This is a genomic window from Lapillicoccus jejuensis, assembly GCF_006715055.1.
Classification (GTDB): domain Bacteria; phylum Actinomycetota; class Actinomycetes; order Actinomycetales; family Dermatophilaceae; genus Lapillicoccus; species Lapillicoccus jejuensis.
Map to the genome: position 1 here is coordinate 4,332,691 of NZ_VFMN01000001.1, position 57,671 is coordinate 4,390,361.

Consider the following 57,671-nt stretch of genomic DNA (forward strand, 5'->3'; position numbering starts at 1 on the left):
ACGCGCGCGCGGCCTCGGGCGACGGGCCGCTGTGGGTGGCGATCGGGGACTCGATGACCCAGGGCATCGGCGCGAGCGCCCCCGATCGCGGCTGGGCCGGGCAGCTGAGCGCCGAGCTGTCCCGCGACGGGTGGCCCCACCGGCTGGTCAACCTCGCCGTGACGGGGGCGCGTGTGCAGGACGTCCTCGACCGGCAGCTGCCCGCCCTCGACGGCCTGAGGGCCGAGCAGGACGTCGCCCTCGTCACCGTGATGGTCGGCTCGAACGACCTCGTCCGGCGCGAGTACCGCGAGGGGCTCGTCGCCCGGTTCGAGGCGCTGCTCCCGCGGCTGCCCCGGGGCGCGGTCGTCGCGACCCTGCCCAACCCGCGGCGCGAGGTCGCGGTCGTCGACGCGATGCTGCGCGAGCGCGCCGCCACCGGCGACGTCGTCCTCGCCGACCTGCGCAGCGAGGGCCCGCACTCCTGGCGCGGCCGGCTGGCGCCGGACTTCTTCCACCCCAACGACCTCGGGTACGGCGAGATGGCGCAGGTCGTCCGTCGCGCCGTGGACGCCACCGGGGTGACGAGGACCGTGTCGTGAGCAGCCGTGTCGTGAGAAGCCGCTTCCACGGACGGATCGCGGGGGTGGGGACGACCAGCGGCACCCGCCTCGTCGTCGGCCACTGGCGGCGCACGCCGCTCGGGCCGTTCAGCGACGTCATGCTCGAGTCGGCCGCCGGTCACCGGGTGCTGCTGGCCCCCTCGGACGCCGTGGTCGGGGTGGTCGAGGCGACGTACGTCTTCGACGAGGTGCGCCGCGAGCCGGTCGAGGTCGACACCGGCCCGGGACCGGACGGGGAGCGGTGGCGGGTGACGAGCCCGTCGCTCGAGCTGACGTTCGACGTCGGCGGTCGGGCCGCCCTGGGCGTGCTGCTGCGCCTCGTCCCGGAGGCGCTCGCGACGAGCCCGCGGTGGGCCGAGGTCGTCGACCCGGTCGCGCGGGTGGTCCTGCGCGGGGTGCGCACCCGCGGCGTCGCCCGCCCCGGCCGCCGCGAGTGGTACGGCGCCACCGACCTGCACCGGGTGCGCTCGGCCTACGGGCGCTTCGACGGGCAGGACCTCGGCGCGCTCGCTCCCGTGGACCCGCCGTGCCGGTTCGGCTTCTCCTCGACCCCGCGCACCCCGTCGGTGACGAGCGTCGTCACGACGATCGAGGAGGGCTAGGCCGCGCGCACCGGCCCCGCCCGGACCGTGTCGAGCATCTGCGAGGGGGTCGCGGGCGGCAGGAACTCGAGCCACCACGTGGCCCCGCCGTCCCGCGCCGCCTCGACCGCCGCCCGCTCGGCGGTGAGGGAGGTCAGCCGACGGCGGCCGCCGACCGCGACGTCGAGGCCGTCCGACGACCCGCGGTGCTCGGCGACGGCCGCGACGAGCTGTGCCGTCTCCGTGCTCGTGAAGTCGCTCCACGCGCGGGTGTCGGTGACCTTGTACGGCACCACCCCGTCCGCGCGCGCGCCCCGTCGGGCGACCGCCTTCGCCTCGGCGCTGCCGCCGACCCACACCCGGACGCGGTGCGCCGTGGGACGGAACACCACCGGGCCGTCGGTCGGCCCGTCCACGGGCTGTCCGTGCAGGAGGGCCAGCAGCAGGTCGAGGCGTCGGTCCATCTCCCTACCTCTGGCGCGCCTGGTGTCCTGGACACCGACCTGGGTCCCCCGGTCGGCCGGGTCGCCCACCCCGACCCCGAGGACGACCCGACCGGGGGCCAGCGCGTCGAGGGTGACGGCCTCGCGCGCCAGCTTGACCGGGTCCCGCGCGAGCAGGCCGGAGACGGTCGTCCCCAGCACCACCCGGGTGGTTCGGCCGGCTGCCGCGGCGAGGACCACCCACGGGTCGAAGGTGGGCGGGTCGTCACCCCGGTAGTAGACGAGGTAGTCCTCGAGGAAGACCCCGTCCCACCCCGACCGCTCCGCCGCGACCGCGAGGTCGAGGAGCAGGTCGACCGTGAGGTGGTCCCCGCCGCAGGGCAGCTCCAGTCCGTACCGCACGGAGCGACGCTACGCGCGGGCCTCGCCGAGCGCCTGGACGAGGGCGGCGAGCCGGCCGGCCTCGTCGCGCGACGAGGGCCCGTCGGCGCGCTGGACCGCCATGACGGCGACCTGCTCGGTGTCGTCGAGCTCGAGGGTCACCCACGGGGCACCGTCGTCGAACTGCACCCGCAGCACCTGCGCCCACTCCAGGCGCCGGGTGGTGACGAGGTTGCGCACGACGAGCCCACCGCGGTCGGGGACGGCCGAGATGGTGGCGTAGCGGTAGCAGGCGAAGGCGATGGCCACCCCGAGGACGACGATGAGCGTCGAGTCGGTCGGGGTGCTCCCGGGCAGGAAGACCGCGAGGCCGCCGAAGATCACGAGCGAGACGACGGCGAGCGTCGTCGCGACGACCCGCCCGCGCCGGGACCGGAAGGGCCGGAAGGGGTCCTGGTCCGGTCTCGGCGTCGCGCTGTCGCTCACGGCCGGCTCAGATCCGGCAGGCGGCGATGTCGGTGACGAGGATGGCGCGCGCGCCCAGCTCGTAGAGCTCGTCCATGACCCGGTTGACGCCGCGGCGCGGGACCATCGCGCGGACCGCGCTCCACGACGGGTCGGCGAGTGGCGAGACCGTCGGCGACTCGAGCCCGGGCGTGACCGCACACGCCTTCTCGACGAGCTCGGCCGGGCAGTCGTAGTCGACCATGACGTAGGAGCGCGCGGTGATGACGCCGGTGAGCCGCCGGTGCAGGACGCCGAAGCCGGGTGTCGCGCCCGCCCCGTCCTCCTCGCCCGACCGTCCGGCGCGGCCGATGAGGACGGCCTCGCTGCGCAGGATGGGGTCACCGAAGACCTCGAGCCCCTGGCTGCGCAGGGTCGCGCCGGTCTCGACGACGTCGGCGATGACGTCGGCGACCCCGAGGGTGATGGCGGTCTCGACGGCCCCGTCGAGCCGGACGACGTCGGCGGCGACGCCGGCCTTCTCGAGGTCCGCGCGCACGAGACCGGGGTAGCTCGTCGCGACCCGCTGCCCGGCGATGTCGGCGACCGACGTGGCCGCGCCGGCGCGGGCGGCGTACCGGAAGGTCGAGGCGCCGAAACCGAGCGGCATGACCTCGACGGCCGGGCTCCCGGAGTCCAGCAGCAGGTCGCGGCCGGTGATGCCGGCGTCGACCGTGCCGGTGCCGACGTAGACCGCGATGTCGCGCGGGCGCAGGTAGAAGAACTCGACGTCGTTGTCGCTGTCGGTGACGACGAGCTCCTTGCTGTCGCGGCGGGTGCGGTACCCGGCCTCGCGCAGCATCTCGACGGCCGACTCGGACAGCGAGCCCTTGTTGGGGACGGCGATCCGCAGGGGGGCGCCGGTCAGGCTGGTGCTCATGGGGGCTCCTGCTCGTGGGGCTCGGAGGCGGGGCTCAGAGGTGGGCGTAGACGTCGTCGAGGGTCAGACCGCTCGCGATCATCAGCACCTGCAGGTGGTAGAGCAGCTGGCTGACCTCCTCGGCGGTCCGCTCGGCGCCCTCGTGCTCGGCGGCCATCCACACCTCGGCGGCCTCCTCGACGATCTTCTTGCCGATCGCGTGCACCCCGGCGTCGAGCTCGGCCACGGTGCCCGACCCCTCCGGCCGCGTCACGGCCTTGTCGCTCAGCTCGGCGAACAGCGCGTCGAAGGACTTCACGGTCGACCAGCCTACGGCGCGCGCTCAGGCGCCCCGGGCCGGGTCCAGCAGCTGGGCCAGGTGCAGCGCCGGACGGCGGCGCAGGTCGGCGACCTGGGTGCGGCACGAGAACCCGTCGGCGAGGACGACGGCGTCGGGCGCGTCGTCGAGCGCGGGCAGCAGCTGCTGCTCGGCGACGGCGACCGACACCTCGTAGTGGCCCTGCTCGACGCCGAAGTTGCCGGCGAGACCGCAGCAGCCCGACAGCCGCCGTACGGCGGCGCCGGTGCGGCGCAGCAGCGCCTCGTCCGCCGCCCAGCCGAGGACGGCGTGGTGGTGGCAGTGCGGCTGCGCGACGACGCTCGTGCCGGACAGGTCCGGCGCCTGCCAACCGTCGGTCTGCGCGAGCAGCTCGGCGAGGGTGCGGGTCGCGCCCGCGACGAGACGGGCGTCGTCCTCGAGCTCGGTGCCGGCGAACAGCTCGAGGGCGTCCGAGCGCAGCACGGCCGTGCACGACGGCTCGATCCCGACGACCGGCATCCCCTGGCGGACGGCCTGCGCGAGCGTGCGCACCGTGCGGCCGAGGATCCGGCGACCGGCGTCGAGCTGGCCGGTGGTGATCCAGGTCAGGCCGCAGCACAGCCCCTCGCCGGACGACGCCGCCGGACGCGGCGCCCACCCGGCGGCCTCGAGGACGCGGACGGTGGCTTCGGCGACCTGCGGGTCGAAGGCGTCGGAGAAGCTGTCGGCGAAGAGGACGACCGGCCGGCCGCCGACGCCGCCCGGCTGCCAGGTCGCGTGGAAGGGCCGCTCCGCGAAGGCCGGCACGGAGCGCCGGTGGTCGACACCCGCCGCCGAGATCGCGGCACGACCCAGGCCCGGCGCGCGCAGGGCCCCGTTGGCGACCTTCGCCAGCCCGGGCACGCGCCCGACGAGCCGCGCCCACCGCGGCAGCCACCCCAGCGCGTAGTGCGAGCGCGGCCGCAGCCGGCGCCGGTAGGTCTGGTGCAGCACCTCGGACTTGTACGTCGCCATGTCGATGCCGGTCGGGCAGTCGGACGCGCAGCCCTTGCACGACAGGCACAGGTCGAGCGCGGCGTGCACCCCCGGGTCGGACCACGGCAGGTGCCCGGCGACGACGTCCTGCAGCACGCGGGCGCGCCCGCGCGTGGAGTCCTTCTCCTCGCGGGTCGCGAGGTAGGACGGGCACATCACGCCGTGCGCCGCGGAGTTGTCGGCGCGGCACTTGCCGACGCCGGTGCACCGGTGGAGCGCCTGCGCGAGGTCGCCGCCGTCGTGCGGGTAGGCGAAGCCCAGCGCACGGGATCCGTTGCGGCGCAACGGTGTCACCCCGTCGAGGCGCAGGTCGGCGTCGACCGCCGCCGGGTCGACGAGCACCCCGGGGTTGAGCAGGTGCGTCGGGTCGAAGGCGCGCTTGACCGCGCCGAACATCGCGATCGCCTCGGGCGAGTACATCCGCGGCAGCAGCTCGCTGCGGGCCCGGCCGTCGCCGTGCTCGCCGGACAGCGAGCCGCCGTACCGGCCGACGAGGTCGGCGGCGTCGGTGAGGAACGCGCGCAGCGCCGCCCGCCCGTCGGGCCGCCCCAGCGGGTAGTCGAGCCGCACGTGCAGGCACCCGTCGCCGAAGTGCCCGTACGGCGCCGAGGTGAGACCGTGCTGCGCGGTGAGGGCGTCGAAGTCGGCGAGGTACTCCCCCAGCCGCTCCGGCGGGACGGCCGCGTCCTCCCAGCCCGGCCAGGCCGGCTCGCCCGACGGCGCCCGGCCGGCGAGCCCCGCGCCGTCCTCGCGGATCCGCCACAGCCGCAGCTGGGTCGGCACGTCCTCGACGACGAGGGCCTCGACGCCGAGGTCGTCGGCGGCCAGCCGCCACGCGCGGTCGAGGACGTCGGCGCGGTCCTCCCCCGACAGCTCGACGAACAGCCACGCCTCCCCGCGGGGCAGCGGCGGGACGGCGCCGGGACCGCGCCGCGAGACGAGGACGTCGACGAGCCGGCGGTCCAGCCCCTCGCACGAGCTCGGGCCGTGGGCGACGACGGCGGGGGCGGCCGCGCCGGCGGCGACGATCGACTCGAAGCCCAGCGCGACGACGGCCCGGTGCGGCAGGTCGGTGACGAGGCGGACGGTCACCTCGGTGAGGACGCCGAGCGTGCCCTCCGACCCGACGAGGGCCTTGGTGAGGTCGAAGCGCTCGGGGAGCAGGTGGTGCGCCGCGTAGCCGGAGACCTGACGACCGAACCGCCCGAGCTCGGTGCGGGCGACGGCGAGGTACGGCGTCATCGCCTCCCGTGCCGCGGCGACGGTCGCCTCCGCCCCGCGCGTCCACGCGGTGCCGGCGGCGTCGTACCCGGTCCGCAGGACGTCGCCGGCGGCGGTGAGCAGCCGCAGGCCCACGACGTTGTCGTCGGTGCGGCCGTAGGCGAGCGACCGGGCGCCGCAGGCGTTGTTGCCGACCATGCCGCCGATGGTGCAGCGCGGGTGGGTCGAGGGGTCGGGCCCGAAGCGCAGCCCCGCGGCCATCGCCCGCTGCTGGAGGACGGCGTGGACGGTGCCGGGCTGGACGGTCGCCGTCCTCGCGTCCGCGTCGAGGTCGAGCACCCGGCCGAGGTGGCGCGAGAAGTCGACGACGATCCCCGGTCCGACGGCGTTGCCGGCGACCGAGGTGCCGGCACCGCGGGAGGTGACCGGGACGCCCGTCGCGCGCGCGACCTCGAGCACCGCCGCGACCTCCGCCTCGTCGCGGGGCCGGACGACCGCCCGCGGCGGGACGCGGTAGAGCGAGGCGTCGGTCGCGTACATCGCCCGGGTGGCGCTGTCGTCGTGCACCTCGAGCCCGTGCCCGCGCAGCGTCGCCGTCAGGTCGGTGAGGTCGAGGGCCAGGTCGGTCACGAGTAACATGTTACCCGTGACGGACACCGGCGGCGCCCTCGGACTGGTCCTCCCCGACGACGCCGCCTCGCTCGCCGACGCGGTCGTCGGCGCCGTGCGCGACGGGGTCTCCCGCGGGGTCCTCGACCCCGGGGAGACCTACTCGGTCTACCGGCTCGCCGACGAGCTCGGCGTCTCCCGCAGCCCCGTCCGCGAGGCGCTGCTGCGCCTCGCCGAGGCCGGCCTGGTCACCATCGCGCGCAACCGCGGCTTCACGGTCGTGCGCCCCTCCCCCCACGACGTCGAGGAGATCTTCGAGATCCGCCGGGCCCTGGAGCCCGCGGCGGCGCGCCGGGTCGCCGAGGCCGGGGACGCGACGGCCCGGGCTGCGGTGGCGGCGGCGTACGACGCCCTGGACGCGGCGGCCGGGCGCGGTGACGAGCCCGCCTTCTGGCGCGCGGACCGGGCGCTGCACGACGCCGTCCTGCGCGGGGCCGGCAACGCGCGAGCCGCCGCGGTCGTGGAGCAGCTGCGGGCGACGACGGTCCTGCTCGGGCCGCCGACGACGGCGACCGGGCGCACGCTGCGCGAGGTCGCCGACGAGCACGCGCCGGTCGCGACGGCGGTGGCCGCCGGGGACGGCGCGGCCGCCGAGGCGGCCATGCGCGCGCACCTCGAGCGCACCGCAGCCCTGCTCGTCGCCGCCGCGGGCGGGCCGGTCAGTGCCGGGCGACGTCGCGCAGGGTGACGGCGGTCGCGACGGCGGCGGTGGCCGCCTCGTGGCCCTTGTCCTCGCTCGAACCCGGCAGGCCCGCCCGGTCCAGGGCCTGCTCGTCGGTGTCGCAGGTGAGCACGCCGAAGCCGACCGGCACCCCGGTGCGCACCGACACCTCGGTGAGGCCGAGCGTCGCGCTCTGGCAGACGTAGTCGAAGTGCGGGGTGCCGCCGCGGACGACGACCCCCAGGGCGACGAGGGCGTCGTACGACGGCGCGAGCCGCGCGCAGGCGACCGACAGCTCGAAGGTGCCGGGGACGCGCACGACGTGCACGTCCGCCACCCCGGCGTCGGCGAGGCCCCGGCGGGCGCCGTCGAGCAGCCCGTCCATCACCGTCGTGTGCCACGACGCCGCGACGACGGCGACCCGCAGGCCGCGGCCGTCGACGGCCAGCTGCGGCGCGCCGGCGCCGCTCACGCCCCGCGCTCCTGGATGAGCAGCGTGTGTCCCATGCGGTCCCTCTTCGTCCGGAGGTAGGTCTCGTTGTCGCGGGTCGGCGTCGTCACGTGGTGCTCGGTGACGACGTCGAGCCCGAGGTCGGTGAGGGCGCGGACCTTGTCGGGGTTGTTGGTCAGCAGGCGGACCCGCTCGACCCCGAGATCGGTGAGGATCGCGGCGCCGGGCGCGTAGTCGCGGGCGTCGACCGGCAGACCGAGGACGGTCTGCGCGTCGACCGTGTCGGCGCCGGCGTCCTGCTCGGCGTAGGCGCGCAGCTTGTCGACGAGCCCGACCCCACGACCCTCGTGCCCGCGCAGGTAGACGACGGCGCCGCCGTCGCGGGCGACCCGGGCCAGGGCCCGCTGCAGCTGCGGGCCGCAGTCGCAGCGCAGCGACCCGAAGGCGTCGCCGGTGAGGCACTCCGAGTGCATCCGGACGACGACCCGACCGTCGCCGCTCCCGCCGGGGTCGACGGGTGCGAGCCCGAGCGGGCTGACGAGGGCGACGTGCTCGTCGCCCGTGAGGCGGTCGCGGTAGCCGACGGCGCGGAAGTCGCCGTGCGCCGTCGGGACGTGGGTGTCGGCGAGGCGCTCGACCCGGTCGTGGCGCTGCCGGTGGGCGACGAGCTCGGCGACGGTGAGGACGGGCAGGTCGTGCTCGGCCCCGAGGGCGAGCACGGCGTCGCGGCGCATCATCGAGCCGTCGTCGTGGACGAGCTCGCCGATGACGCCGACGGGCTCGAGCCCGGCGAGGCGGCACAGGTCGACGGTCGCCTCGGTGTGGCCGGGGCGGGTCAGCACCCCGCCGTCGCGGGCGCGCAGCGGGAGGAGGTGGCCGGGACGGACGAGGTCGTCGGGGCCGGTGGTGGGGTCGGCGAGCACCTGCGCCGTACGGGCACGGTCGTGCGCGCTGATGCCGGTGGTCACGCCGGTCGCCGCGTCGACGCTGACGGTGTACGCCGTCCGCAGCGGGTCGGTGCTCTCGGTCACCATGAGCGGCAGGCCGAGTCGGTCGGCGCGCTCGGCGGTCATCGGTGCGCAGAGGTAGCCCGAGGTGTGCCGCACCGTCCACCCGACCCATTCCTGGGACAGGTTCTGCGCGGCGAGGACGACGTCGCCCTCGGCCTCGCGGTCCTCGTCGTCGAGCACGAGGACCGGCCGGCCGGCACGCAGCGCGGCGAGGGCCACCTCGACGGACCCGCTGCTCCCGGTGTCACCGGTGCTCACGCCGTCACCGCCCGCTCGGGCTCGCGGGTCGGCGCCTCGGTGCGCTGGACCCGCAACCAGACCGTGAAGCCCCACAGGACGAAGGCGGCGTAGACGACGTACAGCACGGCCGAGGGGTAGAAGCCGGAGTGGAGCAGCAGCGGGACCCCGACGAGGTCGACCCCGATCCAGGCCAGCCAGAAGTCGGTCCAGCCGCGGGCCATCGCGTAGGTCGCGACGATCGAGCCGACGAAGATCCACGCGTCGCAGACGAAGTACCACCGGGGCGCGGGGAACCCGGCCCCGAGGGCGGCGAAGACCTGCTGGCAGACGGCGACCCCGACGACCCAGAAGACGACGTACCCGACCCGCTCGCGGGCCGTCGCCCACCGCGGGGTGAGGACCGGCGCGTCGTCGCCCTGGTGGTTGAGCCGGCGCACCTGGTTCCACCTCCACCAGCCGTAGACGCTGGTGACGATGAAGAAGACCTGTCGGGCGGCCTGGCCGAAGAGCGTCTCGTGCTGGGGGTTGTTGAACGCGACCCCGAAGAAGACGGTGAAGAGCAGCGCGTTGCCGACGATCCCGATCGGCCACGCCCACACCCGGCGGCGCATGCCGCCGAGCGCGGAGGCGAAGCCGAAGAGGTTGCCGATGATCTCGCGCCAGAGGATCGGCGCGCCGGCGATGACGAGCTGGGCGTCGAAGAGGCGTTCGAGGACGTTCACGGGCGGACCTCCGGGGCGGACGTGCTGGTGGTGGGACGGTCGGCGAGCAGCCGCTCGACGTACTTGGCGAGGACGTCGACCTCGAGGTTGACCAGGTCGCCGACGCCCTTGTGCCCCAGGGTGGTGAGGCCGAGCGTCGTGGGGATGAGGGAGACCTCGAACGACGTCGCGTGCAGGGCGGACACGGTGAGCGAGACGCCGTCGACGGTGATCGAGCCCTTCTCGACGACGTACCGCGCGAGGTCGGCGGGCAGCGACACCTCGACGACCTCCCAGCGGTCTCCCGGCTGCCGCCGCTCGATGCGCCCGACGCCGTCGACGTGGCCCTGCACGACGTGCCCCCCGAAGCGGCCGTCGGCGGCCATCGCCCGCTCGAGGTTGACCCGGTCGCCCGCCGCGAGCACCCCGAGGCTGGAGCGCCGCAGCGTCTCGGCCATCACGTCGACGGCGAACGACTTCGCGTCGTGGTCCGTGACGGTGAGGCAGACGCCGTTGACGCTGATCGAGGCGCCGTGGGCGGCGTCGGAGACCACGAGCGGGCCGCGGACCCGCAGCCGGGCCGAGTCGGGGCCGGGCTCGAGGGCGAGCACCTCCCCCAGCTCCTCGACGATGCCGGTGAACATCAGACGATCTCCTTCTGCGGCGTGGTGGCGCGGGGGCGGGCGGTGACCCGGACGTCGACGCCGACGACGGTGACGTCCGTCGGCTCGAGCCGCAACGCGTCCGTGATGGTGGTGATTCCGAGGTCGCCGACGGCGGACGGGCCGGCGCCGAGCAGGACGGGGGCGACGTAGGCGACGACCTCGTCGACGAGCCCGGCGGCGAGGAACGCGGCGGCCAGCGTCGGACCGCCCTCGAGCAGGACGTGGCGGATCCCCTTGCCGTGCAACGTCTCGAGCACCGCGGCCGGGTCGTGGCCGCGGACCACGAGGGTCGGGGCCGCCGCGTCGAGCACGGCGGCGCGCGACGGCAGGTCCCGGTCGCCGACGACCACCCGCAGCGGCTGACGGTCGCGCAGCGACCCGTCCGGCCACCGGGTGGTCAGGGACGGGTCGTCGGCCAGCGCCGTCCCGGTCCCGACGACGACCGCGTCGCAGCGTGCGCGCAGGTCGTGCACGTCCGCGCGGGCGGCCGCCCCGGTGACCCAGCGGCTGGTCCGGTCGGCGGCCGCGGAGCGCCCGTCGAGGCTGGCCGCGACCTTCCAGGTGACGACGGGGCGCCCGAGCCGCACGGACCGGGTCCACACCGCGTTGAGCGCCTCGGCCTCGTCGGCGAGGACCCCCGAGTCCACCGGCACGCCCGCGGCCCGCAGCAGGTCCGCACCGCCGGCCGCGACGGGGTCGGGGTCGGACTGCGCGTGCACGACGCGGGCCACCCCGGCGTCGAGCAGGGCCTGCGCGCAGGGACCGGTGCGCCCGGTGTGCGCGCACGGCTCGAGGCTCACGTACGCCGTCCCGCCACGGACGTCCGCGCCCCGCGCGGCGGCGTCGGCGAGGGCGACGACCTCCGCGTGCGCCGTCCCGGCACCGGCGTGGAAGCCGCGGCCGACGACGGCCCCGGCCGCGTCGAGCAGCACGCAGCCGACGCGCGGGTTGGGGTCGGGCAAGGGCCCTCGGGCGGCGAGCTCCAGGGCCTCGCGCAGGTACCGCTCGTCCTGCTGCTGGTCGTGCTGGTCCTCGTCCACCACCCTGCTCACCTCCCTCGTGCTCGACCGGTCTGGGTCGGCTCCGGGAGGGCGGACGGTGGGCTCGCGAGGCGCCGTACGGACGGTCTCCTCGTGGGCCGGCACGCTCGCCGGGAGGACCCACACGGGTGGGCCCCCACGCGCCGCCTACCATCCGGACTCTCACCGTCGGTCCCGGAGTTCCACCGGGTCCACCGGCCGCTGGCGGCGGTCGGGTCGCGGACTGTCACCGCCGGTTCGGAATTGCACCGACCCCGGAGCGCGTCACCCGTCAGGATGCCACACCCGCGCCCGCTCGACGTCCCCGTCCCGCCGTGAGGCCGGCCACCCGCGCCCGGCGCGGCGTGACCGCTCAGGCGTGCCGGTGCCGGGTGGCGAGCTCACGCAGCCGCCCGACCGCGGCGCCGGCGTCGTCGGCGCCGTAGACCGCGGACCCGGCGACGAACACGTCGGCCCCCGCCTCGGCGCACCGCTCGATCGTCTCGGCGGAGACGCCGCCGTCGACCTGCACCCAGACCTCGCCGCCGTGGCGGCGGACCGACTGGCGGACCGCGGTGACCTTGGCCAGCTGGTCGGCCATGAACGACTGCCCGCCGAAGCCGGGCTCGACGGTCATGACGAGGACCATGTCGAGGTCGGGCAGCAGGTCCTCGTACGGCGCCCACGCCGTGCCGGGCTTGAGCGCCATCCCGGACCGGGCGCCGGCGGCGCGCAGCGCACGGGCCAGGGCGCGCGGGTCGCGGGCGGCCTCGACGTGGAAGGTGACCGACCCGGCGCCGGCCTCGGCGTAGGCCGGGGCCCAGCGGTCCGGGTCCTCGATCATCAGGTGGCAGTCGAGCGGGACGGGCGTCACCGCGAGCAGCGCCTCGACCACCGGCAGCCCGAGGGTGAGGTTGGGCACGAAGTGGTTGTCCATGACGTCGACGTGGGCCCAGTCGGCGTCCTCGATCCGGCGCAGCTCGGCCTCGAGGTTGGCGAAGTCCGCGGACAGGATGCTCGGCGAGATCTGCACCCGACGAGCCTAGGCCCCGCCCGCGGACCTCGCCCCTGACCTGCCGCCCTACATCCGGGTGGCGCCGACCTTGATGGCGTCGCGGATCCGGTTGTAGGTCCCGCACCGGCAGACGTTGCGGATGCCGTCGAGGTCGGCGTCGGTGATCTCGCGTCCCTCGGCGTGCACCTTGTTGACCAGCGCCACGGCGGCCATGATCTGGCCGGGCTGGCAGTAGCCGCACTGCGCCACGTCCCGCTCGATCCAGGCCTGCTGCATCGGGTGCAGCGGGGCGTCGACGGTGTCGGCGAGGCCCTCGATGGTCGTGATCTCGTCGGTCGGGGCGATGTCCTTGACCTGCACCGAGCAGGGGTTGAACGCCTTGCCGTTGATGTGCGACGTGCACGCCTTGCAGACGTTGATGCCGCAGCCGTACTTCGGGCCGGTGACGCCGAGGACGTCGCGCAGGACCCAGAGCAGGCGCACCGAGTCCTCGACGTCGACGGTGACCTTCTGCCCGTTGAGCATGAAGCTGTGCTGTGCCATGTCGGCTCCTTCAGGCGGTGGTCAGTAGGTGTAGGAGAGGCCGTCGGTCGGCGCCGGCGGCACGGGGGGCACGAACGTCTTCGGGGTGAACGAGAGCGTGCCGTGGTTGACCGGGAAGCGAGTGGGGACGGTGCCGGTGGCGCGCGCGTAGGCGCAGGCCGTGGCCGCGACGGTGGCCGGGACGCCGGCCTCCCCCGCCCCGCCGGGGACGTCGCCGTTGCTCGGCATGACGATGCACTGGAAGTCGAGCGGGGTGTTCCACTGCCGCGTGTAGAAGTAGTTGTCCCAGCTGCCCTCGAGGAAGTGTCCGTCCTGCAGGTGGTTGCTGCTGGTCAGCACGAGCGCGATGCCGTCGTTGACCCCGCCCATCATCTGCGCCTCGAGCCCGGTCGGGTTGACGACGAGGCCCGCGTCGACGGCGATGACCGCCTTGGTCACCCGCGGACCCGTGACGCCGTCGCGGATCGGCCGGCCCACCGTCGCCGGTCGGCAGTCGATCTCGACGAGGACGGCCGTGCAGCCCTTGTACTCCTTGTGGATCGCGATGCCCTGCGCGGTGCCGGCCGGCATCCTTCGGCCCCACCCGCCGACCTGGGCGACCTTCTGCAGGACGGCCCGGGTGCGGGCGTCCTTGAGGAAGGCGAGCCGGAAGGCCAGCGGGTCCTGCCCGGTCAGCTTGGCCAGCTGGTCGACGACGAGCTCGTTCGCCGCGGCGACGTCGGGCGAGTAGATGTTGCGCATGCTGCCGGTGTTGAACGGCAGGTCGACCTCGTTGAGCAGCTGGGTCACGACGCCGAAGTTGTAGGGCAGCTCCTGCGTGAGGGTGAAGATGCTCTGCGAGAGCGACAGCCCACCGAGGTTCGCCGGCAGCTCGGCGGCCATCGCCGTCAGCCGCTCCCCCAGCCCGTGCCCGAAGTCGGTCTTGACGCTCGTGTGCCGTTGCTCGAAGGTCAGCACCTGGCCGGCGAGGACGGTGGCGCGGATCCGCGAGGTGGCCATCGGGTGCGTGCGGCCCTCCCGGGGCTCGTCGCAGCGGTGCCACATGAGCTTGACCGGCTTGCCCATGGCCTTGGAGATCTTCGCCGCCTCGAGGGCGCCGTCGCCGAACAGCTTGTGCCCGAACGACCCTCCGCCCGTGACGACGTTGACCGTGACGGCGGTCTGCGGCAGCCCGAGGGCGTCGGCGATCTTGGCCTGGGCGACGATCGGCGCCTTCAGCCCCGCCCAGACCGTCGCGCGGTCCGAGCGGACGTCGGCGATCGCACAGTTGGGCTCGAGCGCCGCGCTGCTGCGGAACATGAACTCGAAGCGCAGGTCGAGCTGCTTGGCCAGCACCGGCACCGACGGCACCGCCATCGGCAGCTCCGCCTTCTTCAGGGTGGCCAGGACCGTGTCGTCGGACTGCCCCTCGACCGTGCCGGGGTTCCAGTCGCACCGCAGCGCCCGGACCGCCTCGATGCACTGCCCGAACGTCGCGGCGCGGACGGCGACCCCGGTGTCGACCATGACGACGTCGGTGACGCCCGGCATGGCCCTGACCTTGGCCAGGTTGCGGATCCGGCGGGGCGACCCGTTGAGCGTCGGCGGCCGGCACACCATGGTCGGCAGCGCGTCCGGCACCGACAGGTCCGTCGTGAAGTGCTTGCGCCCCGTGACGATGTCCATCGCGTCGACGCGGTTCTGCGGGCGGCCGACGACGGTGAAGGTGGAGCGGTCCTTGAGGACGACGGACACCGACGTGGTGGTCGCGCTCGCGGCCTTGACGGACAGGGCGCCGTACGTCGCCGTGCGGCCGCCCGGCGCGGTGACGACACCGTCCTTGGCCACGAGGGACGAGACCGCCGCGCCGAGCTCGATCGCGGCGGCGCGCAGCAAGGCACCGCGGGCGATGGCGGCCGCGACCCGGATCGGGGTGAACATCGAGTTCATCGTGTTCGAGCCGCCGGTCAGCTGGTTGAAGACCAGCTCGGGGCGGGCCGGCGCGAGGGTGACGTCGACGGCGGAGACGGCGACCCCCAGCTCCTCGGCGATGATCATCGCGGCGGCGGTGGTGATGCCCTGGCCGACCTCCATGCGCGGCATCGCGAAGTGCGCCCGGCCGGCGGTGTCGACGGTGATCGAGATGAGGGCCGACGTCGGGAGCGCCGAGTGGGTCTCGAGGTCCTCGAGGTCGTAGAGCTCGGGCACCTGGGGCGGGCTCGGGACGGCCGCCGCGGCGGGGCTCGCACCCCGGCCGAGGTCGACCCCGACGGCGAGCGTCGTGCCGGCGAGCAGGTAGCCGAGGAAGCGGCGGCGGCTGGGGCCCGCCGGGCGGGGAGGGGTGGCGGGAGCAGCGTCGTGCGCCCGGTCGTCGTGGGTGAGGGTCACGGCAGGTGGACCTTTCGCGTCGTTGCGTCAGGGACGTACGCAGGGGTTCGGCGCCGCCGGCCGGGCGGATGGGTGGTCCGTCGGCCGGGTCGGCCGCCCTGCTCAACGAGGGCCGCCGCCGCGGGTCACGCGCCTTCCGTCACCAACCGTCGCGCAGCACCGTGTCGAGCGCGCCGAGGACCACGTCGGCGCTCCCCCTGGTCAGGGTCATCGGCGGCTTGAGCTTGAGCACGTTGGCCCGCTCCCCCGCCGGCTGGACGACGACGCCGAGCTCGCGCAGCCGCTCGCAGATCGCCGCGCACTCCGCGGTCGCCGGCTCGAGGGTGACCCGGTCGCGCACCAGCTCGACGCCGAGGTAGAGGCCGGCGCCGTGGACGGCGCCGACGATGCGGTGGCGGTCGGCGAGCCCCGCCAGGCCGGCGAGCAGGTGGTCGCCGACCGCGGCCGCGTTCGCCTGCAGCCCCTCGTCCTCGATGACGTCGAGGACGGTCAGACCGGTGACGCACGAGACGGGGCTACCGCCGGCCGAGGAGAAGAACGAGCCGGCGGCGCCGAACGCCTCCGCGACCGCGCGGGTGGTGATGACGGCGCCGAGCGGGTGCCCCGCGCCCATCGGCTTGGCCACGGTGATGACGTCCGGGACGACGCCGGAGCGCTCGAACGCCCACCACCACCGACCGGTGCGGCCGTAGCCGACCTGCACCTCGTCGGCGACCGCCAGGCCGCCCGCCGCCCGCACGGCGTCGTACGCCGCCGCGAGGTAGCCGTCGGGAAGCAGCACCCCACCGGCGTTGCCGAGCAACGGTTCGCAGACGAACGCGGCCGGCGGACGCCCGTCCGCGACGAGCCCCTCGACGAGGTCGCGGACCTCCTGCCCGTACGCCGCCCCGGCCCCCGGGCCGCGGTGCCGGCCCCGGTAGGGGTTGGGCGCCGACGCGAGGTGCACCCAGTCCGGGCGGGTGCCGAGCGCGGCCGGGTTGTCGTAGAGCGACGTCGACACGGCGTCGGAGAGCGCCGTCCAGCCGTGGTAGGCCTCGAGGACGGCGACGACGTCCGGACGGCCGGTGACGGTCTGCGCCATCCGCAGGGCGAGGTCGACGGCCTCGGAGCCGCTGTTGACGAGGAACACCTGGTCGAGCGGGTCGGGGGCGAGCGCGGCCAGCCGCTCGGACAGCTCGACGAGGGCGCGGTAGTGGAAGCGCGAGTTGGTGTTGAGGGTGCGCAGCTGCCGCTCGACGGCGTCGGCGAGGCGCGGGTGCCCGTGGCCGATCGACGCGACGTTGTTGACCGCGTCGACGTAGGCGCGGCCGTCGACGTCGACGAGGTGGTGGCGCCAGCCGCGCTCGATCCGCATCGGCTCGTCGTAGTAGCTCTCCTGCATCGGCGCGAGCGCCGAGCGGCGACGTCCCAGCAGCTCGCCGGGGTCGTCGTCGACGGCGACGACGTCGGTCCCGAGCAGCGCCGACGGGTCCGGGCACAGGGTCCGCCAGGCCGGGGCCTCCCGACCGGTCGCGAAGCCGGGGGGCCGGCGTCCGGGAACGACGCACCACTGCACGCGGACCGGGCCTGCGCCCGCGCGGGCGAGGGGTGCGCCCGCCTCGATCCCACCGGGGCGCACCCCGGTGAGGTCGCCACCCAGGTGCAGCACGAGCCCGCTGGCGTGGGTCAGCCGCACCCCGTCCTCGTCGGCGGTGAGCGACCCGCCGACCGGGGCGGTGAGCGGGGTCCCCTGGGGCAGGAGCAGGTCGACGACGAGGGCGACGGCGGCGGGCGCCAGCGTGGTGTCGAGCACGGTGCGGGTCAGCCGGGCCTCGCCCCACCGGGTGACGGCGGCTCCCGACCCGGCGGCGGCGCGCAGCAGCTCCTCCTCCACGCCCGGCTCGAGGAACCGCCCGCCGTGCAGGTGCTCGCTCGTCACCGACAGGTCGAGCACGACCGGGGTCGTCCCCGGGACGAGCGGCGCGGCCGCGGCGGCGGCCGCCCGGGCGGCGTCGTACGCCGGCGCGGGGGGCCGTCCGAGCGCGGCGCGCAGGGCCGCCTCGGCCGCGTCGGGGTCGAGCGAGAGGGCGGAGGTGAGGACGTGCCACTCCCCCTCCATCGGCTCGGCGAGGTCGGGGTTGTCGGGGTCGAGGGCGAGCTGGTGCTCGCCGGCGGCGACGAGGACGGCGCCGCGCAGGACGACGAGCGGCCACAGCGCCGCGAGCTCCTCGTCGCGCAGCGGGAGCAGGGCGTCGTACGCGCGGACGGCCGGCAGGACGTCGAGGGGGTGGTGCGCGGGCCGGCGCAGCACCGAGGTGCAGGTGACGGCGAGGTCGCCCGCGAGCCAGCCGAGGGCGAGGTCGCCGAAGTCGATGACCCCGGTGGGGCGCACCCGCCCGGCCTCGTCGGGGTCGCCGACGACGTTGTCGTCGGTGAGGTCGCCGTGGACCGGGCCGACGCGCAGCGCGGGGGCGAGCGGGTCGAGCCGGGCGGCGGCCGTCCGCGCCGCCTCCTGCACGACGGCGCGGCGGTGGGGGTCGCGCACCGACCCGGCCAGCCGGGCCACGACGTCGGCGGCCCGGCGCTGGTCCCACTGGATCGGGCGGTCGAGACCGGGGTGGTCGAGCCCGGCGAGCGCCGTGGTGAGCCGGGCGCCGAGCGCGCCGAGGTCGGCGACGACGGCGGGGGCGAGGTACCCCGCCCCGGTGAGCGGGGTGCCCTCGACGAAGGTGAGCAGCCGCACGGTGACGGTGTCCTCGCCGTCGACGACCTCGTGCAGCAGGGCGCCGTCGCCCGCCGGGAGGGGCACGGGCGCGATGAGGTCGGGGGCGCGCTCGGCGAGGTGGAGCAGGGCGGCGTTCTGGGCCTCGAGCGCGGCGCGGCCCCAGCCCCGGTTGGCCACCTTGAGCACGACGCGGCGCTCCCCGGGCGGTTCGAGCAGGACGTTGCGGTCCTGCTGGCTGCCGAGCTCCCTGGCGGGGCCGGCGACGCCGTACAGCTCGCGGGCGAGCTCGACGCCGCGCGCGACGTCGACGGTCGGGCGGGGGGACACGTCCAGTGCGGGTGCGTCGTCGGGCACGACCGCCGATGCTACTGGCGCGCCTCAGGCTCCGGTACGGCGCAGCAGCGCGAGGAACATCCCGTCGGTGCCGTGCCGGTGGGGCCACAGCTGGGCCGTCGGCCCGTCGCCCGTGCCGTCGAGGGCGCGGCCGTCGCGGTCGGTCAGCAGCGGCCTCGCGTCGAGCAGCTCGACGTCGTCGCGGCGCCGGGTCACGTCGTCGACGACGAACCGGGTCTCGCCGAGGTGCGGGCTGCACGTGGCGTAGGCCACGACGCCACCGGGGCGGGTCGCGTCGATCGCGGAGGCGAGCAGCTCCCGCTGCAGGGACGCGAGCGCCGGGACGTCGGACGGCTGCCGCCGCCAGCGCGCCTCGGGCCGGCGGCGCAGGGCACCGAGGCCGGTGCAGGGGGCGTCGACGAGGACGCGGTCGTACGACGCCGGCTCGTCGCGGCCGACGTCGCGGCCGTCGCCGACCCGCACGCTCACCTGGCCGGCCCGGCCGGCCGCACGGGCGCGGTGGGTCGCGGGGGCCAGCGTGGCCCGGACGAGGTCGGCGCGGTGCGGAGCCACCTCGTTGGCGACGAGGTCGGCACCCCGCTCCAGGGCCAGGGCGGCCAGCAGGCCCGCCTTGCCGCCCGGTCCGGCGCACAGGTCGAGCCAGCGCTCGTCGGTCCGGTCGCCGTCGGCCCGGTCGCCGTCGCCCCGGTCGCCGTCGACCGGAGCGGCGGCGAGGGCCAGCGCGAGCAGCTGCGAGCCCTCGTCCTGGACGGCGGCCCGGCCCTCGCGGACGGCGGCCAGCCGGCCCGGGTCCCCCTCGAGGAGGGTGACGGCGGTGCGGGCGAGGTCGCCGGGACGCCCGGCGTCGCCGAGCACCTCGAGCAGCTGCGCCGGGTCGACGAGCCCCGGTCGCGCGACGAGGGAGACGAGGGCGGGGGTGTTGTCGCCGGCGAGCAGCGCGTCGAGCTGCTCGTCGACGTCGTCGGCGGTCGCGGCACCGTGCCCGAGCAGGGCCGCGCGCAGCGCCTTGACGACCCACGCCGGGTGGCTCGTCGCGACGGCCCGCCGCTGCGTCGGGTCGAGCGACTCCGGGGCGACGCGGGCCACCCAGGTCTCGCGGTCGGCCTCGCTGACACGTCGCAGGACGGCGTTGACGAAGCCGGCGGCCCCGGCGCCGTTGACCTGCCGCGCGAGGCCGACGGTCTCGGCGACGGCGGCGTGCTCGGGCACCCGCATCCCCAGCAGCTGGTGGGCGCCGAGCCGCAGCGTGTCGAGGACGGGTGGGTCGATGTCGGCGACGGGCCGCGCGGCGGCGGCCTCGACGACGGCGTCGTACAGGCCGTGCATCCGGGTGGTGCCGTAGGCGAGCTCGGTGGCGAAGGCGGCGTCGCGACCGCCGATCCCCCGCTCCCGCAGCACGGTCGGCAGCTCGAGGTTGGCGTAGGCGCCGTCGGCGACGGCGCGCAGGACGGTGTACGCCGCCAGCCGCGCCGGGTCGGCGCGGCGGGTCCGTTCGGCGGGCCGCTGCAGCGAGCGCTGGGGGGTCCGGCCGGGGCGACGGGGACGCCGGTCGTCAGGCACCGACGCGCTCCCCCGGCTCGATCCGCACGCCGCGGGCCCAGTCCGGCGCCGGCATCGGCTTCTTCCCGACCGGGCGGACGGTGCCGAGGCGGACGGGCCCGGTCGCCGTGCCGACGAGGACCTCGCGCTTGGTGACCCGCAGCTCACCGGGCGCGAGCGGGTCGGCGTCGGTGAGCGGCGTGACCGGGTCGAGCCCGAGGCGGGCGTCGCGGAACGTCGTCCACGCGCCCGGGGCGGGCGTGCAGCCCCGGACCCGTCGGTCGACGACGAACCCCGGGACGCCCCAGTCGATCCGGGCGTCCTCGACGGTGATCTTGGGGGCGAGCGACACGCCCTCGCCCGGCTGCTCGCGCGGGACGATGTCGCCGCTCCCCAGCCCGTCCAGCGACGCGACGAGCAGGCCGGCCCCCGCGGTGGCGAGCCGGTCCAGCAGGTCGCCGCTCGTGTCGCGGGAATGGACCTGCTCGGTCATCATCCCGAGCACCGGACCGGTGTCGAGGCCCTCCTCGAGCAGGAACGTCGTCGCACCCGTCACCTCGTCGCCGGCCATGACGGCGTGCTGCACCGGGGCCGCGCCACGCCACGCGGGCAGCAGCGAGAAGTGGAGGTTGACCCAGCCGAGCCGCGGGATGTCGAGCGCAGAGCGGGGCACGAGGGCGCCGTAGGCGACGACGGGGCAGACGTCCGGGGCGAGCGCGCGCAGCGCCTCCTGGAAGTCCGGCTCGCTCGGGCGACGCGGGGTGAGGACGGGCAGGCCGAGCTCCTCGGCGCGGCGGCGGACCGGTGAGGCGACGAGGGTGCGGCCGCGACCAGCGGGCGCGTCGGGCCGGGTGACCACCCCGACCACCTCGTGGGAGGACGCGACGAGCGCGTCGAGCGAGGGGACGGCGACCTCCGGGGTCCCCGCGAAGACGAGGCGCACGGGTCAGCGCCTCCCGAAGACGCTGCCGGCGAGGCCGCCGGAGTGCGGGCTCGCCTTGACCGCCGGCGCCCCGGCCGCGCCCCAGTCGGTCTCGCGGATCGCCTTCATCGCGGCGCGGCGCTGCTCGGGGTCGAGACGGTCGACGAAGAGCACCCCGTCGAGGTGGTCGTTCTCGTGCTGGAGGGCGCGGGCGAGGACGTCGCTGCCCTCGACGCGCAGCGGCTCGCCGTACTGGTCGAACCCGGTGGCGACGACGCGCAGGGCGCGACGGCAGTCGAAGGTGAGGTCGGGGATCGAGAGGCATCCCTCGGGCCCGAGCTGGGTCTCGTCGGACAGGACCAGGGTCGGGTTGACGAGGTGGCCCACCTCGTCGTCGACCCACCACGTGAAGACGCGCAGCCCGACGCCGATCTGGGGCGCGGCGAGACCGCGACCGGGGGCGGCCAGCATCGTGTCGGTGAGGTCGGCGACGAGCCGCCGCAGCTCGCGGTCGAAGTCGGTGACCGGGGCCGCGGGGGTGCGCAGCACGGGGTCACCGAAGAGGCGGATGTCGGTCACGGACACCCCGGCAGTCTAGGCGGGCGCGCGAGGTCGCTCGTCGGCGTCCTGCGGCGCCCCGTGGGGCAGGTCGCGGACCGACCGGCTGGCGAGCGTGAGGCCGCAGAGCACGACGTACAGGCCGGCGCTGACGAGCAGGACGGGCTCGAGCGCGAACCGGTCGGCGAGGACGCCGTACGCGATCGTCCCGACGGGGAGCGCGACGAGCGAGCCGAGGGCGTCGTAGCTGGCCACGCGGGCGAGCACCGCGTCGGGGACGTGCACCTGCAACGCGGTCGTCCAGGCGACGCCGAAGACCTCGATCCCCGCGCCGGCGAGGAGCATCGCGACGACGAGCGGCACGGTCGTCGGCTGCACGCCGAGCGCCGCGACGGGCAGGGCGACGAGGGCGATCCCGAGCATCCCGGCGCGCAGCGGGCGGCGGAAGACGAGCCGGAGCATGACGAGGGTCATCAGGACGGTGCCGAGCGCCTCGGCGGACAGGGCGAGGGACCAGCCGCCGGGGCCGAGGGCGGGCACACGGGTCGCGACGAGGGGACCGAGCACGCCGAGGACGCCGCCCTGGATGACGTTGAGCAGCCCGAAGGCGAGGACGACGACCCACAACCAGGTGCGGGCGGTGAACTCGTGCCAGCCCTCGCGCAGGTCGTGGACCATGCCGGTGCGGGGCGCGTCGGGGTCGCGGACCCGGCCGGGGATCGAGACCCGGGCCAGGCAGGCGATGGCGAGCAGGTAGGTGACGGCGTCGACGGCGAGCGCCCATCCGGGGCCGACGGCGACGACGAGCAGGCCGGCGACGGACGGCCCGACGACGGTGACGCCGCTGCGCGAGAAGGACAGCAGCGCGTTGGCCTGCTGCAGGCGGGACCGGTCGACGACGAGCGGGACGATGCCCATCATCGCCGGCATCGTGAAGGCGGAGACGGCGCCGTTGACCGCCTCGATCCCGGTGAGCATCCACAGGTGCGCGTGACCCCCGATGACGAGGACCGCGGCCAGTCCCTGGGTCAGCGCGGTGAGGGCGTGCGAGACCTGCAGGACGGTCCGGCGCGACATCCGGTCGGAGACGACGCCGCCGATCAGGAGGAAGACGACCATGGCCGCGGTGCGCGCGGCGAGCACCTGGGCCAGCGCGGACGCGGAGCCGAAGAGGTGCAGGACGGCGAAGGCGAGCCCGACGGGGGCCATCGCCGAGCCGACCGTCGAGACGGTGCGGGCGGTGAAGTACCAGGCGAAGCGGCGGTCGCCGAGGGCGCCCAGCGCCTCGCTGCCCCTCACCGACCCTCCTTGAGCCGGAAGGCCGCCGTCGTCGCGCTGACCCGGATCGTGCCGGGGGTGCGCGGGGGCCGGGCGCTCGCGTGCAGGAGGTGCGAGGCCTGCTGCAGCAGCTCGCTCACCTGCTCCCAGACCTGCGGCTCGACCCAGGTCTCGAGGTCGGACAGCCGGCTCGGGGTCCCCTTGAGCCGCCGCGCGAAGCGGCGCGGCACCGCCTCGGCCAGGGTGCGCACCTCGGCGAGGCGCGCGCTCTCGGAGTCGGGACGGCCCGGGGGCGACGGCGTCTCCGGTGCGTCCCACGGGTGCCGGTAGCGTTTGGCCACACCGCCGTTGACCTTCTCCTCTCCGTCGACGACGAGCAGCCCGGCGTCGTGCAGCCGGCGCAGGTGGTACGACGCGTTGGCGTGCGTGAGGCCCAGCTCGCGGGCCACCTCGGCGGCGCTGAGGCTCGCTCCGGTCAGCAGCGACAGCATGTCGAGGCGCACCGGGTGCGCGACCGAGCGCAGCCGGTCGACCGGTGCGCGACCATCTCCCGAAGACACGTTGGGGAGTGTGGCAGAGCGCGGGGCGATCTGTCCAACACCTGTTGGGGGGTAGGCCATAGACTGGAGGCGTGGACGATCTCGTCGTCCCGGCCGGGCCGGGGCTGAGCCGCGGCCTCATCGTGCCCGCGGGTGAGCTGGTGGAGCGCTTCTCGCGGTCGTCCGGGCCCGGCGGTCAGGGTGTCAACACGACCGACAGCCGGGTCGAGCTCGTCTTCGACCCGGCGGCGTCGGCGGCCTCGGGAGCGTTGGCCGGGCTGCCGGACGCGACCCGACGGCGGGTGCTCAGCCGGCTCGCGCCCCGGCTCGTCGGCGGGGTGGTGCAGATCGCGGCCTCGGAGCACCGCTCGCAGCGCCGCAACCGCGCCGCCGCCCGGGAACGGCTCGCCGCGCTGCTGCGCGAGGCGGCCGCTCCCCCACCACCGACCCGCCGGGCGACCCGGCCGACGCTGGGGTCGCAGCGACGCCGGCTGGCGGGCAAGAAGGCCCGCGGGCAGACCAAGGCCGGGCGGGGGCGGGTGTCGCCGCAGGAATGAGCCGCGTTGCTGACATCCATCAATTGATGGGTTCCAGCAGCCCGCCCCGCTCAGGTGCTGCTGACATCCATCAATTGATGGGTTCCAGCGACGCGCTCCGCTCAGGTGCTGCTGACATCCATCAATTGATGGGTTCCAGCGACGCGCCCCGCTGAGGTGCTGCTGACATCCATCAATTGATGGGTTCCAGCAGCCCGCCCCGCTCAGGTGCTGCTGACATCCATCAATTGATGGGTTCCAGCGACGCGCCCCGTCAGGTCCCGTCGGTCGGCGACATCCGCACGAGCACGCTGTCCGGCTCCTTGCGGGCGCTGCGCCCGGCCCGGACCGCGTGCAGCCCCCGGGCCAGTCCCGGTGCCGCGTCCCGGGGGGTGCGCAGGAGGACCTGGACGACCTCGGGCCCGTCCGCGTCCTCGCGCGGGCCGCTCCCCCGGCTCCCCACCCCCGACGCACGGCCGCGGAAGGGCAGCGGCCCCAGCCGCTCGAGGCCCTCCGGCAGCGCGTCGTCGTCGAGCGCGGCGAGCACGGCCGGCCGGGGACCGACGACCTGGGCCATCGTCACCGTCGGTGGCAGCTGCAGCTGGGCGCGCTCGTCGAGCTCGCGTCCCGCCAGCCAGGCCGGGTCCCAGCGCACGAGCGCCTCGACGGCCGGGATCGTCGTGTGCGTGGGCGCGCCGGCGAGGACGAGGACCCCGCCGTCGGCGACGCCGCGCACGAGCGCCCCCGCGCCGGTCCACCGCCGCAGCGCCTCCGCCGACGCCTCGAGCGACGGCCGGTCGAGCAGCGCCCACGCGTCGAGCAGCAGCCCGGCGGCGTACCGGCCCTCGGCGACCGGCTCGGCCCCCGGGGTGGCGATGACGAGGGCGGACTCGGCGCCCACCCGCGCGAGCACCTCCCCCGACCCGGACGTGCGCACCGGCACGCCGGGGAAGGCGCGGCCCAGCTCCTCCGCGGTCCGCCGCGCGCCGACGACGCTGGTCCGCAGCGCGGTGGCGTCGCAGTGCGGGCAGCGGAAGCCGGACGCGCCGTACGTCGTCCCGCACCAGCGGCAGGTGGGCACGCCGCGGCCGGCGGGCACCCCCATCGGCCCGTGGCAGCGCGGGCAGCGCGCGGGCTCGCGGCACTCGGCGCACGCGAGCGAGGGCAGGTAGCCGCGGCGCGGGACCTGCACGAGGACCGGGCCGCGCTCGAGTGCCTGCTTGGCGGTGCGCCACGCGACCGACGGCAGGTGGGCGCGGGCGGCCGGGCCGTCGCGCTCGAGCTCCACGTCGTCGCCGGCGACGACGACGCGCGGGGCGGAGCGTCGTACGGCGGCGGGTGGGGCGACCACCGGCACGAGGCGCCCGTCGCGGACGAGCTGCTCGGCCGCGACGCTGCGCGCGAAGCCTGCGACGAGCGCGGCCGCCCCCTCGCGCGTCGCCCGCTCGAGTAGGACGTCGCGCACATGCGGGTACGGCGCCCGCGGCTCCTCGTGCAGGTCGTCCCCGTCGTCCCAGACCGCGACGAGACCGAGCTCGTGGACCGGGGCGAAGGCGGCGGCGCGGGTGCCGACGACGCACCGCACGTGGCCGCGCAGCACCTTGAGCCAGGCCGTGTAGCGCGCCTGCGGACCCTGGTCGGCGCTGAGCCGCACGTGCGCGCCCTTGCCGAGCGCCGCGGCGAGGGCGGCGTCGACGCGTTCGAGGTCGCGGTGGTCGGGGACCACGAGCAGGGCCCCGCGCCCGGCGGCGAGGGCGGTGGCGGCGGCGACGGCGAGCGCCGCGGGCCAGTCGCGGTCGTCGGGCTGCCCCGGCAGCGCGGTCCACGCGGCGGTGGGGGCGCCCCCGTCGGCGACGTGGCGCAGGTAGGACGCCCCGGCGGGGTAGGCGGTCCACGGGCCGGGATCGGGGGGCGCGACAGCGGGCGGGGTCGCCTCGTCCGCGAGGGCCTTCTCGGCGGTGGCGTGCCGCTTGGGGACGGCGAGCCGCAGGACGTCGCCGAGCGTGCCCGCCCCGGCGTCGGCGACGGCCCGGGCGCTGGCGAGGACCGCGGGGGTGAGGACGGGCTCGGCGCTGACGACCTTGCGCAGCGGCTGGAGCCGGCCCTCGTGGCCGGAGCGCGGGCGGCGCTCGACGACGTACCCGTCGAGGTCGCGCCCGGCGAAGCGGACCCGCACCCGCACCCCCGGCTGCGCGTCCGCGTCGAGCTCGGGCGGGACGGCGTAGTCGAACACCCGGTCCAGGTGCGGCAGCCCCGTGTCGACGACCACCCCCGCCACCGGCGGCCCGCTCGGCGCCGCGAACAACGGCTCCGAGTCGGTCACGTCACCAGTCTGTCAGGCCCCACCGACCCCCCACGTCGGTCGTCCCCAGCCGGACATTATCGGGCGACCCGATAAACGTGAGCCCCGCCGGAGAACCGTTCTCCGGCGGGGCCTGACGTTATCGGGCGACCCGATAATGTCCGGGCGGGTCGTCAGCCGCGGAGGGCGGCCTGGAGGGCCTCGACCTTGTCGGTGCGCTCCCACGGGAAGGCACCCTCGACGCCCTCGACGGCGGTGCGGCCGAAGTGGCCGTAGGCGGCGGTGGGCTTGTAGATCGGGCGGAGCAGGTCGAGGTGGTCGACGATGGCGCCGGGGCGCAGGTCGAAGACCGAGCCGATGGCGGCCTGGATCCTGTCGACCGGGGCGGACTCGGTGCCGAAGGTCTCGACGTAGAGGCCGACCGGCTTGGCCGCGCCGATGGCGTAGGCGACCTGGATCTCGCAGCGGGTCGCGAGGCCGGCGGCGACGACGTTCTTGGCGACCCAGCGCATCGCGTACGCGGCCGAGCGGTCGACCTTGCTCGGGTCCTTGCCGGAGAAGGCGCCGCCGCCGTGGCGGGCCATGCCGCCGTAGGTGTCGACGATGATCTTGCGGCCGGTGAGGCCGGCGTCGCCCATCGGGCCGCCGATGACGAACTTGCCGGTCGGGTTGATCAGCGTGCGGTAGTCCGAGGTGTCGAGGTCCGACCCGGAGTCCTTGAGCTCCTCGAGGACGGGGCGGATGACGTGCTCGAGGATGTCGGGCTGCAGCAGCCCCTCGAGCGAGACGTCCTCGGCATGCTGCGTCGACAGGACGACGGTGTCGAGCTTGACGGCCTTGTCGCCGTCGTAGGAGATCGTCACCTGGGTCTTGCCGTCGGGGCGCAGGTAGGCGACGTCGCCGCTCTTGCGCACCGCGGTGAGCCGCTCGGAGAGCCGGTGCGCGAGGTGGATCGGCAGCGGCATGAGGTCGGCGGTGTCCTGGCAGGCGTAGCCGAACATCAGGCCCTGGTCGCCCGCGCCCTGCTTGTCGAGCGGGTCGACCCCGCCGGTGCGGTTCTCGTACGCCGTGTCCACGCCCTGCGCGATGTCGGGCGACTGCTGGCCGATGGAGACCTCGACGCCGCAGGAGGCGCCGTCGAAGCCCTTGGTCGAGGAGTCGTAGCCGATCGTCAGGACGGTGTCGCGCACGATCTGCGGGATCTCGACGTAGGCCTGCGTCGTGACCTCGCCGGCGACGTGCACGAGCCCGGTCGTCACCATGGTCTCGACGGCCACGCGGCTGTGCGGGTCCTGCTCGAGCATGGCGTCGAGGATCGCGTCGCTGACCTGGTCGCAGATCTTGTCGGGGTGGCCCTCGGTGACGGACTCGGACGTGAACAAGCGGGACACGGGCATCTCCTGGTGGTGGGCGACGGCGGCGCGCCGGTGGGACCGGCGCAGGCCGCCGGAAAGTCTAGTCAGGCCTCGAGCAGGCCCTGGACGGCGTCCCACACGGCGGCCGCGACCTCCGTCTTGGGGGCGGGACCGACCTGCCGGTCCGCGGGGGTACGGCGCCCCGCCCGCTCGCCGAAGAGCAGGTGGACGGTGTTCGCGTCGGTGCCGAACGCCACGCCGGCGCCGACCTCGTTGGCGACGAGCAGGTCGCAGCCCTTGCGGGCCAGCTTGGCCCGGGCGTGGTCGAGGACCGAGCCGTGCTCGTCGCCGGTCTCGGCGGCGAACCCGACGACGACGGGCGAGATGGCGGCGCCGCGCGCGGCGACGAGCCCGGCGAGGACGTCGGGGTTGCGGACGAGCTCGACGACGGGGGCCGACTCGTCGGGGCCGGCGGCGGTGTCGTCGTGGGTCTTCTTGATCTTGGCGCTCGCGACGTGGGCGGGGCGGAAGTCGGCGACGGCGGCGGCCATGACGACGGCGTCGGCGCCCGCGGCGGCCGAGGTCACGGCGTCCTGCAGCTCGAGCGCGGTCTCGACCGGGACGACGTCGACGCCGGCGGGCACCGGCAGCCCGGTCGCGGTCGTCACGAGCGTGACCCGCGCGCCGCGCGCGGCGGCGACCTGGGCCAGCGCGTGCCCCTGCTTGCCCGAGCTGCGGTTGCCGAGGTAGCGCACGGGGTCCAGCGGCTCGCGCGTCCCCCCGGAGGTCACGACGACGTGCCGCCCAGCCAGCGGCCCGGCGGGCGCGTCCGCCTCCGCCAGCAGCGCGAGCGCCGCGGCGAGGATCTCCTCCGGCTCGGGCAGCCGGCCGGGCCCGGTGTCGGACCCGGTGAGGCGGCCGCTGGCCGGGTCGAGGACCGTCGTCCCGCGCGAGCGCAGGGTGGCGACGTTGGCCCGGGTGGCCGGGTGCTCCCACATCTCGGTGTGCATGGCCGGGGCGAGGAGCACCGGGCAGCGGGCGGTGAGCAGGGTCGTCGTCAGCAGGTCGTCGGCGAGGCCGGCGGCGGCGCGGGCGAGCAGGTCGGCCGTCGCGGGGGCGACGACGACGAGCTCGGCCTCCTTGCCGATCCGCACGTGCGGGACCTGCGGCACGTCGTCCCAGACGTGCGTCATCACCGCCCGCCCCGACAGGGCCTCCCAGGTGGGGGCGCCGACGAAGCGCAGCGCGGCGTCGGTCGGGACGACGGTGACGTCGTGCCCGGACTCGGTGAGCAGGCGTAGCAGCGAGGCGACCTTGTAGGCGGCGATCCCGCCGCCGACGCCGAGGACGACCCGGCGGCCCACTCCTACTCCTCGGTCTCGGTCTTCTCCGCGGAGAGCAGACCCTCGTTGATCTCGCGCAGCGAGATCGACAGCGGCTTCTCGGAGACCTCGGTCTCGACGAGCGGGCCGACGTAGTCGAGCAGGCCCTCCTGCAGCTGGGCGTAGTAGGCGTTGATCTGGCGCGCGCGCTTGGCGGCGTAGATGACCAGGGCGTACTTGCTGTCGGCGATCTCGAGAAGGTCGTCGATCGGCGGCTTGGTGATCCCGATCGGGTTGGCGACGGTTCCAGCCATGTGAGCAGTCTCGATTCGTGTCGTCGTACGGGGTGCTGTCCGCGGGCTACGCGGGGGGCCGCGGCGGGCAGCGTCAGTCGGGCCGCTGGCGCGACCGCATCAATGATACGAGGTGTTCGCTCGCCCGCCGGACGTCGTCGTTGGTGACGACCTCGTCGAACTCCTCCACGGCGGCGAGCTCGCGCCGCGCGGTCTCCAGGCGGACCTCGCGCTCCTCCTGCGTCTCCGTGCCGCGGCCGACGAGGCGGCGGACCAGCTCGTCCCACGACGGGGGCTGGAGGAAGACGAAGAGCGCCTCGGGCATGGTCGTGCGGACCTGGCGGGCGCCCTGGAGGTCGATCTCGAGCAGGGCGAGCCGCCCCTCGGCGAGCGCGCGGTCGACCGGACCGCGCGGCGTGCCGTACTTGGCCCGCCCGTGCACCACGGCGTGCTCGAGGAACTCCCCGTCGGCCGCGAGCCGGTCGAACTCCTCGTCGTCGACGAAGTGGTAGTGCACGCCGTCGACCTCCCCCGGGCGCGGGGGCCGGGTGGTCATCGACACCGAGAGCCACACCGAGGGCACGTGGGCGCGCACGTACGCCGCCACCGTGCCCTTCCCCACGGCCGTCGGCCCGGCGAGGACCGTCAGCCGCCCGGTCACGACGAGGGGGTGTCGAAGCGCGCGATGAGGGCGGCGGACTGGTTGGCCCCGAGCCCGCGCACCCGACGCGACTCGGAGATGCCGATCTCCTCCATGATCTGCCGGGCGCGCACCCGGCCGACGCCGGGCATCGACTCCAGCAGGGCCGAGACCTTCATCTTGCCGATGACCTCGTTCTCGCGCCCGAGCGTGATGACCTCGCCGAGCGACCCCTGGGAGTACTTGAGCCGGTTCTTCACCGCGGCCCGCTCCCGGCGCGCGCCGGCGGCCTTCTCCAACGCGGCCGCGCGTTGCTCCGGGGTCAGCGGGGGAAGGGCCACGTGGTCACTCCTGGTCACAGCGCGTCGGCGAGGGGGCGCCCCACGGCCCGGTCCTGGCAGCCCGGGCGGGACGGATCGGCCGCGTCCTGCCCGCGGCTGGCCTCGAACCTACTCAGTGGTCACCCGGGGTGCAACGAGAGGGTCCCGCTCAGCCCGACGCGACCGCCTCGCGCAACGCCTCGGCGGTGGCCACCGCCCGCTCGCGCAGGGCGGCGACGTCGGGGCCGGCGGAGAGGACGTCGCGGCTGCTGCTGGCCAGGACCTGCGGCAGCGCCGGGCCGAAGACCCGGCGCACGCTGTCGAGGCTGCCGCCCTGGGCCCCGAAGCCGGGGGCGAGGATCGGGGTGCCGGCGGCGGCGAGGTCGAGCCCGAGGTCCTGCACCGCGCTGCCCACGGTGGCGCCGACGACGAGGCCGACGTGCCCCAGCTCCCCCCGCGCGACGGCGTCCGCGTTGTCGGCCGCCGCACCCGCGACGACCGACCCGGCGACGCTGCCGCTCTCGTCGAGGCGTGCGTGCTGGACTGCCGGGCCCTCGGGGTTGGAGGTGAGGGCGAGGACGAACAGACCCCGGCCGGTGGCGGCGGCGAGGTCGAGGGCGGGGCGCAGGGCGCCGTACCCGAGGTAGGGGCTGACGGTGAGCGCGTCCCCGGCCAGGGGCGAGCCGTCGGCGAGGTAGGCGTCGGCGTACGCCTGCATGGTCGAGCCGATGTCGCCGCGCTTGGCGTCGACGACGACGAGCGTGCCCGCGGCGCGCAGGTCGGCGACGACCCGCTCGAGGACCGCGACGCCGGCCGAGCCGAAGACCTCGAAGAACGCCGACTGCGGCTTGACGACGCCGACGTGTCCGGCGAAGGCGTCGACGCAGGTCATCGCGAACCGCTCCAGCCCGGCCACCGAGTAGTCCAGGCCCCACGCCTCGACGAGGCCGCGGTGCGGGTCGAGCCCGGCGCAGAGCGGCCCGAAGGTGTCCGTCGCAGCGCGCAGGCGGGTGCCGAAGGGGGTCATGCGGTCCTCTCGTGGGCCAGGCCGACGGCGCCGGCGAGGTCGAGGCCGCGCTCGTCGAGCAGCGTCTCGAGCTCGCGCAGGACGCGCGCGGGCGAGGTGGGGTCGTGGAAGGTGGCCGTGCCGACCTGGACGGCCGACGCGCCCGCGGCGACGAGCTCGAGGGCGTCGCGGCCGGAGTGGACGCCTCCGACGCCGATGATCGGCGCGGGCCGCAGGCGCCCGGTGAGCATGGCGCCGTGGACCTGCCAGATGGCGCGGACGGCGACCGGGCGGATGGCCGGGCCGGACAGCCCGCCGGTGACGCCGCCGAGGTGGGGCCGCATCCGGTCCAGGTCGATGGCCATGCCGAGCAGCGTGTTGACCATCGTCAGCCCGTCGGCGCCGGCGGCCAGGCAGGCCTCGGCGATGAGGACGAGGTCGGTGACGTCGGGGCTGAGCTTGGCGAAGAGCGGCACCCCGGGCAGCTGCTCGCGCACGAGCGTCAGCACGGCGGCCGACGAGTCGGGCTGGCAGGCGAAGACCAGGCCGCGGTTGGCCACGTTGGGGCAGGAGATGTTGACCTCCACCCCGACGACGGCGGAGAACGCCTCGCTGTCGCGCAGCCGCCGGGCGACCTCGGCGAACTCCTCGGCGTCCGAGCCGGCGATGGAGACCAGCGCGCGGGCGCCGACCGAGGCGAGCCACGGCAGGTCGTCCTCGACGAAGGCGTCGATCCCGGGACCCTGCAGGCCGATCGAGTTGAGCATCCCGGACGGCGTCTCGGCCATCCGCGGGGTCCCCCGGCCGGAGCGCGGCCCGCGCATGACCGACTTGGTGACGAAGGCGCCGAGCCCGGCGACGTCGAGGAAGCGGTGCAGCTCGCGGCCGTTGGCGGCGCAGCCACTCGCCGTCATGAGCGGGTTGGGCAGGACGGCGCCGGCGAGGTCGGTGCTGAGGTCGGCCATCAGTGCCCCCCTCCCCCGGCGGCCACCGGCGCTCCCACCGCGTCGGCAGGCACGGCGCACCGCCCGTCGGCGAAGGCCTCCCAGCGCACGGCGTCGCCGCGGAAGACCGGCCCCTCGAGGCAGGAGCGCACCATCTTGGTCTGCCCGTCGTCCTGGACGACGGGCATGACGCAGGTCATGCAGATCCCGATGCCGCAGGCCATCGCCTCCTCGACGGCGACGTGCGCGACGGCGCGGTGGGCGGCGGCCACGTCGGTCACCGACCGCAGCATGGCCATCGGCCCGCAGGCGTAGAGCGTGGTCGCCGACGAGCGCCCGATGACCTCGGGCAGGACGTCGCTCACCCACCCCTTCGTCCCGGCCGAGCCGTCGTCGGTGGTGACGCTCACCGCGTCCGCCGTACGACGCCCCGCCTCGACCCCGAAGAGCCGGTCGGCCGTGGCGGCGCCGAGGACGAGCTCGACGTGGCTGCCGGCGGCCCGCAGCTGCTCGGCCAGCCAGCCGAGCGGGGCGCTGCCGTAGCCGCCGCCGACGAGCACGCAGCCGGTCGGCTCGTCGGGCAGTGGGAACGGCGTCCCGAGCGGGCCGACGACGTCGACCGCCGCTCCGGGTCGCAGGCCGACGAGCCAGTGCGTGCCGGCGCCGGCGTCGGCGACGACGAGCTCGACGGTGCCCGCGGCCGGGTCCACGCGGTGGATCGAGAAGCAGCGGCGCAGCAGGTGAGCCGTGTCGTCCCCGCCGACGGCGACGGCGACGAACTGCCCCGGGCGGGCCGGGGCGGCGACGGCGGCCGCGTCGAGGACGAGGTGGCGGTAGGCGCCGACCGGCTCGTTCGAGAGCAGCCGGGCGGCCACCTGCGCGACCGGGGTGTCGGGGACCTCGCCGCTCACGCGACGGGCTCCGGCACGGTCGTTGCCCGGGAAGCGGTGTCCGCGGGCGCGGCGCCGTACAGGCCGTAGAGGTCGAGGTCGCGCGCGTGCTCCTGCAGCGGCTTGACCTCGAGCACGCCCTGGCGCAGCGCCTCGATGCCCTGGACCGCGGCCCACAGCTCCTGGACCGTCGTGATGATCGGCTTGCCCGCGCTCGTCGTGGCCGCGCGGATCTCGTAGCCGTCGGCGCGCTCGGCCTGGCCGGTCGGGGTGTTGACGACCATCTGGATCTCGCCGGCGTTGACGAGATCGACGATGGTGCGCTCGTCGGTCGCCGCCGGGTCGCCGTCACCCCGCTCGGAGATCTTGCGGACCACGGTGGCCTCGATCCCGTTGCGCCGCAGCACGTCCGCCGTCCCGCTCGTCGCGTAGACGTGGAAGCCGAGGTCGACCAGGCGCTTGACCGGGAAGATCATCGCGCGCTTGTGCCGGTTGGCGATCGAGACGAAGACCGACCCGCTCGTCGGCAGCCCGCCGGAGCTCATCTGGCTCTTGGCGAAGGCCATGCCGAAGTCCTTGTCGATGCCCATGACCTCGCCGGTCGAGCGCATCTCCGGGCCGAGCAGGCTGTCGACGACCTTGCCCTCCTTCGTGCGGAAGCGCTGGAAGGGCAGGATCGCCTCCTTGACCGCGACAGGTGCGTGCTGCGGCATCCGGCCGCCGTCGCCGTGCGCGGGCAGGACGCCCTCGGCCCGCAGCTCGGCGATGCTCGCGCCGAGCATGACCCGAGCGGCCGCCTTGGAGATCGGCACCCCGGTCGCCTTGGCGACGAAGGGCACCGTCCGCGACGCGCGCGGGTTGGCCTCGAGGACGTAGAGCACGTCCTGGGCGAGCGCGAACTGGACGTTCATCAGACCGCGGACCCCGATGCCCCGGGCCAGCTTGAGGCACGACTCGCGGACCCGGTCGAGCTCGGCGCTGCCGAGGGTCACGGGCGGGAGGGTGCACGAGGAGTCGCCGGAGTGGATCCCGGCCTCCTCGATGTGCTCCATGATCCCGCCGACGTACATCTCCTCGCCGTCGTAGAGCACGTCGACGTCGATCTCGATGGCGTCGTCGAGGAAGCGGTCGACGAGGACCGGGTGCTCGGGCGAGGCGACGGTGGCGCGCTCGACGTAGCCGGCGAGCGTCGCGTCGTCGTACACGATCTGCATGCCGCGCCCGCCGAGGACGTACGACGGCCGGACGAGGACGGGGTAGCCGATCTCGCCGGCGACCTTGACCGCCTCCGCGGCGCTGAAGGCGGTGCCGTAGCGCGGGGCCGGCAGGCCGGCCTCGTCGAGGACGCGACCGAACGCGCCCCGGTCCTCGGCGAGGTCGATGGCCTCGGGCGAGGTGCCGACGATCGGCACCCCCTCGGCCTTGAGCGCCTTGGCCAGGCCGAGCGGCGTCTGGCCGCCGAGCTGGACGATCACACCCGCGACCGGGCCGGCCTGCTGCTCGGCGTGGACGACCTCGAGGACGTCCTCGAGGGTGAGCGGCTCGAAGTAGAGCCGGCTGCTCGTGTCGTAGTCGGTCGACACCGTCTCCGGGTTGCAGTTGACCATGACGGTGTCGAACCCCTTGTCGCGCAACGCGAACGACGCGTGCACGCAGGAGTAGTCGAACTCGACGCCCTGCCCGATCCGGTTCGGGCCGGAGCCGAGGATGATGACGGCGGGCCGCTCGCGCGGCGTCACCTCGGTCTCCTCGTCGTAGGAGGAGTAGTGGTACGGCGTGCGCGCCGCGAACTCCGCGGCGCAGGTGTCGACCGTCTTGTAGACCGGGCGGACGCCGAGCGCGTTCCGCACGCCGCGGACGACGGCCTCGGGCATCCCCCGCAGCTGCGCGATCTGGGCGTCGGAGAAGCCGTGCCGCTTGGCCAGGCGCAGCAGCGCCGGGCTCAGCTCGTCGGCCGCGGCGACCCGGTCCGCGACGGCGTTGACGAGGGCGATCTGGTCGAGGAACCACGGGTCGATGCGGGTGACCTCGTGGACCCGCTCGACGCTCGCGCCGCCGCGCAGCGCCTGCTGCACGGTGACGAGCCGGCCGTCCGTCGGGACGGCGGCGAGCTCGAGCAGCTCGGCGAGGCGCTGCGGGTCGTCCGGGGTCGGGCCCTGCCAGTGGAAGGTCGCGCCGGCGCGCTCGGTGGAGCGCAGCGCCTTCTGCAGCGCCTCGGTGAAGTTGCGGCCGATGGCCATCGCCTCGCCGACCGACTTCATCGTCGTCGTCAGCGAGGAGTCGGCCGCGGGGAACTTCTCGAAGGCGAAGCGCGGCACCTTGACGACGACGTAGTCCAGGGTCGGCTCGAACGACGCCGGCGTCTCCTGGGTGATGTCGTTCGGCACCTCGTCGAGGGTGTAGCCGATGGCCAGCTTGGCGGCGATCTTGGCGATCGGGAAGCCGGTCGCCTTGGACGCGAGGGCCGACGAGCGCGAGACGCGCGGGTTCATCTCGATGACGATGATCCGGCCGTCGACCGGGTTGACGGCGAACTGGATGTTGCAGCCGCCGGTGTCGACGCCGACCTCGCGGATGACCTTGATGGAGATGTCGCGCAGCCGCTGGTACTCGCGGTCGGTGAGGGTGAGCGACGGGGCGACGGTGATCGAGTCGCCGGTGTGCACGCCCATCGGGTCGAGGTTCTCGATCGAGCAGACGACGACGACGTTGTCCACGTTGTCGCGCATGAGCTCGAGCTCGTACTCCTTCCAGCCGAGGATCGACTCCTCGAGGAGCACCTCGGTGAGCGGGCTGGCCTGCAGGCCCTGGCCCGCCATCCGGCGCAGCTCGGCCTCGTCGTGGGCGAAGCCGGAGCCGAGGCCGCCCATCGTGAAGGACGGGCGGACGACGACCGGGTAACCGAGCTCCTGCGCGGCGGCCAGCGCCTTGTCGAGGGCGTGGGCGACCTTGTCGTGCTCGGACGCACCGGCCGGGGCGTCGTCGGCGTTGCAAATGACGGACCGGGCGGACTCGGCGCCGCAGCGCTCGACGACGCCCTTGAACTTCTCGCGGTTCTCGCCGAGCTCGATGGCCTCGACGTTGGCGCCGATGAGCGGGCAGCCGTACTTCTCGAGGACACCGTTCTCGTGCAACGCGATCGCGGTGTTGAGGGCGGTCTGGCCGCCGAGCGTCGCGAGCACCGCGTCGGGCCGCTCGCGGGCGATGATCTTCTCGACCACCTCGGGGGTGATCGGCTCGACGTACGTCGCGTCGGCGAACTCCGGGTCGGTCATGATCGTCGCCGGGTTGCTGTTGACGAGGACGACGCGGATGCCCTCCTCGCGCAGGACGCGGCAGGCCTGGGTGCCGGAGTAGTCGAACTCGCAGGCCTGGCCGATGACGATCGGCCCGGAGCCGATGACGAGGACGCTCGTGATGTCGTCGCGCTTGGGCATGTCAGTTGCTCCCGTCGGTCGTGCTCGTCGTGGACCCGTCGCGGCGGGTCGTCATCAGCTCGACGAAGCGGTCGAAGAGGTAGGCGGCGTCGTGCGGTCCGGCCGCGGCCTCCGGGTGGTACTGCACCGAGTACGCGGGGACGTCGAGGCACTCGAGGCCCTCGACCACGTCGTCGTTGAGGCACACGTGCGAGACCCGCACCCGCCCGTACGGCGTCGTCGACTCACGGTCCGTCGGGGCGTCCACGGCGAACCCGTGGTTGTGCGCCGTGACCTCGACCTTGCCGGTCTTGCGGTCCATCACCGGCTGGTTGATGCCGCGGTGGCCGTACTTCAGCTTGTAGGTGCCGAAGCCGAGGGCGCGGCCGAGCAGCTGGTTGCCGAAGCAGATCCCGAAGAACGGCACCTTCGCGTCGAGCACCTCGCGCAGCAGCGCGACCTCGGTGTCGGCGGTGGCCGGGTCGCCGGGGCCGTTGGAGAAGAAGACGCCGTCCGGCTGCACCGCTCGCACCTGCTCCCAGGTCGAGGTGGCGGGCAGGACGTGGACCTCGATGCCGTGCTCGGCGAGGCGCTGCGGCGTCATCGCCTTGATGCCGAGGTCGACGGCGGCGACGGTGAACCTCTTCTCCCCCACCGCCGGGACGACGTACGGCTCGGCGGTGCTGACCTCGGCGGCGAGCGCCGCACCGGCCATCTCGGGGGCCTCGCGCACCCGCTCGGCGAGCAGGTCGGGGCGGGCGTCGGCGTACTCGTCGCCGGCGAAGATCCCGACACGCATCGCGCCGCGCTCGCGCAGGTGGCGGGTGAGGGCGCGGGTGTCGATGCCGCTGATGCCGACGACGCCCTGCTCGCGCAGCTCGTCCTCGAGGGTCTTGGTCGAACGCCAGCTGCTCGGGCGCAGGGCGGGGTCGCGGACGACGTACCCGGCGACCCAGATCCTGCGCGACTCCGGGTCCTCCTCGTTGACGCCGGTGTTGCCGACGTGCGGGGCGGTCATGACGACGACCTGGCGGTGGTAGCTGGGGTCGGTGAGCGTCTCCTGGTAGCCGGTCATCCCGGTGGAGAAGACGGCCTCGCCGACGGTCTCGCCGAGGGCGCCGTACGACTCGCCGCGGAAGGTGCGGCCGTCCTCGAGGACGAGGACCGCGACCTGGCGCGGACGCAGCAGGTCCTCGAGGTCGGGGGCCGCGCTCGCGGTCGGGCTGGCGGTCGGGCTGGGGGGCGCGGCGGTCACGCGGTCTCCTCTGGTGCGGGGTCGGAGGTGGCGGGGGCGGTGGTGGCGAAGGCGGCGGTGGTCAGGTCGGGACGCAGCACGCGCAGCGCGGCGGCGAGGGCGGCGCGGCCGCCGGGCGTCGTCGGGACGAACCGGGTCTCGTACGTCGTGCCGGGCGCGGCCGGCGGGTGCCAGCGGACGGTGACCGGGGTGTCGGCGGCGGCGCGGCCTGCGTCGAGCCCGTCGACGGCGACGAGCTCGGCGGCCCGGGCGCGCAGCGCGGTCCCCCTCGTCGGGCGCCAGGCGAGGGCGCCGTCCGCGACGGTGAGGGTGGCGTGGCCGGCGCGCGCGAGGTCCGGGGCGACGTCGCCGTCCGGCGAGGTCGTCCCGAGGTAGCGGCCGGGCACGCCTTGGTTCGCGTCGACCGGCTCCCCGGGCGCTGCGTCCGAGGTCGTGGCGGCCGGAGCCACCGACTCCTCGGACGCAACGGGCTGGGTCACGGGCTCGGTGGGGCGACGGCGGAGGCGACCGACCCAGACGATGCCGTACGCGACGCCCAGGAGGATGAGGGCGACGCCGACGGCCTGCGTCGTCGTCACGCCCAGGCCTCCTCGGCGAGCAGCGGCCGCCCCTCCGAGGCCGTACGACGCCCCCGCAGCCAGGTGCCGACGACGGCGCCGGTGAGCGTGCGGCCGTCGTACGGGTTGTTGCGCGAGAGCGACACCGAGGCGGCGGCGTCGATCGTCGTCGCGCGGTCCGGGTCGACGAGGACGAGGTTGGCCGGCGAGCCCACCTGCAGCCCCTGGCCGTGCCCGTCGAGCCCGGCGATCCGCGCGGGCGCGCTCGACATGACCCGCGCGACGCCGGCCCAGTCGAGCAGCCCGGAGCGGACCATGACCTCGCTGACGACCGGTAGCGCCGTCTCGAGGCCGAGCATCCCGAAGGCCGCGTCGACGAACGCGTGCTCCTTGTCGTGCCGGGCGTGCGGCGCGTGGTCGGTGGCGACGGCGTCGATGGTGCCGTCGGCGAGCGCGGCCCGCAGCGCCTCGACGTCCTCGGCCGGCCGCAGCGGCGGGTTGACCTTGTAGACGGGGTCGTAGCCGGCGAGCAGGTCGGAGGTGAGCAGCAGGTGGTGCGGCGTCACCTCGGCGGTCACCGCGATGCCCTGCGCCTTGGCCCAGCGCACGACCTCGACGGTGCCGGCGGTCGAGACGTGGGCGACGTGGACGCGGCTGCCGGTGTGCCGGGCGAGCATGACGTCGCGCGAGACGATGGTCTCCTCGGCGATGCCGGGCCAGCCGGGCAGGCCGAGCCGGCCGGACAGCTCGCTCTCGTCGCAGCACGCCTCGCGCCCGGCGAGGGTCGGGTCCTGGGCGTGCTGGGAGACGACACCGCCGAAGGCCTTGACGTACTCCAGCGCCCGGCGCATGACGCGGGCGTCGGCGACGCAGTGGCCGTCGTCCGAGAAGACGCGCACGCGCGCCCGCGAGCGGGCCATCAGCCCCAGCTCGGCGAGCTCGTGGCCCTCGATCCCCTTGGTGACGGCGCCGACCGGCTGGACGTCGACGAGCCCGCAGGACCGACCGAGCTCGAGCACCCGCAGCGCCGCCTCGGCGGTGTCGGTGACCGGCGAGGTGTTGGCCATGGCGAGGACGGCGGTGAAGCCGCCGACCGCGGCGGCGGCCGAGCCGCTGGCGACGGTCTCGGCGTCCTCGCGGCCGGGCTCGCGCAGGTGGGTGTGCAGGTCGACCAGGCCGGGCAGCAGGACGAGCCCGTCCGCGTCGACGACCTCGGTGTCGCCGTCGCGCTCGGCGGCCGGCACCCGGCCGACGGCCGCGATCATCCCGTCGCGGACGAGGACGTCGGCGGCCTCGCCGCCGAGCGGGCGGGCGCCGGTGACGAGGGTGCTGCTCACGCGGGCACCTCCGTGCTCGTCGTCGCGGTAGTGCTGGTGGGCTGCGTCTCGTCGGCGCCCGCGAGCAGGTGGTAGAGCACCGCCATCCGCACGGCGACGCCGGCCGAGACCTGGTCGAGGACGAGCGAGCTGGCCGAGTCGGCCGCGTCGGCGGCGATCTCGAGGCCGCGGTTCATCGGGCCGGGGTGCAGGATCGCGACGTCCGGTCGCGCGTCGAGCAGCCGCTCGAGCCGCGGCCGGGTCAGGCCGTAGCCGACGGTGTACTCGCGCGGCGTCGGGAAGTACCCGCCGCTCATCCGCTCGCGCTGGACGCGCAGCATCATCACCGCGTCGACGTCGCCGTGCGACCCGCTGAGGACGTCGTCGAGGTCGTAGGACGTCTCGAACCCCTCGGCCTTGCTCCACGGTCCGACCCCGCTCGGCATGAGCGTCGGCGGGGCGACCGCGGTGACCCGGGCCCCGAGCCGGGCGAGGGTGATGACGTTGGACCGGAAGACCCGCGAGTGGGTGAGGTCGCCGACGATCGCCACGTGCTTGCCCTCGAGCGAGCGGTCCTCGCCCCCGATCTGGCGGCGCAGCGTGTAGGCGTCGAGCAGGGCCTGGGTCGGGTGCTCGTGCGTCCCGTCGCCGGCGTTGACGACGCTGCACCGCACCCACCGGGCGACCTGGTGCGCGGCGCCGGAGGCGGCGTGCCGCATGACCAGGGCGTCGACGCCCATCGCGTCGATGGTGCGGACGGTGTCGCGCAGCGACTCGCCCTTGCTCGTCGAGCTGCCCTTGCCGGAGATGTTGATCGTGTCGGCCGACATCCACTTGCCCGCGATCTCGAACGAGCTGCGCGTGCGGGTCGAGTCCTCGAAGAAGAGGTTGATGATCGTCCGGCCCCGCAGCGTCGGGATCTTCTTGACCTCGCGGGTCTGCACGTCATGCATCGACTCGGCGGTCGTGAGGACGGCCTCCGTCTCGGCCCGGCTGAGGTCCGCGGAGCTGAGCAGGTGGCGCCTCATGCCTCCTCCCCCGTCGCGTCGGTGGTCTTGCCGCCGCTGATCTTCACCGAGTCCTCCTCGCCGTCGACCTCGGCGAGGCGCACGTGGACGCGCTCGCTGGAGGAGGTGGGCAGGTTCTTGCCGACGTGGTCGGCGCGGATGGGCAGCTCGCGGTGGCCGCGGTCGACGAGGACGGCGAGCCGCACGATGCGGGGCCGGCCGAGCTCGGCCAGGGCCTCGAGGGCGGCGCGGATGGTGCGCCCGGAGTAGAGGACGTCGTCGACGAGGACGACGACCTTGCCGTCGACGCCGCCCGGCGGCACCTGGGTGCGGGCGACGGGGCGGACCGGCTGGCGGCGCAGGTCGTCGCGCTGCATCGTCACGTCGAGCGAGCCGATCGGCACGCTCGTGCCCTCGACCTCCTCGATGACGGCGCCGAGCCGGCGGGCCAGCTGGACCCCGCGCGAGGGGATGCCCATCACGACGAGGCCGTCGGTGCCCCGGTTGCCCTCGAGGATCTCGTGCGCGATGCGGCGCAGCGCGCGGGAGACGTCCGAGGAGGCCATCACCGCCCGAGCGTCCGCGGGGACCGGTGACGGTCCCGGGTTCTCCGGGCGTGCCGATGAGGGCTGGGCAGCAGCCGACACCAGAGCCTCCTTCCCCGCCTCACGGGACGGTCCTTAAAGGATGTCTGTTGCCCTTCACCTTACCGGAGCGTCGACCCGGTGCCGACGTGACGTCCGGTGCGCGGCCCGGCACCCAGCCCCGGGGCGGTGTGCCGGGTCGGCAACCCGGGTAGGCCACGGCCATGACGGACGTCAGCAACGAGAACATGCCCCCCGAGCCGCACGACGGCATCGACGCCGCCGCGGGCCAGGACGCCAAGGCCTTCGAGCGCAACCAGAGCAACCCGCTCGCCCGGGCCTCCGACGGCGGCCCGCCGCCGACCGAGGCTCCTCAGCCGGGCGAGCTGCCCGAGCGGGGCGGCACGGGCGTCGGCGACCCCACCGCCGGGGTCGAGATCAGCGACGAGGACCTGGACGAGGCCGTGCCCGGCGACACCGGACCCGAGCACCCGGGCGTGCGCCGCCAGTCCTGACCCCGCCCGCGCCACGACGGCGCCCTCCCACCGACCGCGGTGGGAGGGCGCCGTACGGCGTGCTGTGGCGACCGACGTCAGCCGTCGCTGTCGGCGACGGTGGGAGCCACCGTGGCCGGGGTGGCGCCCTTCGCCGTCGACCCCGGCGCGGCGGCCGGCTGGTCGTCGGGGTCACCGGTCGGCTTGACGTCGCCGCCCGGGACCTCGTTCGGGTAGAGCACCCGGCTGTCGCCCGGGTAGGGCTTGCTGAAGCCGTTGCCGGCGTAGAAGATGTCGCGGTTCTCCTGCGCCATGTTGACCATGTCCTCGGTGCGGAAGTCCTGCTGGGCCGACCACGTGGCCCACGCCCGCTGCACGTCGCTCGTCGCGGCCGACGCCCCCGGGTTGGTGTTCGTCAGCGGCACCTGGTTGGGCCGCACGGTGTACGGCGTGAGGTCGGGCGTCGACTGGAACGCGTCGTACATCGGCTCGGCCGTGAGGTCCTGCTGGTTCATCGGCGGCAGCCCCAGGATCTGCTCGATGGTCCGGATGAGGTTGAGCTGGCTGTAGTACGAGTGGTCGACGACCCCGTGCGCGGCGTAGGGGCTCGCGACGAGCGCGATGTTGCGGTGCCCGTCGACGTGGTCGACGCCGTTCTGCGAGTCGTCCTCGATGACGAAGACGGCCGAGTCCTTCCAGTACGGGCTGTGCGAGATCTGGTCGATGATCCGCCCGGTCGCGAGGTCGTTGTCGGCGACGTACGACGACGGCGTGGTCGCGCCGGGCGTCGTGCCCTCGGTGTGGTCGTTCATGATCCACAGCAGGTTCAGCGCCGGCAGGTCGGCGTTCTTGACGTACCGCGTGAAGTCCTTGCTGAAGAGGTCGGCGCGGTACTGGTCGGGGATGTTGAGGTCGAAGTTCGGGAAGTCCGGCCGGGTCACCTGGGCCAGCGAGGGAATGTCGGTCTTGGCGGTGTAGGTGCCGAGCGGGTAGGTCAGCGGCCCCGGCGCCTTGCCCTCGAGGACCTGGCTGTCGTGGAACCACTGCGGCCGGCTGCCGTCCGTGGTGCCCTGCCCGGACGTGTCGACGTACGAGTCGATCTGCTCGCCCCAGTTGACGACCGACTTGCCGTGGGCGAGCGCGTCGTCCCAGATCCAGCCGCTCTTCGCGTCGCTCATCGGGTCACCGGTCTGGTAGGACCGGGTGTAGTTGCCGTACATCTGCTGCATGTAGTTGTTGACGAAGGCCTGGTCGAGCCAGTGGTGCCCCTCGGCCGAGTTGGTCCCGTCGCTGTAGAGGTTGTCGACCAGCGGGAACTGTCGCGCCAGCGCGTGGAAGTTCGGCGTCGTCGCTCCCCCGAACTGCGCCAGCGACGGGTCGCCGTTGCCGCGCGGGTCGTCGCCGAGCACCTGGTCGTAGGTGCGGTTCTCCTTGACGATGAGGAAGACGTGCTTGATCGTCGACGGGTCACCGACGTGCAGCGGCACGGGCACCGGCTTGGCGTTCCCGCTGCCGGCGCGGTTGCGCTCGACGAGACCGTTCCACTGGTTGTCGGCGAAGACCTGCTTGGTCCACTGCGCCATCTGCGCGTTCGTCGGGACGGGCAGCGTCTGGACCGTTCCCACGAAGTTGTATCCCAGATGAGCAGTGGCGGGGGTCGTGCCGACGCCCTCGTCGATCGTGCCGGGCGCACCGACCGACCCGAGCCCCTGCTCGCTCGCCACGACGAGCCGCTTGAGGCTCGCGCTGAAGCCGATCCCGCTCGGGTACGACCCGGTCGGGATGAGCCCCTCGAAGCTCGGCTGCGTGTAGGCGCCGTCGTACGCGTAGACCGCGACCGCGTTGTCGCGCCCGAGGCTCACGCCCAGGTGCGTGGCGTCGAGCATCGCGAGCCCGTCCGGCGAGGCGCCGTACGGCGACCCGGGGGCCGGGTTCGCGACGAAGGTGCGCCCGACGCGGTGCTTCACCGTGTCGATGCTCGTCACCGTGTCGTCGTCGCTGTTGGCGACGACGACGCTGGTGCCCACGGCGAGCAGCGCGCTCGGCTGCAGCCCGACCTTAAAGGTCGCGATCTGCGTGCCGGTCGCGAGGTCGACCTCGGAGACGGTGCCGGTCGACGGCGCCGCCGAGCGGTTGTTCGTCACGACGGCCGTGCCGTACGAGTCGTCGGTGCGGTCGCCGGGCGTCGCCGGTCGGCCGCCCTGGTTGCTCACGTAGGCCTTGCCGTCGACGACGACGACCGAGTTCGGCACGTTGCCGACGGTCACCTGCCGGGTGACGGCCGGCGGGGTGGCCGTCGTGTCGACGCTGGCGAGGGTGTTGTTCGCGCTGAGGGTGACGAGCAGGGTCGTGCCGTCCGGCGCCCACGCGAGGCCGGCGGGGACGGGCAGCCGCCCACCCGCGCCGGGCAGGGTCACCGTCGTCTGGTGCGAGAGCGTCCCGTCGGCGGCGACGTCGAAGCGGGCGAGCCCGCCGGGCTGCGCCGCCCACAGCGTCCTGCCGTCCCGGCTGTAGAGGATCCCGCCGTCGGAGATCTTGCCGGTGCCGGTCTGCTGGCGCACGCGGTGCGTCACCAGGTCGACGACGGTGACGATCCCGGTCGTCGCGCCACCGGTGTTGAGCGCGGCCGCGCTGCGCCCGTCCGGGCTGATGGCCAGCCCGAAGGGGCGGCCGGTGACCTTCGTGACGTCGCCGACGGGGCGCACGAACTGCCCCGTCTGCGTGAGGTAGCCGCCGTCGGCCTGCTGCCCCACGAGCTTCGTGCCGAGCGGCGTGTTGCCGCGCACGGCGGCGTATGCCGTCCCGCCGCCCACCACGGCGAGCGCGAGTCCTGCCGCGACCACCGTACGGCGCCGCGTACGACGCCCTCCGTCCGACCGCCCGCGGCGGTCGGGTCCCACTGGTTCCTGCGTCATGCCCGTCCTCGCTCCGTCTCGAGGGGCGGGGTCCGGTCCCCTGCCACCGCCCACCCCGTGACGTCTCCCGACGGTAGGAACCGGCCCTGGGAGGGACCTCCGAGGACGGCCACACCGGCGTGAAGCGTTGGCGACGGCTGGGTGACGGGCCGGTCAGCGGCCCGTCACCACCAGGTCAGAGCCCGGTCAAGACCGCAGGTGGGACAGCAGGTGGGACCGCGCCCGTCAGACGAGGGTGGGCTTGACCTCGACGAGCCGGCCGAGCAGACCGTTGACGAACGACGGGGAGTCGTCGGTCGACAGCTCGGTGGCCAGCAGCACGGCCTCGGAGACGGCGACGGCGTCGGGGACCTCGTCGTTCCAGACGATCTCCCACGCACCGAGGCGCAGGATCGTCCGGTCGACGGCGGGCATCCGCTCGAGCGTCCAGCCCTGGCTGTAGGTCGTCAGCAGCTCGTCGATGTCGGCGCGGTGCGCGAGGACGCCCTGGACGAGCTCGACGGCGTACTCGGGCACCCGCGGCCCACCGGCCGGGTCGGTGACCCGGTCGGCGAGCAGGGTGGCCGGGTCGAGCCCGCGCTGCTCGGCCTCGAAGAGGACGTCCAGCGCGCGCTTGCGGGCCTTGGAGCGGGCAGCCACGGGAGGGGCGTCAGTTCACGCGGCCGAGGTACGACCCGTCGCGGGTGTCGACCTTGACCTTGGTGCCGGTCTCGAGGAACAGCGGGACGTTGATGGTCGCGCCGGTCTCGAGGGTGGCGGGCTTGGTGCCGCCGGTGGAGCGGTCGCCCTGCAGGCCCGGCTCGGTGTAGGTGATCTCGAGGACCACGGAGGCCGGGAGCTCGACGTACAGCGGGACGCCGTCGTGGGTGGCGACGATCGCGTTCTGGTTCTCCAGCATGTAGCCCGCGGCGGTGCCGACGACGGCCTCGGAGACCTGGAGCTGGTCGTAGGTGTCGGTGTCCATGAAGACGAAGTCCGACCCGTCCTTGTACAGGTACTGCATCGTGCGCTTGTCGACGTTGGCCGTCTCGACCTTGGTGCCGGCGTTGAAGGTCTTGTCGACGACCTTGCCCGACAGCACGGCCTTGAGCTTGGTGCGGACGAAGGCCGGGCCCTTGCCGGGCTTGACGTGCTGGAACTCCACGACGGACCAGAGCTGGTTGTCGATGTTGAGGACCATGCCGTTCTTGAGGTCGTTGGTGCTCGCCACGAAGTGACCGCGCTTTCCACTTGGGGCCGGCGTCGACCGGCCTGCGCCCCGCCTGGCGAGGAGGCCCGGACACCGACAGGTACGGGGGAACCCGCTGAGTCTACCGGGGCAGGTGCGTCCCGAAGAACTCGCCGATCCGCCGCCACGCGTCGGCGGCCGCCACCGGCTCGGGCCCCGCGCCCTGCACCCGCAGCAGCGGGCGCAGCCACCAGGGCGCGTTCTCGGCGTCGTTGAGGAACGAGTGGCCGGCCGAGCCGTAGCGCTTGACGTCGTACGGCGTCCCGTGGGCCTCGAGCGCGGCGGCCAGCTTGGGCGGCACGTCGGCGAGCGCCGTGTCCTTGGCGCCGTACGACGCGACCACGGGGCAGCCGCCGGCGAGCGCGTCGAGCTGCGCGTCGCCCTGGGCGAGCATCCCGTAGTTGACCGAGGCGGCGTCGTACCCCCGCCCGGGCTGGGCGAGCAGCAGCGCGAACCCGCCGCCCATGCAGAAGCCGATGACGCCCACCCCACCGGTCGCGTCGTCGCGGGCGAGCAGCATCCGCCGGGTCGCCTCGAGGTCGTCGAAGGCCGCGCCGCTCCCCGACCGCAGCGACCGGAAGGTCGCGACGAGGCACGGCAGCCGGCGGCCGGCGCCGAAGAGGTCGGGCGCCGCGACGACGTACCCCATCGACGCGAGGTGGTCGGCGCTGCGGCGCATGACGTCGTCGAGGCCGAAGGCCTCGTGGACCATGACCACCCCGGGGTGCGGCCCGTCGCCCGGCGGCCGGGCCACGTAGGCCCGCAGGCCGCGTGAGGCGCCGGGCAGGTCGGCCGGGACGGGGACGTCGACGAGGTCTCCCAGGGGGTCCATCGCCCCAGTCTGCCCGCCCGGGACACCGACCGCCGTCGTGCACACCTGTTGCACGCGGCGACCGACCGTGCACGACCCACCGGTTCGCCGACCGGGCGCGTGGTGCCGGTGGTGGACTTCTGCTCGCCGTCGAGGGGTCCTCGGGGGCCGCGAGCAGGCGGCCGACCCCCGGGCGGGGAGGACGACCATGTGCGACGACGGCCACGAGCTCGGACCCGACGGGGTCGAGGAGGACGACGGCCCCGTCGTGGAGGAGGGGGCCGAGTGGTCCCCCCGCCCCAGCCGGCGGCTGGTCCTCGGGGGGCTCGCGGCCGCGGTGGGCGCTCCCGTGGCCCTCTCGGGCGGGGCCGCCCGCGCCGCCGGACGCAGTGCGGTGACCGGCCGGACCTCGCAGGTCGCCGCGATGCACCTGCACGCCAGCTTCAGCGAGCAGCAGGGCAGCTGGGAGGGGCAGGCCTGGCGCATGCAGCAGGAGGGCGTGGACCTCATGTTCATGACCGACCACTCGCACGGTCAGCTGGCCACGCACATGGCGAGCGACCTCACCGGCCTCGACCTCGTGCCCGTCTCGACCGGCGGCTCGTCGTCGCCCGGCCCCGTCGCGCGGCCGGGTGGCGGGCTGTCGCTCTCCGTCGCCAGCACGACGTCGCAGCCCGCGACCGCCGGGATCCTCACCGACCGGACGTCGAAGCGGAACCTGCTGGGGATGCGCACCTCGGTGATGGGTCAGGTCCTGCGGCACACCTTCGGTGCCGTCTCGGTCGACCCGGGCGGCCTGTACGAGGTCCGCGTCGGACTGTCGCACCACCCCGCCGCCGCGGGCAGGCCGGCCGGCGTCCACGGCCTGTGCTTCCGCTTCGGCCCGGGACTATCGCCCGGCACCCGGCTGGAGGACCGCGGCCTCACCGGCGTGGTGACGGCACCGCTGCCCGCCGCCGGCACCACCGTGGCGCTCGACCTGGAGGCGGCGGCGGCCTCCGCGTGGCCCGACCTGGTCCCCCAGGACCAGGGCACCCAGTACCTCTCCTTCACGGCGACCAGCCCGGGACGCGGGGTCTCGGTCTCGGTCGACGTCACCGGCGTCGTCCTCGCCCGGGCCGCCCGCACCCCCCGCGGGCGTCGCGGCGGTCCAGCAGGCGATGGCCACCCGGTACGGCGCCCGGTACGGCGTGAGCATCGTGCCCGCGGCCGAGCTCGGGAAGACCAGCCACGTCAACGCCTTCACGACCCGGCAGTTCTTCGCCGCGGACGAGGAGCTGTCCTACCGCGACCCCGCGACCTACGTGCAGCGCAACGTCGCCGCGATCCACGCCCAGGGCGGCCTGGTCTCGTGGAACCACCCGTTCGGCGCGACGACGGGCCGGGTGACGACCGGCCCGGCCGCCGTGACGAGGCGCCGCAACGTCTACGCCGCCCTCGCCAAGCAGGACGTCTGGGGCGTCGACATCCTCGAGGTCGGCTACGCCGTGCGCGGGTCGATGGGGATCGAGGACCACCTCGCCCTGTGGGACACCTTCTCCCGGCACGCCCGGTTCCTCACCGGCAACGGGGTGAGCGACAGCCACGACAGCGCCCACGACCGGCTCGGCTTCGCGAACGAGTTCGTCACGGGTCTCTGGTCGCCCACCACCGGCCTGGGCGACGTGCTGCCCGCGCTGTCCGCGGGACGGGCCTGGACCCGGCACGCAAGGGCCTGGGCCGGCGGCCGACTCGACCTCGTCGTCGACGACACCTACCTCATGGGCCAGGTCGCGGTCGTCGGCGGCGGCGTGCACCGCCTCGCCGTCGCCGCCGACGCTCTGCCTCCCGGCTCGGTCGTCGAGGTGGTCGCCGGTCCGGTCGACCTGCAGGGCGTGGACCCCGGGACCGTCGTCCTGCAGCGCCTCCCGGCCTCGGCCTTCGGCGTGGCCGGGGTCGCGGGCTGCACGGTCGACGTGTCCGCCTCGACCTTCGTGCGCGTCACCGTCCGCTCGTCGGCCGGGACCGTCATCGGCGTGAGCAACCCCGTGTGGCTCCTGCTGTCAGCGCCCCCGACCGGGGTACCCGCCCCCCGACGACCCTGACGCCCCGCTGATCGGCCGGTCAGCGCGGCCGACCGGCGGGCGACTCGGCCCGCACGGCGGCGTACGACGCCTCGAGGTCGGCCTCGGCGGGCCCCTCCAGGCGGGTCGGCCGGCCGAGCCCGTCGAGGACGACGAACCGCAGCCGGTCGCCGCGGGTCTTCTTGTCGCGGCCCATCGCGGTGCGCAGCGCCTCCCACGAGCCGCGGCCGGCGTACGCCGTCGGCAGCCCCAGCGAGGTGAGCACCGCCCGGTGCCGCGCGACGTCCGCCTCGGACAGGTGGCCGGTGCGCCGGGCCAGCTCGGCGACGAAGACCATGCCGACGGCGACGGCCTCGCCGTGCCGCCAGGTGTAGCCCTCGACCTGCTCGACGGCGTGGCCGAAGGTGTGGCCGTAGTTGAGGACCTCGCGCAGCGAGGACTCCAAGAGGTCGGCGGTGACGACCTCGGCCTTGACCCGCACGGCCCGCTCGACGAGCTCGCGCAGCCGCTCCCCCGCCGGGTCGGCGGCGTCCGCCGGGTCCTGCTCGACGAGGCGCAGGATCTCGGCGTCGGCGACGAAGCCGCACTTGACGACCTCGGCCAGCCCGGCGGCCAGGTCGGCCGGCGGCAGGGTGGTGAGGACGTCGAGGTCGCAGACGACCCCGACGGGCTCGTGGAAGGCGCCGACGAGGTTCTTGCCCTCGGCCGTGTTGATGCCCGTCTTGCCCCCGACGGCCGCGTCGACCATGGCCAGCAGCGTCGTCGGCACCTGCACGACGGCGACCCCGCGCAGCCAGGTGGCGGCGACGAACCCGGCGAGGTCGGTCACCGTGCCGCCGCCGACCCCGACGACCGCGTCGGTGCGGGTGAAGCCCTCCTGCCCGAGCCGGGCCCACAGCCCGGCGGCGACCTCGGCGGTCTTGGCCGACTCGGCGTCGGGCACGGCGGCGAGCACCGCCCGCACGCCCGCCTGCTCGGCGGCGTCGCCGAGGCGGCGGGCCAGCGCGGCCATCGGCTCCGGGTGGACGACGAGGACGCGGCTGACGCCCGCGGGCAGCAGGCGGGTGACGACCGACGGGTCGCCGAGCAGGCCGCGGCCGACGAGGACGTCGTACGCCGCCGCGCCGGTGCCGACCCCGATCGTCGTGACGCTCACGCGTCGGTCCCCTCGGTCCCCTCGGTCCCCTCGGTCCCGTCAGAGCCGGCGCCGGGGGCGGGCGTGAGCCCGAGCGCCTGCGCCGCCTCGGCGGCGACGTCCTGCGGGGTGCGGCCGGCGGTGTCGACGCGGACCGTCGCGAGCGCCTCGTAGACGGGGCGGCGCACCTTCATCATGGCGATCCACGACCCGCGCGGGTTGACCGCCAGCAACGGCCGGGCCCCGTCGAAGCCGACCCGGCGGGCGGCGTCGGCGATACCGACGTCGAGGAAGACGACCCGGCGGCCGGCGAGCAGCTCGCGCACCGGCTCCTGGATCGGCGCGCCACCGCCGAGCGAGACCACACCGCGCGACTCGGTGAGCGCGGCCGCGACGGCGTCCCTCTCGAGGGTGCGGAAGGCGGCCTCGCCGTCGTCGACGAAGATCTCCGAGATGCTGCGGCCGGCCGTCCGGACCACCCGCTCGTCAGTGTCCTCGAAGGGGAGGCCGAGCAGCTCGGCGAGGGCCTGCCCCGTCACGGTCTTGCCCGAACCGGGCGGCCCGATGAGGACGACGACGGGCCCGTCGGCGACGGGCTGGCTCACGACGTCCACGTCCGCAGGCGCTCGGGCACGGAGGCGAGGTAGGACTCGTGGTTGCGCCGGGTCTCGGAGACGCTGTCGCCGCCGAACTTCTCCAGGCACGCGTCGGCGAGCACGAGCGCGACCATCGCCTCGGCGACGACCCCCGCCGCGGGCACCGCGCAGACGTCGGAGCGCTGGTGGATGGCCTTGGCCGGCTCGTCCGAGGCGGTGTCGACGGTGTCGAGCGAGCGCGGCACCGTCGAGATCGGCTTCATCGCGGCGCGGACCCGCAGCACCTGGCCGGTCGACATGCCACCCTCGGTGCCGCCCGCGCGACCGGTCCGGCGGCGGATCGCCCCGGCCTCGTCGCGCTCCATCTCGTCGTGCGCCCGGGAGCCGCGGCGGCGCGCCGTCCGGAAGCCGTCGCCGACCTCGACGCCCTTGATGGCCTGGATCCCCATGAGCGCGGCCGCGAGCCGCGAGTCGAGGCGGCGGTCCCAGTGGACGTGCGAGCCGAGGCCCGGGGGGACGCCGTACGCGAGGACCTCGACGACCCCGCCGAGGGTGTCGCCGTCCTTGCGGGCGGCCTCGACCTCGGCGACCATCGCGGCCGAACCGTCGGCGTCGAGGGTGCGCACCGGGTCGGCGTCGAGCCGCTCGACGTCGTCGGGCAGCGGCAGCGGCGCGTCGTCGGCGACGCCGGCCTCGCCGATGGCGACGGTGTGCGACACCAGCCGGATCCCGTAGGCCTGGGCGAGGAGGCGCGCGGCGACCTCGCCGAGGGCCACGCGGGCGGCGGTCTCGCGGGCCGAGGCCCGCTCGAGCACCGGGCGGGCGTCGTCGAAGGCGTACTTCTGCATGCCGACGAGGTCGGCGTGACCGGGCCGCGGGCGGGTCAGCGGCCGGTTGCGCGCGACCTCCTTCTCCGCGTTGACGTCGTCGGACGCGGCGAACGCCTCGTCCGTGACGGGGTCGGGGCTCATCACCGTCTCCCACTTCGGCCACTCGGAGTTGCCGATCCGGACCGCGAACGGCGACCCGAGGCTGACCCCGTGCCGCAGCCCGCCGAGCACGTCGACCCGGTCCTGCTCGAACTTCATCCGCGCGCCGCGCCCGAAGCCCAGCCGGCGTCGCGCGAGGGCCGCGGCGACGTCGCCGCTGGTCACCTCGACGCCCGCCGGCAGCCCTTCGAGGACGGCGACGAGGGCGGGTCCGTGGGACTCTCCGGCCGTCAGCCACCGCAGGTGTGCCATGCCGACGATCCTGCCACCCGGGGTCCGGGTGCCCGTCAGCCGCCCAGCGGTCGGACGGACAGCATGGCCGCCAGCAGCGCGCCGGCGACGAGGTAGGGCCCGAAGGCGACCGACGTGTGCCGGCGCACCCGCCGGGCCAGCAGCAGCACGAGCAGGACGACCCCGGCCACGACGAACGCGAGGTAGGCACCGGCCACCGCCGTCGCCACCCCCAGCCAGCCCAGGGCCGCCGAGAGGATCGCGCCCAGGGTGACGTCGCCGAGGCCGAAGGGCAGGCCCGGCACGAGCAGGCTGAGGAGCGACAGGAGCAGGTACGCCGCCCCGCCGCCCACCCCCACGAGCACGGCCCGCAGCAGGGCGCCCCAGTCCCCCGTCACCGCCGAGGCGACGACGAGCAGCAGCAGCAGACCCGGCACGAGCGGCAGGGTCAGCCCCTGCGGCAGCCGGTGCACGTCGGCGTCGATCCAGGCCAGGGCCACCCCCACCGCCCCCAGCAGGAGGAAGGCGGGCAGCAGCGCCCCCTGAGCGACCCCGCCGAGGCGCCAGGCCAGCAGCCCCCAGACGACCGGGACGGCGACGACGACGACCCCCGGCGGCGCGGGACGCGGACGGGGCGCGAGGGGCAGCGGACCGAGCATCTCGCGGTCCCCCGCGCCGCGCGGCAGCCGCGGCAGCTCGCGGGTCGGGCGCAGCGCCTCGTCGTCGAGGCGGTAGCCGAGGGTGGCCAGCGGTCGGGCGAGGACGAGGCCGACGACGACCCCGGCGAGGGTCACGGCGACGACGAGCCAGAGCGGGGCGCTCGGCGCGGGCGTGCTCACGTGCTGCTCACCAGGTCACCGGGTCACCGGGTCACCGGGCGGTCGGGGCGAGGGCGTGGCCCGTCGCCGCGGCCAGCGCCGCGCGCATCGCCTCGAGCGGGGCGGGGCGGCCGGTCATCAGCTCGACCTGTCGCGCCCCCTGGTGCAGCAGCATGAGGGTGCCCGGCAGGGCGGCCCAGCCGCGGGCGCGGGCGGCCGCGAGCAGCGGGGTGTCGCCGTCCCCGTAGACGGCGTCGAGGGCGGCCGTCCCGCCCGCCGGGAGCCCGGCCACCCAGTCGGCGGTCGCCGCGGGCGGGACGGTGCTGACGACGGCCTCGACGGTGGCGGGCCACCGTCCCGGGCCGGTGGTGGCGACCTCGAGACCGGCGGCCCGCGCCTGGGCCACGGTCTCGGGGCGGGCCTCTGCGCGGACCATGAACCGCACGCGGCGCGCGCCGAGCGCGGCGGCCGCGGCGACGGCGGCGCGCGCGGTGGCCCCCGACCCGAGGACGAGCAGCTCCTCGAGCCGCGTCACCCCGGCCTCGCCGAGGGCGGCGACCAGGCCGTGGACGTCGGTGTTGTCGGCCGACCAGGACCCGTCGGCGCGACGCACGAGGGTGTTGGCCGCGCCGGTCGCCCGGGCGAGGTCGCTCGTCTCGTCGGCGAGCGCGAGCGCGGCCTCCTTGAGCGGCATGGTCAGGGACAGCCCCACCCACTGCGGGCCGAGGCCCGCGAGGTGGGCCTCCAGCCCGTCCGCCTCGACCCGCGCGGCGTCGTACGTCCAGCCGGTGAGGTGCAGGGCGTCGTACGCCGCGCGGTGCAGCACCGGCGAGAGCGAGTGCGCGACCGGCGACCCGAGGACGCCGGCCCGGCGCCCCCCGGTCGGTCCGGTGGTGGGACCTGCAGGGGGCTCGCTCAGCACTTGCCCGGGTTCTGCGAGCACCACTTCTGGAACTCGGCGACGTTGGCCTCGTGCTCGGCCGCGGTCGTCGCGAACTTCGTCTCACCCGTCGAGGGGTTGACGGCGACGAAGTACAGCCACGGCCCGGCGGCCGGGTTCTGCGCGGCGGTGATGGCCTGGGCGCCCGGGTTGCCGATCGGCCCGACGGGTAGGCCGTCGCGCACGTAGGTGTTGTAGCCGTTGTTCGCGGCCCGCTCGGCGTCGGTCGTCGTGATGGCCCGCTTCTGGACGCCGTAGCTGACCGTGGAGTCGAGCTGCAGCTTCATCGGCTTGGCCAGGCGGTTGTCGATGACCCGTGCGATCTTCGGCAGGTCGGCGGCGCGCCGGCCCTCGGCCTGGACGATGCTCGCGAGGATCAGCGTCCGCTCCTGCTGGCCCGGCGGGACGCCCAGCGAGGTCAGCTCGGCCTGCGTCTTGGCCACCATCTCGGTCAGCTGCTCGACGGCGCTGGTGCTGGAGGAGAACTCGTACGTCGACGGGAACAGCCAGCCCTCGAGGTTGCCCTTGGCCTCGGCCGGCAGGCCGATCGAGGCGGGGTCCTTGGCGGCGGCCTGGTAGTCGGCGAGCGGGACGCCGGTCTGCTTCGAGAGCAGGGCGAGGGTCTCGCTCAGCCAGAGGCCCTCGCGCACGGTCACCTGGGGCACGGACCGGTTGGCCGGGTCGACGAGGACGGCGAGCGCCCCGGCGGCCGACATCTGCTTCTTCAGCGCGTAGGCGCCGGGCTGGATCGAGGCACCGCGGGGGTCGTCGGCAGCGGCGGAGGCGAACGCCTTGGCGGTCTTGACGACGTCGGCGTCCTGCAGCTTGGTGCCGATCGCGCTCGCGGTGTCGCCATCGGCGACGGTGACGACGACCGAGCCGGTGCCCGGCCCCGGGTAGTCCTGGCTCTCGGTGGCGACGTCGAGCAGCGGCCGCAGCTTGCCCACGGCGACCCAGCCGGCGCCGGCGACGACGGCCAGCGCGACGACGAGGACGATGAGCCCGCGCACCCGGCGCCGGCGGCCCTGCCGTCGCAGGCGGGCGTGCTCGCGGCGCGCGGTGCGCGAGGACGGCTCGGCCGCCATCCCGGCCAGCGGGTGGTCGTGGTCCTCGGGCAGCTCGTCCCCGTGGAGGTCCTCCTCGTGGAGGTCGTGCTCGAGGTCGTCGTACGACGTCTCGTCCCACTCGTGCTCGGCCCAGGCGTCGTCGTCGGTCCCGGGGTGGGGGGCCTCGTCGAGTCGCCCGCGGGTGTCGCGGGGGTCGGTCATCAGGTGCGGTCCTTCGTGTCGGGGTCCGGTCCGGACCCGGGACGTCGACCGGTGGGCTCGTCGTGGGGTCGAGCGTGGTCGGTGCCCGTGGTGCGGGCCTTGCGGCGCCGGCGGACGGTGACGAGCTCCCCCGGGGCCCGTCCCGACGCCCGCTCGGCGTCGAGAGCGCCCTGGAGGATGAGGACCGCGGCGGCCTGGTCGACCACGGCACGGTGCGCTCGACCTGCGAGGCCGCTCTCGTGCAGTGTCCTTGTCGCACTCACCGTGGTCAAGCGCTCGTCGACGAGCCGCACCGGGACCGGACGGACCAGTGCCGCCAGTTCGACCGCATATGCCCGGGCCGTCCGGGCCGCCGGTCCCTCCTCCCCGGACAGCGACCGGGGCAGCCCCACGACGACCTCGACGACCCCGCGCGCGACGGTCTCGTCGGCGATCCGCCGCTGGTCGGAGCCACCGGCGGCGTCCCGGGCGAGGGTCTCGACCGGCGTGGCGAGCAGGCCGGACGGGTCGCTGGCGGCGAGGCCGACGCGGACCGAGCCGACGTCGACGCCGAGCCGCACCCCGGCGCGGGGGCCCCCTCCCGGGGGGCCGCCCGCACCGGGGCCGGGCGTCTCAGCCCCGCTCACGCAGCGCGTTCTCGACGGCCCCGAGCGCCGCGGGGACCTGGGCCGGGTCCGAGCCGCCGCCCTGGGCGAGGTCGTCCTTGCCGCCGCCGCCCCCGCCGAGGGCCGCCGCGGCGAGCCGCACCAGCGCCCCGGCCTTGATCCCGGCCGCACGGGCCGGGTCGTTGGTCGCGACGACGACCACGGGACGACCCCCCGCGGCGGACGCCATGGCCACGACGGCCGGGCGCTCGGCGCCGAGCCGCTGCCGGACGTCGAGGACCAGGCCGCGCAGGTCGTCGGCGGCGACGGTCTCGGCGTCGTGACCGACGAAGGTCACCCCGCCGACGTCGCGCGCGCCCTCGACGAGCCGGGCCGCCCCGGCCAGGGCCTTCTCCTGGCGCGCCGCGGCGAGCTCGCGCTCGGTCTCCTTCAGCCGCGCCAGCAGGGCCGAGACGCGGTCGGTCAGCTCGGCCGGGCGGGCCCCGACCAGGTGCCCGAGCTCGGCGACGATCGCGCGCTCCGCGGCGAGGTGGCGCATCGCGTCGAGACCGACGAAGGCCTCGACGCGGCGCACGCCGGAGCCGACCGACGACTCGCCCGTGAGGGTGATCGCGCCGACCTGGGAGGAGTGCGCGACGTGCGTGCCACCGCAGAGCTCGCGCGACCAGGGGCCGCCGATCTCGACGACGCGCACGTCCTCGCCGTAGGTCTCGCCGAAGAGCGCGAGCGCGCCGAGCTCGCGCGCCTGCGCGAGCGGCATCGTCGTCGCCGAGACCGGCAGGTCGCGGCGCAGCGCGCCGTTGGCAACCTCCTCGATCTCGCTGCGGGTCGCGGCGCTGAGCGCCTGCCCCCACGCGAAGTCGAGGCGCAGGTAGCCGGGCCTGTTGTACGAGCCGGACTGCAGCGCCGTGGGGCCGAGCACCTCGCGCAGCGCCGCGTGCACGACGTGCGTGCCGGAGTGGGCCTGGCACGCCGAGAGCCGCCACTCGGGGTCGACCTGGGCGAGGACGTCGCTGCCCGTCCGGACGGCGCCGCTCGGGGTGTCGAGCACCTCGACGGTGTGGGCGACGAGGCCCTTGACGGGGCGCTGCACGTCGAGGACGCGCAGCCGCGCGCCGTCCCGGGTCTCGATGACGCCCTCGTCGGCGACCTGGCCGCCGGACTCGGCGTAGAACGGGGTGCGGTCGAGGACGACCTGGCCCTGCTGGCCCGGCTCCAGCGCCTCGACGAGGTCGCCGTCGCGCACGAGCCCGCGCACCGTCGCCTCGCTCGTCAGCTCGAGGTAGGCGCGGAAGTCGGTCGCGCCCTGGTCGCGCAGGGTGCGCCACACCTCGGACGTCGCGTGGCCGCTCTTCTTGGCCTTCGCGTCGGCCTTGGCGCGGTCGCGCTGCTCGGCCATGAGCCGGCGGAAGCCGGCCTCGTCGACGGCGACGCCCTGCTCGGCCGCCATCTCGATGGTCAGGTCGATGGGGAAGCCGTAGGTGTCGTGCAGGGCGAAGGCCTGGTCGCCGGGCAGCGAGAGGGCCGGCGGGGGCGTCGTACCGGCGTCGGTGGTGGGCTCGGTGGTGGGCTCGGTGACGCTCGGCGCGCTCTTGAGCCGGGTGATGGCCGTGTCGAGGATCGTCGTCCCCGACGCGAGGGTGCGCCGGAAGGCGTCCTCCTCGGCGTAGGCGATCTGGCTGATCCGCGCGAAGTCGGTGCGCAGCTCGGGGTAGGAGCGGCTCATCCGCTCCATGCTCACCGGCAGCAGGTGCGGCAGGCTCGGCTCGTCGAACCCGAGCAGGCGCATCGAGCGGACGGCGCGGCGCAGCATCCGGCGCAGGACGTAGCCGCGGCCCTCGTTGCCGGGGGTGACGCCGTCGCCGATGAGCATGAGCGAGGTGCGCACGTGGTCGGCGACGACGCGCAGCCGCACGTCGTCCGGGTGGCTCTCGGACGCCACGTGGCTGTGCGCCCGGCCGTACGTCTTGCCGGTCATCTCGGCGGCCTGGTCGAGGACGGGGCGGACCTCGTCGATCTCGTAGAGGTTGTCCACGCCCTGGAGGACGGAGGCGATCCGCTCCAGGCCCATCCCGGTGTCGACGTTGCGCTTGGGCAGCGGCCCGCGCACGTCGAAGTCGTCCTTCGCGCGGACGGCCGACAGCTCCTCCTGCATGAAGACGAGGTTCCAGATCTCCATGTAGCGGTCCTCGTCGACGGCCGGGCCGCCCTCGCGGCCGTACTCCGGGCCGCGGTCGACGAAGATCTCGCTGCAGGGGCCGCCGGGGCCGGGGATGCCCTGGTGCCAGTAGTTGTCCTTCTTCCCGCGGCGCACGATGCGCTCGGCGGGCACCCCGGTCAGCTCGCGCCACAGGCCGAAGGCCTCGTCGTCGTCCTCGTAGACGGTCGGCCACAGCTTCTCGGGGTCCAGGCCGTAGCCGCCGTCGTCGAGCGACCCGGTCAGCAGCTCCCAGGCGAAGCTGATGGCCCCTTCCTTGAAGTAGTCGCCGAAGGAGAAGTTGCCGTTCATCTGGAAGAACGTGCCGTGCCGGCTGGTCTTGCCGACCTCCTCGAGGTCGGGGGTGCGCACGCACTTCTGCACCGACGTCGCCCGCTGGTACGGCGCCGCCTCGGCCCCGATGAAGTAGGGCACGAACGGCACCATGCCGGCGACGA

52 protein-coding genes and 1 riboswitch (2 of these 53 only partly in view) are annotated in these 57,671 nt (G+C 75.2%); of the genes, 6 read left to right on the plus strand and 46 right to left on the minus strand.

Going from position 1 to position 57,671, the window contains the following annotated elements; genetic code table 11:
- Both FB458_RS20100 and FB458_RS20105 read left to right on the plus strand, forming a co-directional pair.
- Positions 1 to 581, plus strand: the 3' portion of a protein-coding gene (locus FB458_RS20100) for an SGNH/GDSL hydrolase family protein (protein ID WP_141850051.1). The gene continues 133 nt to the left of window position 1, outside the view; only the last 581 of its 714 coding nucleotides appear in the window; its start codon lies beyond the left edge, outside the window; its stop codon occupies positions 579 to 581.
- Positions 578 to 1,204 (plus strand): hypothetical protein, encoded by a 627-nt coding sequence (locus FB458_RS20105; protein WP_141850052.1) that lies wholly within the window; start codon positions 578 to 580, stop codon positions 1,202 to 1,204. Before FB458_RS20100 ends, FB458_RS20105 begins: the two co-directional genes overlap by 4 nt.
- Here the strand turns inward: FB458_RS20105 and FB458_RS20110 are convergent.
- Genes FB458_RS20110 through FB458_RS20130 form a run of 5 tightly spaced genes read right to left on the minus strand, consistent with a single transcriptional unit; the run spans position 1,201 to position 6,584 of the window.
- Positions 1,201 to 2,028 (minus strand): LLM class flavin-dependent oxidoreductase, encoded by an 828-nt coding sequence (locus FB458_RS20110; RefSeq protein WP_141850053.1) that lies wholly within the window; start codon positions 2,026 to 2,028, stop codon positions 1,201 to 1,203. The two genes, FB458_RS20105 and FB458_RS20110, sit on opposite strands and share 4 nt — an antisense overlap.
- Before the next feature lie 9 nt (positions 2,029 to 2,037).
- Positions 2,038 to 2,493, minus strand: coding sequence for a PH domain-containing protein (locus FB458_RS20115; RefSeq protein WP_141850054.1), 456 nt, complete (start codon positions 2,491 to 2,493; stop codon positions 2,038 to 2,040).
- 7 nt (positions 2,494 to 2,500) lie between these two features.
- The gene (gene hisG, locus FB458_RS20120; protein ID WP_141850055.1) at positions 2,501 to 3,391 is read right to left on the minus strand and encodes an ATP phosphoribosyltransferase; all 891 of its coding nucleotides are present in this window, start codon (positions 3,389 to 3,391) and stop codon (positions 2,501 to 2,503) included.
- A gap of 34 nt (positions 3,392 to 3,425) precedes the next feature.
- Positions 3,426 to 3,689, minus strand: a complete 264-nt coding sequence (locus tag FB458_RS20125; RefSeq protein WP_141850056.1) for a phosphoribosyl-ATP diphosphatase — start codon at positions 3,687 to 3,689, stop codon at positions 3,426 to 3,428.
- A 24-nt stretch (positions 3,690 to 3,713) separates the two neighbouring features.
- Complete coding sequence (locus FB458_RS20130; RefSeq protein WP_141850057.1) at positions 3,714 to 6,584, minus strand: FAD-binding and (Fe-S)-binding domain-containing protein; 2,871 nt, start codon at positions 6,582 to 6,584, stop codon at positions 3,714 to 3,716.
- A 7-nt stretch (positions 6,585 to 6,591) separates the two neighbouring features.
- Between FB458_RS20130 and FB458_RS20135 the strand changes: the two genes are divergently transcribed.
- Positions 6,592 to 7,302 (plus strand): GntR family transcriptional regulator, encoded by a 711-nt coding sequence (locus FB458_RS20135; protein ID WP_211356112.1) that lies wholly within the window; start codon positions 6,592 to 6,594, stop codon positions 7,300 to 7,302.
- On the opposite strand, the gene ribH is transcribed toward FB458_RS20135, so the two are convergent.
- From ribH to FB458_RS20205, 14 genes are all read right to left on the minus strand, one after another.
- Positions 7,274 to 7,747, minus strand: coding sequence for a 6,7-dimethyl-8-ribityllumazine synthase (ribH, locus tag FB458_RS20140; RefSeq protein ID WP_141850059.1), 474 nt, complete (start codon positions 7,745 to 7,747; stop codon positions 7,274 to 7,276). The genes FB458_RS20135 and ribH overlap by 29 nt on opposite strands.
- Complete coding sequence (gene ribB / locus FB458_RS20145; RefSeq protein WP_141850060.1) at positions 7,744 to 8,994, minus strand: 3,4-dihydroxy-2-butanone-4-phosphate synthase; 1,251 nt, start codon at positions 8,992 to 8,994, stop codon at positions 7,744 to 7,746. The genes ribH and ribB overlap by 4 nt, the downstream gene beginning before the upstream one ends.
- Positions 8,991 to 9,698: a nicotinamide riboside transporter PnuC gene (pnuC, locus tag FB458_RS20150; protein WP_141850061.1), complete on the minus strand. Its 708-nt coding sequence runs from the start codon at positions 9,696 to 9,698 to the stop codon at positions 8,991 to 8,993. The genes ribB and pnuC overlap by 4 nt, the downstream gene beginning before the upstream one ends.
- Positions 9,695 to 10,321: a riboflavin synthase gene (locus FB458_RS20155; RefSeq protein WP_141850062.1), complete on the minus strand. Its 627-nt coding sequence runs from the start codon at positions 10,319 to 10,321 to the stop codon at positions 9,695 to 9,697. The genes pnuC and FB458_RS20155 overlap by 4 nt, the downstream gene beginning before the upstream one ends.
- Positions 10,321 to 11,385 (minus strand): bifunctional diaminohydroxyphosphoribosylaminopyrimidine deaminase/5-amino-6-(5-phosphoribosylamino)uracil reductase RibD, encoded by a 1,065-nt coding sequence (gene ribD / locus FB458_RS20160; RefSeq protein ID WP_211356235.1) that lies wholly within the window; start codon positions 11,383 to 11,385, stop codon positions 10,321 to 10,323. The genes FB458_RS20155 and ribD overlap by 1 nt, the downstream gene beginning before the upstream one ends.
- A 135-nt stretch (positions 11,386 to 11,520) precedes the next feature.
- Positions 11,521 to 11,649, minus strand: a riboswitch (FMN riboswitch).
- A gap of 85 nt (positions 11,650 to 11,734) precedes the next feature.
- Positions 11,735 to 12,394, minus strand: a complete 660-nt coding sequence (gene rpe, locus FB458_RS20165) for a ribulose-phosphate 3-epimerase (RefSeq protein ID WP_141850063.1) — start codon at positions 12,392 to 12,394, stop codon at positions 11,735 to 11,737.
- A gap of 48 nt (positions 12,395 to 12,442) precedes the next feature.
- Positions 12,443 to 12,919 (minus strand): (2Fe-2S)-binding protein, encoded by a 477-nt coding sequence (locus FB458_RS20170; protein WP_141850064.1) that lies wholly within the window; start codon positions 12,917 to 12,919, stop codon positions 12,443 to 12,445.
- 21 nt (positions 12,920 to 12,940) lie between these two features.
- Positions 12,941 to 15,286, minus strand: a complete 2,346-nt coding sequence (locus FB458_RS20175; protein ID WP_141850065.1) for a molybdopterin cofactor-binding domain-containing protein — start codon at positions 15,284 to 15,286, stop codon at positions 12,941 to 12,943.
- A 139-nt stretch (positions 15,287 to 15,425) separates the two neighbouring features.
- Positions 15,426 to 18,344, minus strand: a complete 2,919-nt coding sequence (locus tag FB458_RS20180) for an aminotransferase (protein ID WP_141850066.1) — start codon at positions 18,342 to 18,344, stop codon at positions 15,426 to 15,428.
- A 24-nt stretch (positions 18,345 to 18,368) separates the two neighbouring features.
- Positions 18,369 to 19,904: an RsmB/NOP family class I SAM-dependent RNA methyltransferase gene (locus FB458_RS20185; protein WP_246061418.1), complete on the minus strand. Its 1,536-nt coding sequence runs from the start codon at positions 19,902 to 19,904 to the stop codon at positions 18,369 to 18,371.
- Complete coding sequence (gene fmt / locus FB458_RS20190; RefSeq protein WP_141850067.1) at positions 19,897 to 20,826, minus strand: methionyl-tRNA formyltransferase; 930 nt, start codon at positions 20,824 to 20,826, stop codon at positions 19,897 to 19,899. The genes FB458_RS20185 and fmt overlap by 8 nt, the downstream gene beginning before the upstream one ends.
- 3 nt (positions 20,827 to 20,829) lie before the next feature.
- Positions 20,830 to 21,390, minus strand: coding sequence for a peptide deformylase (gene def / locus FB458_RS20195; protein WP_141850068.1), 561 nt, complete (start codon positions 21,388 to 21,390; stop codon positions 20,830 to 20,832).
- Between the two features lie 9 nt (positions 21,391 to 21,399).
- Positions 21,400 to 22,662 (minus strand): MFS transporter, encoded by a 1,263-nt coding sequence (locus FB458_RS20200; RefSeq protein ID WP_141850069.1) that lies wholly within the window; start codon positions 22,660 to 22,662, stop codon positions 21,400 to 21,402.
- Positions 22,659 to 23,201, minus strand: a complete 543-nt coding sequence (locus FB458_RS20205) for an ArsR/SmtB family transcription factor (protein ID WP_211356113.1) — start codon at positions 23,199 to 23,201, stop codon at positions 22,659 to 22,661. The genes FB458_RS20200 and FB458_RS20205 overlap by 4 nt, the downstream gene beginning before the upstream one ends.
- Before the next feature lie 71 nt (positions 23,202 to 23,272).
- Here FB458_RS20205 and arfB point away from each other — a divergent pair, with 71 nt between their 5' ends.
- Entirely contained in the window at positions 23,273 to 23,737 is a 465-nt protein-coding gene (arfB, locus tag FB458_RS20210) for an alternative ribosome rescue aminoacyl-tRNA hydrolase ArfB (RefSeq protein ID WP_141850071.1), read from the plus strand.
- A 253-nt stretch (positions 23,738 to 23,990) separates the two neighbouring features.
- Here the strand turns inward: arfB and FB458_RS20215 are convergent, their stop codons facing one another.
- The 15 genes from FB458_RS20215 to pyrR all read right to left on the minus strand — a co-directional run bounded on the left by FB458_RS20215 (position 23,991) and on the right by pyrR (position 40,986).
- On the minus strand, positions 23,991 to 26,039 hold the full coding sequence (locus FB458_RS20215) for a primosomal protein N' (RefSeq protein WP_170185770.1): 2,049 nt from the start codon (positions 26,037 to 26,039) through the stop codon (positions 23,991 to 23,993).
- A gap of 152 nt (positions 26,040 to 26,191) precedes the next feature.
- Positions 26,192 to 27,409: a methionine adenosyltransferase gene (gene metK / locus FB458_RS20220; RefSeq protein ID WP_246061419.1), complete on the minus strand. Its 1,218-nt coding sequence runs from the start codon at positions 27,407 to 27,409 to the stop codon at positions 26,192 to 26,194.
- Positions 27,410 to 27,477: 68 nt separating this feature from the next.
- Positions 27,478 to 28,737, minus strand: a complete 1,260-nt coding sequence (coaBC, locus tag FB458_RS20225) for a bifunctional phosphopantothenoylcysteine decarboxylase/phosphopantothenate--cysteine ligase CoaBC (protein ID WP_141850073.1) — start codon at positions 28,735 to 28,737, stop codon at positions 27,478 to 27,480.
- Between the two features lie 2 nt (positions 28,738 to 28,739).
- The gene (gene rpoZ / locus FB458_RS20230; protein WP_141850074.1) at positions 28,740 to 29,009 is read right to left on the minus strand and encodes a DNA-directed RNA polymerase subunit omega; all 270 of its coding nucleotides are present in this window, start codon (positions 29,007 to 29,009) and stop codon (positions 28,740 to 28,742) included.
- A 73-nt stretch (positions 29,010 to 29,082) separates the two neighbouring features.
- Positions 29,083 to 29,649: a guanylate kinase gene (gene gmk / locus FB458_RS20235; protein WP_141850075.1), complete on the minus strand. Its 567-nt coding sequence runs from the start codon at positions 29,647 to 29,649 to the stop codon at positions 29,083 to 29,085.
- Positions 29,646 to 29,969: an integration host factor, actinobacterial type gene (gene mihF / locus FB458_RS20240; protein ID WP_141850076.1), complete on the minus strand. Its 324-nt coding sequence runs from the start codon at positions 29,967 to 29,969 to the stop codon at positions 29,646 to 29,648. The genes gmk and mihF overlap by 4 nt, the downstream gene beginning before the upstream one ends.
- A gap of 148 nt (positions 29,970 to 30,117) precedes the next feature.
- On the minus strand, positions 30,118 to 30,975 hold the full coding sequence (gene pyrF / locus FB458_RS20245) for an orotidine-5'-phosphate decarboxylase (protein ID WP_141850077.1): 858 nt from the start codon (positions 30,973 to 30,975) through the stop codon (positions 30,118 to 30,120).
- Positions 30,972 to 31,919 carry a dihydroorotate dehydrogenase gene (locus tag FB458_RS20250; protein WP_141850078.1) on the minus strand — a complete coding sequence of 316 codons (948 nt, stop codon included), beginning with the start codon at positions 31,917 to 31,919 and terminating at the stop codon, positions 30,972 to 30,974. The genes pyrF and FB458_RS20250 overlap by 4 nt, the downstream gene beginning before the upstream one ends.
- Positions 31,919 to 32,809 carry a dihydroorotate dehydrogenase electron transfer subunit gene (locus tag FB458_RS20255; RefSeq protein ID WP_141850079.1) on the minus strand — a complete coding sequence of 297 codons (891 nt, stop codon included), beginning with the start codon at positions 32,807 to 32,809 and terminating at the stop codon, positions 31,919 to 31,921. Before FB458_RS20255 ends, FB458_RS20250 begins: the two co-directional genes overlap by 1 nt.
- Positions 32,806 to 36,225, minus strand: coding sequence for a carbamoyl-phosphate synthase large subunit (gene carB / locus FB458_RS20260; RefSeq protein ID WP_141850080.1), 3,420 nt, complete (start codon positions 36,223 to 36,225; stop codon positions 32,806 to 32,808). Before carB ends, FB458_RS20255 begins: the two co-directional genes overlap by 4 nt.
- Before the next feature lies 1 nt (position 36,226).
- Positions 36,227 to 37,393, minus strand: a complete 1,167-nt coding sequence (gene carA / locus FB458_RS20265) for a glutamine-hydrolyzing carbamoyl-phosphate synthase small subunit (protein WP_141850747.1) — start codon at positions 37,391 to 37,393, stop codon at positions 36,227 to 36,229.
- 62 nt (positions 37,394 to 37,455) lie between these two features.
- Complete coding sequence (locus tag FB458_RS20270; RefSeq protein ID WP_141850081.1) at positions 37,456 to 38,037, minus strand: hypothetical protein; 582 nt, start codon at positions 38,035 to 38,037, stop codon at positions 37,456 to 37,458.
- Positions 38,034 to 39,353 carry a dihydroorotase gene (locus tag FB458_RS20275; RefSeq protein ID WP_141850082.1) on the minus strand — a complete coding sequence of 440 codons (1,320 nt, stop codon included), beginning with the start codon at positions 39,351 to 39,353 and terminating at the stop codon, positions 38,034 to 38,036. Before FB458_RS20275 ends, FB458_RS20270 begins: the two co-directional genes overlap by 4 nt.
- The gene (locus FB458_RS20280; protein ID WP_141850083.1) at positions 39,350 to 40,360 is read right to left on the minus strand and encodes an aspartate carbamoyltransferase catalytic subunit; all 1,011 of its coding nucleotides are present in this window, start codon (positions 40,358 to 40,360) and stop codon (positions 39,350 to 39,352) included. The genes FB458_RS20275 and FB458_RS20280 overlap by 4 nt, the downstream gene beginning before the upstream one ends.
- Entirely contained in the window at positions 40,357 to 40,986 is a 630-nt protein-coding gene (gene pyrR, locus FB458_RS20285) for a bifunctional pyr operon transcriptional regulator/uracil phosphoribosyltransferase PyrR (protein WP_281286118.1), read from the minus strand. Before pyrR ends, FB458_RS20280 begins: the two co-directional genes overlap by 4 nt.
- Positions 40,987 to 41,147: 161 nt before the next feature.
- Here pyrR and FB458_RS20290 point away from each other — a divergent pair, with 161 nt between their 5' ends.
- Positions 41,148 to 41,438 (plus strand): hypothetical protein, encoded by a 291-nt coding sequence (locus FB458_RS20290; RefSeq protein WP_141850085.1) that lies wholly within the window; start codon positions 41,148 to 41,150, stop codon positions 41,436 to 41,438.
- 77 nt (positions 41,439 to 41,515) lie between these two features.
- Here the strand turns inward: FB458_RS20290 and FB458_RS20295 are convergent, their stop codons facing one another.
- The 4 genes from FB458_RS20295 to FB458_RS20310 form a co-directional block, all read right to left on the minus strand.
- The gene (locus tag FB458_RS20295; RefSeq protein ID WP_141850086.1) at positions 41,516 to 44,332 is read right to left on the minus strand and encodes a bifunctional YncE family protein/alkaline phosphatase family protein; all 2,817 of its coding nucleotides are present in this window, start codon (positions 44,330 to 44,332) and stop codon (positions 41,516 to 41,518) included.
- A 225-nt stretch (positions 44,333 to 44,557) separates the two neighbouring features.
- Positions 44,558 to 44,971: a transcription antitermination factor NusB gene (nusB, locus tag FB458_RS20300; protein WP_141850087.1), complete on the minus strand. Its 414-nt coding sequence runs from the start codon at positions 44,969 to 44,971 to the stop codon at positions 44,558 to 44,560.
- Between the two features lie 10 nt (positions 44,972 to 44,981).
- Positions 44,982 to 45,542 carry an elongation factor P gene (gene efp / locus FB458_RS20305; RefSeq protein ID WP_141850088.1) on the minus strand — a complete coding sequence of 187 codons (561 nt, stop codon included), beginning with the start codon at positions 45,540 to 45,542 and terminating at the stop codon, positions 44,982 to 44,984.
- Positions 45,543 to 45,642: 100 nt separating this feature from the next.
- A complete protein-coding gene (locus FB458_RS20310; protein ID WP_141850089.1) occupies positions 45,643 to 46,392 on the minus strand; it encodes a dienelactone hydrolase family protein in 750 nt (249 codons plus the stop codon).
- Positions 46,393 to 47,531: 1,139 nt separating this feature from the next.
- On the opposite strand from FB458_RS20310, the gene FB458_RS20315 reads away from it, so the two are divergent.
- Positions 47,532 to 48,455, plus strand: a complete 924-nt coding sequence (locus tag FB458_RS20315; protein ID WP_141850090.1) for a CehA/McbA family metallohydrolase domain-containing protein — start codon at positions 47,532 to 47,534, stop codon at positions 48,453 to 48,455.
- A gap of 19 nt (positions 48,456 to 48,474) precedes the next feature.
- Here FB458_RS20315 and aroB read toward each other — a convergent pair whose 3' ends face one another.
- The 8 genes in view from aroB to alaS are tightly spaced (at most 35 nt apart) and all read right to left on the minus strand, a layout consistent with a single transcriptional unit that may run on beyond the window.
- On the minus strand, positions 48,475 to 49,590 hold the full coding sequence (aroB, locus tag FB458_RS20320; RefSeq protein WP_141850091.1) for a 3-dehydroquinate synthase: 1,116 nt from the start codon (positions 49,588 to 49,590) through the stop codon (positions 48,475 to 48,477).
- The gene (locus FB458_RS20325) at positions 49,587 to 50,174 is read right to left on the minus strand and encodes a shikimate kinase (protein WP_141850092.1); all 588 of its coding nucleotides are present in this window, start codon (positions 50,172 to 50,174) and stop codon (positions 49,587 to 49,589) included. Before FB458_RS20325 ends, aroB begins: the two co-directional genes overlap by 4 nt.
- Positions 50,171 to 51,406, minus strand: a complete 1,236-nt coding sequence (gene aroC, locus FB458_RS20330) for a chorismate synthase (RefSeq protein WP_141850093.1) — start codon at positions 51,404 to 51,406, stop codon at positions 50,171 to 50,173. The genes FB458_RS20325 and aroC overlap by 4 nt, the downstream gene beginning before the upstream one ends.
- Before the next feature lie 35 nt (positions 51,407 to 51,441).
- Entirely contained in the window at positions 51,442 to 52,224 is a 783-nt protein-coding gene (locus tag FB458_RS20335) for an A24 family peptidase (protein WP_141850094.1), read from the minus strand.
- Between the two features lie 31 nt (positions 52,225 to 52,255).
- A complete protein-coding gene (locus tag FB458_RS20340; protein ID WP_246061421.1) occupies positions 52,256 to 53,125 on the minus strand; it encodes a shikimate dehydrogenase in 870 nt (289 codons plus the stop codon).
- Positions 53,119 to 54,411, minus strand: a complete 1,293-nt coding sequence (gene mltG, locus FB458_RS20345) for an endolytic transglycosylase MltG (RefSeq protein WP_141850095.1) — start codon at positions 54,409 to 54,411, stop codon at positions 53,119 to 53,121. Before mltG ends, FB458_RS20340 begins: the two co-directional genes overlap by 7 nt.
- Positions 54,411 to 55,037, minus strand: a complete 627-nt coding sequence (gene ruvX / locus FB458_RS20350; protein ID WP_425460862.1) for a Holliday junction resolvase RuvX — start codon at positions 55,035 to 55,037, stop codon at positions 54,411 to 54,413. Before ruvX ends, mltG begins: the two co-directional genes overlap by 1 nt.
- Positions 55,024 to 57,671: the 3' portion of an alanine--tRNA ligase gene (gene alaS, locus FB458_RS20355; RefSeq protein ID WP_141850096.1), read on the minus strand. Its footprint extends 109 nt past the window's final position; only the last 2,648 of its 2,757 coding nucleotides appear in the window; its start codon lies beyond the right edge, outside the window — the gene reads right to left on this strand; the stop codon is at positions 55,024 to 55,026. Before alaS ends, ruvX begins: the two co-directional genes overlap by 14 nt.

Excerpts from the sequence above, each read along its gene's own strand:
- hisG (WP_141850055.1), bottom strand. The coding sequence starts at position 3,391 with ATGAGCACCAGCCTGACCGGCGCCCCCCTGCGGATCGCCGTCCCCAAC.
- FB458_RS20130 (WP_141850057.1), bottom strand. The coding sequence starts at position 6,584 with ATGTTACTCGTGACCGACCTGGCCCTCGACCTCACCGACCTGACGGCG.
- FB458_RS20155 (WP_141850062.1), bottom strand. The coding sequence starts at position 10,321 with ATGTTCACCGGCATCGTCGAGGAGCTGGGGGAGGTGCTCGCCCTCGAG.
- FB458_RS20170 (WP_141850064.1), bottom strand. The coding sequence starts at position 12,919 with ATGGCACAGCACAGCTTCATGCTCAACGGGCAGAAGGTCACCGTCGAC.
- rpoZ (WP_141850074.1), bottom strand. The coding sequence starts at position 29,009 with ATGGCTGGAACCGTCGCCAACCCGATCGGGATCACCAAGCCGCCGATC.
- pyrF (WP_141850077.1), bottom strand. The coding sequence starts at position 30,975 with ATGACCCCCTTCGGCACCCGCCTGCGCGCTGCGACGGACACCTTCGGG.
- FB458_RS20250 (WP_141850078.1), bottom strand. The coding sequence starts at position 31,919 with ATGGCCGACCTCAGCACCGACCTCGCCGGCGCCGTCCTGCCCAACCCG.
- carB (WP_141850080.1), bottom strand. The coding sequence starts at position 36,225 with ATGCCCAAGCGCGACGACATCACGAGCGTCCTCGTCATCGGCTCCGGG.
- FB458_RS20280 (WP_141850083.1), bottom strand. The coding sequence starts at position 40,360 with ATGAGGCGCCACCTGCTCAGCTCCGCGGACCTCAGCCGGGCCGAGACG.
- FB458_RS20290 (WP_141850085.1), top strand. The coding sequence starts at position 41,148 with ATGACGGACGTCAGCAACGAGAACATGCCCCCCGAGCCGCACGACGGC.
- FB458_RS20295 (WP_141850086.1), bottom strand. The coding sequence starts at position 44,332 with ATGACGCAGGAACCAGTGGGACCCGACCGCCGCGGGCGGTCGGACGGA.
- FB458_RS20310 (WP_141850089.1), bottom strand. The coding sequence starts at position 46,392 with ATGGACCCCCTGGGAGACCTCGTCGACGTCCCCGTCCCGGCCGACCTG.
- FB458_RS20315 (WP_141850090.1), top strand. The coding sequence starts at position 47,532 with ATGGCCACCCGGTACGGCGCCCGGTACGGCGTGAGCATCGTGCCCGCG.
- aroC (WP_141850093.1), bottom strand. The coding sequence starts at position 51,406 with ATGGCACACCTGCGGTGGCTGACGGCCGGAGAGTCCCACGGACCCGCC.
- mltG (WP_141850095.1), bottom strand. The coding sequence starts at position 54,411 with ATGACCGACCCCCGCGACACCCGCGGGCGACTCGACGAGGCCCCCCAC.